We start from the raw sequence: 56,259 nt of genomic DNA on the forward strand, positions 1-56,259 counted from the left end.
CGCGCCGCTCCAGCTCCGCGCAGAGCAGTTCCTGCGTGCCCTCGGCGCCGGTCGCGGTCTGCACGTACGCGGGCAGCCCCCGCTCCCCGTACCACCGCCGTACGGCCGTCAGCGCCGCGTCCAGCGGCAGCCCGGGATCACCGAGGGGCAGCACGCTGTTCGCCCGCCGTGTGAAGCCCGCCCGTCGCCCGACCACCGCCCCCCACGGACGCGCTTCGCGCGGCACCTTCTGGACTGCGGCCCGCAGCTCCCACTCGCCGAGCCGCTCGCTCTCCACCGGCCGCCAGCCGCGCGAGGCGACACGCGCGAGTTCCCGGTAGGTCGCCGCAGGCCCCCGGCGGCGCGCCGGAGCGGCGGGCACCACCTTCCCCGCCACCAGCGCGGACTCCGGTATCCGGACGCTCTCCCCGTCCCGCCGTGTGATCGTCAGCATGCCGTCGTCGTTCCATGATGTGAGAACACCCACCGTGTCGGTGAACTTCTCCCCGGTGGCCGCATTTCCGGCCAAACGGCGCACTGATACCCGTTTGCCCACGTCAGCAGCGGTGATACGGACCTCGAAGCGTCCTGCGGCAGAGATTTCCACTGGTCAGTTCACCCCTCCTGTTCGGATCATGCCCAGGAACGGAGATACTAGAGGCGGGCATCGACGACGCCGCGCTCCCGCGCGCCAGGCGGCGGAGCCTACGGAGGCCCGCCAGCGCCCAATCGAGGAGGAACGACAGCGTGACCTACGTCATCGCGCAGCCTTGTGTCGACGTGAAGGACAAGGCGTGCATCGAGGAGTGCCCGGTCGACTGCATCTACGAGGGCCAGCGGTCCTTGTACATCCACCCGGACGAATGCGTCGACTGCGGAGCCTGTGAGCCGGTCTGCCCGGTCGAGGCGATCTTCTACGAGGACGACACCCCGGAGGAGTGGAAGGACTACTACAAGGCCAACGTCGAGTTCTTCGACGACCTCGGCTCCCCGGGCGGCGCCAGCAAGCTGGGCCTGATCGAGCGCGATCACCCGTTCATCGCCGCGCTGCCCCCGCAGGCCGAGTAGTCCGCACCGGCGGCCCGCCGCAACACCGTGCCGCCTCGGTCCCGTACGGCCTGATCACGCCCGATCGGCGCCGTACGGGGCCGAGGCGTTTGCCGTACCGGCCCGTGTCGGCCGCACCGGTCGTACCGAAGAAAGTGAGCAAGGAACCGTGTCCGCAGTCTCCGACCGTCTGCCCACCTTCCCCTGGGACAAGCTGGAGCCGTACAAAGCGACGGCGGCGGCGCACCCGGACGGCATCGTCGACCTGTCGGTCGGCACCCCGGTGGACCCGGTCCCCGACCTGATCCAGAAGGCCCTGATCGACGCGGCCGACTCGCCCGGCTACCCCACGGTCTGGGGCACCCCGGCGCTGCGCGACGCGATCACGGGCTGGGTCACCCGCCGCCTCGGCGCCCGGGACGTCACCCACCGCCACGTCCTCCCGATCGTCGGCTCCAAGGAACTCGTCGCCTGGCTCCCCACCCAGCTCGGCCTCGGCCCCGGCGACAAGGTCGCCCACCCGCGCCTCGCGTACCCCACCTACGAGGTGGGCGCCCGCCTGGCCCGCGCCGACCACGAGGTCTACGACGACCCGCGCGACCTGGACCCGGCCGGTCTGAAGCTCCTCTGGCTGAACTCCCCGTCCAACCCGACGGGCAAGGTCCTGTCCCAGCAGGAACTGACGGAGATCGTCGCCTGGGCCCGCGCCCACGGCATCCTGCTCTTCTCCGACGAGTGCTACCTCGAACTGGGCTGGGAGGCCGACCCGGTCTCGGTGCTGCACCCGGACGTCAACGGCGGCTCGTACGACGGCATCGTGGCCGTCCACTCCCTGTCCAAGCGCTCCAACCTCGCCGGCTACCGCGCGGCCTTCCTCGCCGGCGACCCGGCGGTCCTCGGCCCTCTCCTGGAGATCCGCAAGCACGGCGGCATGATGACGTCGGCCCCGACGCAGGCGGCGGTGGTGGCGGCCCTCTCCGACGACACCCACGTCCACGAGCAGCGGGAGCGGTACGCGTCCCGCCGCACGGCCCTCCGCGAGGCGCTCCTCTCCCACGGCTTCCGCATCGAGCACAGCGAGGCCAGCCTCTACCTGTGGGCGACGCGGGACGAGTCCTGCTGGCAGACGGTGGCCCACCTGGCCGACCTGGGCATCCTCGTGGCACCGGGCGACTTCTACGGCGAGGCGGGCGAGAACTTCGTACGCGTGGCCCTGACGGCGACGGACGAACGAGTACGAGCGGCTGTGGAGCGGCTTTCCTGAGACGCACGCCGGCTGTGGCGCCCCTTCAGGGGCGCTGGGGGTAGAACTGCGCGACCAGCCCTCACCGGCCCGCACACGACACACAACGGAAAGGGGCCCGGGAAACTCCCGGGCCCCTTTCCGGCAAGCGGCTGGGCCACTCACCCGAGCGGCAGCCCCTTCACCGGCAGACCACCCGTCGGCAGCCCACCCTTCGTCGCGGTGGACGCCGCTTCACCCAGCAGCCCACCGGCGGAGCCGGCCGCGGAGCCCGCGGTGTGCTGCACCACCGGCGCCGCCTTCTTGACGGCCTTGCCGCCGGTCTGGCCCGCGGCCGGTACCGCCGACTCGACCGCCGCGCCGCCGGCGCGGCCGACGGTCCCGGTGACGGTCTGCGCCGCCGCGTCGGCGGTGTTGCCGACGCTCGCCCCGTCCAGAGCGGTCAGACCGCCGAGGTTCGGGGTGCCGGCCGGCAGACTCGGGGCCGCGCCGGCGGAGCCGGCCGCACCGACCCCGGCTGCCGCTCCCGCTGCGACGAGCAGCGCGGCACGGGCGATCCGGCGGGTCAGAGGGAGGGACATGATGCTCCATTCGACGGGAGGGAACGTGATCGCCGTGACTACCGCTCGAAGCCCGCGAAGGTTGCGGAGACCGCAGGTAAAGAATTGATAACGCATCGCATTATCGGGTGTGGGGAAAAACGGGCAAACGGCACCCTGTCGGTGTCTCCGCAGAATCCTTACGGCCCAGCGCTCCGAAGGGGTTTCACGCATGCGCGAGTGACCGTGCGAAAACGTGAGCACACCACGCGTGCGGCGCGTCCCGGCTGACCCGCCGGAGGGAATCCCCGAACTACTGCCCGGTCACGATCCGCACCGAGCCCGCGGACTTCTCCGCACCGCCCGCGCCCTGCGTGCCGGACGCCGGCTGCCACTGGCTCTCCGTGCTCCCGGCGGCCCACTCCCGGCCCGCGTACGACACCCGCTGGATGTGCAGCGCCGACGAGTTGGCCACCGCCCAGTGCGCCAGCTGCCAGCCGCGCTCGCTCTCGGTGCGCCCCGACTTGTCGGTCTTCTTCCCCTCCGGCACCGGCACGGTCACGATCCGCCCGTGCGCCGTTGCGGTCACGGTGGGGGCGGGGGTCGGCGTGGCCGACCGGCTCACCTCGGCGCCGGCCTCCTCGACCGCGTCCCGCCCGAAGTCCCGCACGAGCGCGGTCCGTACCGCGTCCGGACCCGTCGCGGTCGCCGCGGTGGTGGCCGCCGGGCGCCCGTCGCAGGTCAGGGTGGCCGCCGCCTGCCCGGTCAGGGCCGCCGCGAGCAGCGTGGCGTCGGTCTCGTGCTTGGCGTACGCCTCCGGGTAACCACTGCGCTGCACGCGCTGCGCGGCCACCGTGAGCGGCAGGGTCTCGTAGTCGCGCACCTTGGCCAGGTGGGCGTAGAACATGCCCGCCGCGTACGCCGGATCGAGGATCTGCTGCGGGGTGCCCCAGCCCTGCGAGGACCGCTGCTGGAACAGGCCGAGGGAGTCCCGGTCGCCGTGCCTGATGTTGAGCAGTCCCGACTCCTGGATCGCGGTCGCCAGGGCGATGGCCACCGCCCGCTCGGGCATGCCGCGGCCGGTGCCGACGGCGGCGATCGTCGCCGCGTTCACCGCCTGCTCGGGCGTGAACTGGTACGACTCGTCGTCGCTTCGGCCCGAGACGACCTTGCAGCCCTCGGCGCCACCGCCACCGGTGACGTACTGGACGACCAGATAGGCCGCGACGGCGCACAGGATGAGCAAGCCCAACACGAAACGCAGGACACGGCCGCGACGCTTGGGGCGGATGGGGGACGGCTCTGACACGCGTACAACATACTGGAGAGTACGAGCCGCTCACCCCTCGGTCCGAAAGCCTGTGAACCCGCCCGCGGGATCGCGCGCGCTAGGGTCGAGCTCATGGCCGACACCTCGCTTGACCTCACGCTGGACGCCGCCGCGCTCACCGCGCAGCTCGTCGACCTCCCGTCCGAGAGCGGCACCGAGAAGCCGCTCGCGGACGCGATCGAGAGCGCGCTGCGCGCCCTGCCGCACCTGACGGTCGACCGGTACGGCAACAACGTGATCGCGCGGACGAACCTCGGCCGCCCCGAACGCGTGATCCTGGCCGGTCACATCGACACCGTCCCGATCGCGGAGAACGTGCCCTCCCGCCTCGACGCGGACGGCGTGCTGTGGGGCTGCGGCACCTGCGACATGAAGGCGGGCGTCGCGGTCCAGCTGCGCATCGCGGCCACCGTCCCGGCCCCCAACCGGGACCTGACCTTCGTCTTCTACGACAACGAGGAGGTCGCCGCCGACCTCAACGGGCTCAAGCACGTCGCCGAGGCCCACCCCGAGTGGCTGGCCGGCGACTTCGCGGTGCTCCTGGAGCCCTCGGACGGCGAGGTCGAGGGCGGCTGCCAGGGCACCCTGCGCGTCCTGCTGAAGACCTCGGGCGAGCGGGCCCACTCGGCGCGCTCCTGGATGGGCTCCAACGCGATCCACGCGGCCGCCCCGATCCTGGCCCGCCTGGCCGCCTACGAGCCGCGCTACCCGGTCATCGACGGCCTGGAGTACCGCGAGGGCCTGAACGCGGTCGGCATCTCGGGCGGGGTGGCGGGCAACGTCATCCCCGACGCGTGCGTGGTCACCGTCAACTTCCGGTACGCCCCGGACCGTTCGGAGGCCGAGGCCATCGCCCACGTCCGCGAGGTCTTCGCCGACTGCGGGGTCGAGGAGTTCGTGGTCGACGACCACAGCCCCGGCGCGCTGCCCGGCCTCTCCCACCCGGCCGCGGCCGCCTTCATCGAGGCGGTCGGCGGTACGCCGATGCCCAAGTACGGCTGGACCGACGTCTCCCGCTTCTCGTCCCTCGGCGTCCCCGCGGTCAACTACGGCCCCGGCAACCCGCACTTGGCCCACAAGCGGGACGAAAGGGTGGAAACCGCCAAGATCTTGGCGGGTGAGGAGCGCCTGCGTACCTGGCTGACCAGCTGAGCCACACGACGGCGCTTCGGGCCCGACATGCCGACGTCCCGCGCCTGTAACCCACGCGGATCTACGCTGAACCAGATACACCTGCAAGCGGAGGGAGCGCACATATGCCTACCGGGAACCCCGAGGGGAAGAAGGTGCCGCCGGACGAGCAGCGCCTGGGACCGGTCCTCCGACGGCGCGGCCAGGTGACCGCGAGCACGACGGACCAGCGCCTGCTGGACGCGGGCGGTCCCTCCGACTGGGTCCACACGGACCCCTGGCGGGTGCTGCGCATCCAGTCGGAGTTCATCGAGGGCTTCGGCACGCTCGCCGAACTCCCGCCCGCGATCAGCGTGTTCGGCTCGGCGCGGACACCGGTCGACTCGATCGAGTACGACGCCGGCGTGAAGCTCGGCCGGGGCCTGGTCGAGGCCGGCTGGGCGGTCATCACGGGCGGTGGGCCCGGCGCCATGGAAGCGGCGAACAAGGGTGCCCTCGAAGCGGGCGGCGTCTCGGTCGGCCTCGGCATCGAGCTCCCCTTCGAGCAGGGCCTCAACCCGTACGTCGACATCGGCCTCAACTTCCGCTACTTCTTCGTGCGGAAGATGATGTTCGTCAAGTACGCACAGGGCTTCGTGGTCCTGCCCGGCGGCCTCGGCACCCTCGACGAACTCTTCGAGGCCCTCACCCTCGTCCAGACCCAGAAGGTCACCCGCTTCCCGATCGTCCTGTTCGGCAGCGCCTACTGGGGCGGCCTGGTGGACTGGCTCAAGAACACCCTGGTCGCCCAGGGCAAGGCGGCGGAAAAGGACCTCCTGCTCTTCCACGTCACGGACGACGTGGAGGAGGCGGTGGGCCTGGTCTCGAAGGAAGCGGCCCGCTGAGCCCACCGACAGTCTGCCCACCCACCCACCCGACTCGCTCCGCCGAGAAGCCGCGGTCGAGCGTTCTCCCCACCACGCCGAGTGACAGAGCCCCTTTCGTCCACTTCTCGAGCCACTGAGCCGGGTGGCGCGGGTGGCACATCTCTCGAGCTACTGAGTCGGGTGCGGTGGTGCACCTTGGCGACCTACCGGGTCGCTTCGTGCACGTTTCGCCCCACCCAGTCAGGTGGGGCACGGGTCGTGCCACCAAGTCGGGTGGCGCGCCCTTCGACTCACAGAGCCGGTTCGTGCACGTGTCGTGCCGCCGAGTCGGGTGGTGCGTCTTTCGATTCACGGAGTCGGGTGGTGCATGTGTCGTGCCGCCGAGTCGGGTGGTGCGTCTTTCGGCTCACGGAGTCGGGTGGTGCGCGTGTCGACCCACTGAGTCGATTCGGTCACCTCTCGGCTTACCGAGTCGGGTGGTGGGTGGGCGAGGGTTTCGGGGGTCTGGGGGCGGAGCCCCCAGGATGCGGCGCGAGTGTCGGACTGCTACGCCAGCCCTCGCCGGGCCACCGCCGGTGGCCGGTGGCCGGCGATCGACGCCACCATGTCCAGCACCTGACGCGTCTCCGCGACCTCGTGCACCCGGTACACCTGCGCCCCCAGCCACGCCGACACCGCCGTCGTCGCCAGCGTCCCGATCACCCGCTCCTTCAGCGGCCGGTCCAGGGTCTCGCCCACGAAGTCCTTGTTGGACAGGGAGACCAGCACCGGCCACCCCGTCTCCACCATCTCGCCCAGCCGCCGCGTCGCCTCCAGGCTGTGCCGGGTGTTCTTGCCGAAGTCGTGTCCGGGATCGATCAGCACCGACTCCCGCGGCACCCCCAGCGCGACGGCCCGCTCGGCCAGCCCCAGGGTCACCCGCAGAATGTCGGCCACGACGTCGTCGTACGTCACCCGGTGCGGCCGTGTCCGGGGCTCGGCCCCGCCCGCATGCGTGCACACCAGCCCCACCCGGTACCGCGCCGCCACCTCCGCCAGCCCCGGGTCCACCCCGCCCCACGCGTCGTTCAGCAGATCCGCGCCGGCCTCGCAGGCGGCCTCCCCGACCGACGCCCGCCAGGTGTCCACGCTGATCACGACGTCCGGGAAGCGCCTGCGTACCTCCGCGACGAATCCGACGATGCGCCGCGCCTCCTCCTCGGCGGTGACCTCCTCGCCCGGCCCGGCCTTCACCCCGCCGACGTCGATGATCGCGGCCCCCTCGGCGACCGCCTGCTCCACGCGCGCGAGGGCCGGCTCGTCTCGGAAGGTCGCCCCCTGGTCGTAGAAGGAGTCGGGCGTCCGGTTCACGATGGCCATGATCACGGGTTCGTGCAGCCCGAATTCCCGCCTGCCCAGCCTGAGCATCGCCTGTGACCTCCCGTAGTGATTCCCTCGGTACGACCGCCTGCGACCCTAACTGTCAGACTCGCATGGCACGATCGGACACAGACACATTCGACACCGAGCACACTGAGCACAACGAGTGCTGCTGCACCGAGCTTCACCGAGCCTGGGGGCCCACCGCGATGGTTATGTTCCTGTTCCTCGTCGTCGCGCTCGCGGTCGTGGTCGCCGCGGTCACCCTCTCCGTGGTGAGCGGCGGCGAGAGCGGCCCGCTGCCCGAGGTGGCGCCCGAGCGGCTGCAGGACCCGCTGCCCCCGGACCGTCCGGTGAACCGCGCGGACGTGGAGAGCATCCGCTTCCCGCTCGTCCCGCGCGGCTACCGCATGGCGGACGTCGACGACGCGCTGAGCCGCCTCGGCGCCGAGCTCGCGGAGCGCGACGCCCGGATCGCCGACCTGGAGGACGCGCTGGCCGGCGCCCAGGCCGCCCCGCGCACCTCGCCCGCCCGGCACACCTCGCACGCCCCGCACACTTCGCTGGACAAGCCCGAGCCGGAGGACCGGTCATGAGCGACATGACCGACATGATCGAAGGAGCGGCGGTTCCCGGGCCGGACGGCAGACTGCGCTGCCCCTGGGCCCTGTCCACCGAGGACTACGTGTCGTACCACGACGAGGAGTGGGGCCGCCCGGTCCACGGCGACGACGCCCTCTACGAACGCCTCAGCCTGGAGGCCTTCCAGTCCGGCCTCTCCTGGATCACGATCCTGCGCCGCCGCCCCGGCTTCCGGGCCGCCTTCGCCGACTTCCACATCGAGAAGGTGGCCGCGTTCACCGACGAGGACCGCGAGCGGCTGCTGGCCGACCCCGGCATCATCCGCAACAGAGCGAAGATCGACGCGACGATGGCCAACGCGAAGATCCTGGCGGAGTGGGCCCCGGGCGAACTGGACGAGCTGATCTGGTCGCACGCCCCGGAGCCGGGCACGTATCCCGCGCCCAGGACCATCGCCGACGTCCCGCCGGTGACACCGGAGTCGACGGCCCTGTCCAAGGCCCTGAAGAAGCGCGGCCTGCGCTTCATCGGCCCGACGACGGCGTACGCCCTGATGCAGGCCTGCGGGTTGGTCGACGACCACCTGGAAACATGCGTGAGCAGACGCCCCCGATAGGGGTGTGGGGAACTGCGCGCTCAGCCCCCCCGCACCCGCCGTTCCCCACGACCGTCACCGCCCCAGATACTTCGGCTTCTCCTTGTTCACGAACGCCTGCACGGCAATTCCGTGATCCTCGGAGGCCCCGGCCCGAGCCTGCAGCTCGTCCTCCTTGTCCAGCGTCTCGTCGAGGGAGTGCGTGAGCCCGTAGGCCACCGCCTCCTTCAGTGCCGCATAAGCCACCGTCGGTCCCTCCGCCAGCTTCCGCGCGATCTTCTCGCCCTCGGCCCGCAGATCGGCGGAGGGCACGACCTTGTTGGCGATGCCCAGCTCGTAGGCGTCCTGCGCACTGATGCTCCGAGGAAAGAGCAGCAGGTCGGCGGCGCGACCGGGCCCCACCACCCGCGGCAGCGTCCACGAGACGCCGGAGTCCGCGGTCAGCGCCACCCCCGCGAACGACGTGTTGAAAGCGGCCGTGTCGGCGACCACGCGGTAGTCCGCCGCGAGCGCGAACCCGAAACCGGCGCCGGCGGCCACCCCGTTCACGGCGGCGACGACCGGCTTGGGCGCCGACACCAACGCCCGCACGATCGGGTTGTAGTGCTCCCGTACCGTCGTCATCGTCTGTCCCGCCCCGGTCTCCCGGTCGGACGCGAGCAGCGTGATGTGCTCCTTGAGGTCCTGGCCCACGCAGAACGCCCGGTCCCCGGCGGCGTTCAGCAGGATCGCCCGGACGGTCGTGTCGGCCGCCGCTTCCTGCGCGGCCTCGCGAAGGGCCACCTTGGTCGCGATGTTCAGCGCGTTCATCGCCTCGGGGCGGTTCAGCGTGATCGTCGCGAGCCCGTCGCCCACCTCGTAGAGCACGGTGTCGGTCATGGTGCGTCCCCTCCGTCGTCTTCGTTCGTCTGGGTCCTCGCGGCTGACGTACCGCTCAGTACGTCAGTGTCCGAAGGCCAGCATGGCGGAGATCGTCGCCGGGGGACCGGAGCGAGCGTGTGACCTGCGTCAAAGAAATCCGGAGCCGACCCGGGCGGCGTAAGGACACGAGGTGGCGAAGTATCGCAGTCACATCGCCGAATTGAGTGGTTTTGCTCGCGTGCGTTGCCCAAGCGATGCCGACTGATGTTGGTCATCGGGTCCTGAGATGCGGGATAATGGCTTGGAAGCAATGTGTTCGATGCCGGAGTCGCGTGTCCCGCCAGAGACCGCGCGTGCCCTCGGGGGCCGTCGGCAGACGATGAGCTGTTTTCAGGAAGGGGAACCAGCATGGCGGCCATGAAGCCGCGGACGGGTGATGGCCCGCTCGAGGTGACCAAGGAGGGGCGGGGCATCGTCATGCGCGTTCCGCTCGAAGGCGGCGGTCGGCTCGTCGTCGAGCTGACCCCTGACGAGGCCGCGGCGCTTGCCGACGCCCTCAAGAACGTCGTCGTCTGAGGCGTCAGCGACCATACCCTTTCGGCCGCCCCGGCATCCTAAGCGGTGCCGGGGCGTCGCCGTCTTCCCGGAGCCCGTCCGCTTGTGCGGACCCTGCCCGCGAGGACCTCATCCCTGCCCGGGACGGCTCGGTGCCCGCCCGCGAGGACCGACCCGGTTCCTGCCCGCGAGGGCTACCGCTTGACCGCGCACAGCAGCCCGTCGCCCACCGGCAGCAGCGACGGCACCAGTTCCGGGCTCTCCCGGACCGTGCGCAGCAGCTCGCGCAGCCGCAGTACCTCGGTCGGCTGCGGTCCCGAGTCGACGGTGCGGCCGTTGGCGAAGACGCCCTCGAAGACCACCAGGCCACCCGGACGCAGCAGGCGCAACGATTCAGCGAGATAGTCGGAGTACTCCTGGCGGTCCCCGTCGCAGAAGACGAGGTCGTAGCCGGCGTCCGCGAGGCGGGGCAGCACGTCGAGGGCCCGGCCGGGGATGAAGCGGGCCCGGTTGCTGGCGAAGCCGCAGGCGCGGAAGGCCTGCCGGGCGAACTGCTGGTGCTCCGGCTCCGGATCCACGGTGGTCAGCACGCCGTCCGGCCGCATGCCGTGCAGCAGATACATCCCGGAGACCCCGCACCCCGTGCCGATCTCGGCGACCGCTTTGGCGTCCACGGAGGCGGCGAGCATGCGCAGCGCGGCGCCCGTGCCGGGCGACACCGAGCGCAGCCCTGCCTCGCGGGCCCGGTCACGGGCCCACCGCAGTGCTTCGTCCTCGGCGACAAAGGCGTCGGCGAACGCCCAGCTCGTCTGCCGGTTGCCGGTAATGACCCTCTCCTGTCCCCGTGGTTGCCTGGGCGTGACTGTATCCGTTGGCGTCGGGAACCCGCAGATGGGACCGGGCGTTTAGAGGGGTGGAAGACGAGGCGGGGGGACACGAATGAATCACGGCGACGAGACGGCGGTCGGCCACCTGCTGTTGCAGCTGGATGAGCCGTACCAGCACAGATCAAATTCTTGTAAAACCGCTTATCCGGTGCTAACGGGCGAGGTGGCTATGGTAGGGGCTCCACTGGACACCACCAGAGCCGACAGGGGAGGTGCGGCTGCGCCTGGGGATCGGGGAGGAGTGCTGCGGCGCTTCCTCGGATCGGCAGGCAGGCCGAAATCCGTGAACGACACCGCTGCTGACCCCAGCCACGCCGCTGCGCTCGCCATGGGCGAGGACCGGACCGCGACCTTCTCCACCGACGCGGACGGGCAGGCATGGACTCCGCCCACGTGGGAGGAGATCGTCAGCACGCACAGCGGCCGCGTCTACCGCCTGGCCTACCGCCTGACCGGTAACCAGCACGACGCCGAGGACCTCACCCAGGAGGTCTTCGTCCGCGTCTTCCGCTCCCTGTCGACCTACTCCCCGGGCACCTTCGAGGGCTGGCTGCACCGCATCACCACCAACCTCTTCCTCGACATGGTCCGCCGCAAGCAGCGCATCCGCTTCGACGCCCTCGGGGAGGACGCGGCCGAGCGGCTGCCCAGCCGCGAGCCCACCCCCTCGCAGGCCTTCAACGACGCGCACTTCGACGCCGACGTCCAGCAGGCCCTGGACACCCTCGCGCCCGAGTTCCGCGCCGCCGTCGTGCTCTGTGACATCGAGGGCCTGTCGTACGAGGAGATCGCCGCGACCCTCGGCGTCAAGCTCGGCACGGTCCGCTCCCGTATCCACCGCGGCCGCTCCCAGCTGCGCAAGGCCCTCGCGCACCGGTCCCCGGAGGCCCGCAAGGCCGAGCGCCGCTCCTTCGTGCCCCGTGTTCCCGCACTGGGAGGAGGGGGCGCGACCGCGTGAGTGGATCACGACCGAAGCCGGCCGAGCGACAGCTGGCCGAACAGCACCTGGGAGACCGACTCTCCGCCCTGGTGGACGGAGAGCTCGGTCATGAGACGCGTGAGCGCGTCCTGGCCCACCTGGCGACCTGCGCCCGGTGCAAGGCGGAGGCGGACGCGCAGCGCGCGCTGAAGAACGTCTTCGCGGCGGCCGCTCCGCCCCCGCCCTCCGAGAGTTTCCTGGCCCGGCTCCAGGGGCTGCCCGGAGGTGGCGACCCGGACGGCGGTTCGCCGTTCGGCGGGGGAGACCCCTCGGGACGCGGATCCGACAGCGGGGTCTTCGGCATGAGCCGGGACGACCGCTTCGAGTTCGGCTACGTGCCGGCCCACCCGCACGACCCGGCCGCGGTCGCCGGCCGGGGCTTCCGCATCCACCCCGTCGGCCGCCCGGACGGCGACCGATCCGCCTCGCGCGGCATGCGGTTCGCGTTCGTCGCCGCCGGCGCGGTCTCGCTCGCCGCCGTCGCGCTCGGCGGGGTCACCGCAGGCCTCCCCGGCACCCCGGCCGCCGACGCCCGCAGCGGCGGCGGCAGCGTCGCGCCGGCCGGCACGGGGGGCTCGGGCACGACCGGGGCCGCCGACACCCAGCGCCGCCGCCTGCTCACCCCCCTGCTGTCGTCCGGCACGCTGCTCGGCTCCACCCCCGCCATGCCCACCGCGGTGTCCGCGCCGCTGCTGCCCGGAGTCCCCTCCCCGGCCGCCGCACAGCAGACGCTGCGGGAACTGACCGCACCGGTGATGGCCGGCGCGGCCGCGGTCTCCCCGTTGATACGACCGCTGAGCACCAACCCGCCGTTGGCCCTCACCTCGTGGACCACCGCCCCGGAGGCGAACGGCACCGGCCTGCTCGCCGCGACCGTCCCCGACACCACCTCCGCACCCTCCCCGTCCCCGTCCCGCTCCTCCCGCGCTCCCCACTGACCGGGCGCTGCCCACCTGCTGAACGGCCCTGCGCCGCGACTCGCGAACCTGGTTGAATCCTGTGAACCAGCCATGCCCGTGGCACCGCTGCGGGCATGGAGCCGACCTTCCGCGAGCCCGCCCGCGCACGGGGTCGCGGTGAGCCCGCGAGGAGAACATGGACGAGGGGATACCGACGTCACCGGCGACACCCGGCGACGCGGTGCCCGCCACGGGGGAGCGGGCCAAGGAGGCGACACCGACACCGCCGAGCCGACCGGCCGGCGACACCGCCGCCGACACCGCCGACACCGCACATGCGGCCGACGGTGATGTCGCGCCCGCGTCATCCGCCGAGGCCCCCTCGGGGACCGTTCAGGAAGGCTCCGAGGCCGAGGCGCACTCCGAGCCCAGGCCGCCCGTCGCGGACGTCGGCCGTCCGCAGCAGCCCCGGCCCGCCCCCGACGCCTCCAGCACCCCGCTGTGCGGCCGTCCGGGCCCCTGGGCGGCCGCACCGCCCGCCGGGCACCCGGTGGCGGCCGTGCTCGCCGCGCAGGAGGGCCGGACGGGTCCGGCAGCCTTCGTGCCGTCCCTCCCGCCGGGCGACGCGGCACAGCGGCGGCGGTGGCGGAGCCGGCGGACGCTCGTCGTGGGGGCGCTGGTGGTCTCCGTGCTCTCCGGTGCGGTCGGCGGGCTGATCGGTGCCTCCGTGGAACGCACCGGCGGCCTGGAGGCCGTACAGCTGCCCCAGCCGGGCCCGCCGCCCGGCCCTCCGCCGCCCGGGCGGCCGCCCGGCAGTGTCGCCGGGACCGCCGCGCGGGCACTGCCCAGCGTCGTCACCCTGCATGTCACCGCAACCGGCACCGGCACCGGAACCGGCGAACAGGTCACGGGCACCGGCTTCGTGCTCGACACCGCCGGGCACATCCTCACCAACAACCACGTCGTCGAGCCCGCGGTCGCCGCGGGCGGCCGGATATCCGTGACGTTCAGCAGCGGAGCCGTCGCCCGGGCGACCGTCGTCGGCCGGGACACCGGCCACGACCTCGCCGTCGTCCAGGTGCACGGCGTGCACGGCCTCACCCCGCTGCCGCTCGGCGACTCCGACGACGTCCGCCACGGCGACCGGGTCGCCGCCTCGGACAGGAACTGACATAAACCTCACAGGCGAGGCCCCACTCGTGCCCCGACTAGGCAAACAACCTGGAAAACCGGTCGTACACACGTAGCCGGACACCTCGGGGCAGTACCGGTCGGACAGGTCCGCCGGGTACCGTGGACCCGGCCCGGACCACGGAACACCCGCAACAGCGACCGGAGGGCCGAGGACCGAGGACATCGCAAGGAGCTTCAGGTGTTCAATGACATAGGACCACTCGAGCTGGTGACGATCATTGTGCTCGCCGTGCTCGTCTTCGGTCCGGACAAGCTCCCGAAGGTCATCCAGGACGTCATGCGGACCATCCGCAAGATCCGGGAGTTCTCGGAGAGCGCCAAAGAGGACATCAGGCAGGAACTCGGCCCGGAGTTCAAGGACTTCGAGCTGGAGGACCTCAACCCGAAGACCTTCATCCGCAAGCACCTGGACAGCGACGAGCTGGGGTTGAAGGAGATCCGCAACGGCTTCGACCTGAAGAAGGAGATGGCCGAGGTCACGGACGCGGTGCACAGCCGTGACACCGACGCCTCGCCTTCGTCCTCCGGGAGCGGCTCTTCGGGGAGCGGCCGGCTCGACATGACCAAGAAGCCGGAGGATCCGGGCACGGACGACCGTCCGCCGTACGACGCGGACGCCACCTGAGTCCGGATCACCGACCCGCGCATGAGCGGCGCACGTGACGCGTTTCATACCGCGTGTGCGCCGCTCATACGTCTCTTACGGCCCGAACCAGCCGCCCGCGCGACCCACGCACCGGGCGGTTTCGCGGCTGGTCCCGACGGTGTCGATATGCTGCCGAGTTGTTGTGCGGACCGGACGAGTGCGCCCGAAGGGGGGCGGGCCGCCCCGGACCGACGAGAGCAAGGAGGCGTCCGGGCAGATGGAGACGACAAGTCAGGTGGACGGACAGGCGCCGGTCGCGGAGGGCGAACAACAGGTCTCCTCCGCCCGCCGCACGGTCGACGGCTACCTGGAGGCGCCCTTCCCCTGGTACGGCCTCGACGAGGCGTTCACGGGGCCGCGCTGGCTGATGCAGGTGGGTGCGGCGGCCGACGGTGCGGTGGAGCACGGGTCGATCGGGCACGGCGACGAGCCGTCGGTGCGGAACGAGCATCTCGCCGCGTCCGTCGGTGAGCCGCGGGAGAAGTTCGCGGTCGTCGTGACCGTCGCGGCGAGTCCGTCCCGGCGGAGCGCCGACGGGACGGGGCTGCTGGAGGCCACGTCGGTGTCTTCCGCCGCCTGGCTGGCCGGGGTCGGGCTGCTGTCCTTCACCTGGCCGGGGCAGATGGACCACAGCCTGCGCGACGACTGGCTCGAGCAGCAGACCGAGACGGCGTGGGAGCTGGCCGACGAGCTCAGCGGGCCGGAGTGGTCGACCCTCTCGCTGCCGGTGGACGGGGTGGCGACGCCGTTCCACTACCGGGAGTCGGAGTTCGGGTGGGTGCTCGCCGGGTCCACGGAGGAGGGCGTGCATCTGGGGGCGTACGGGCGGGGGATGAGCGCGTACGGGCTGGGGTTCGCGATGATCAAGGACATCACGACGTACGTCTAGGAGAGCGGGCCCGACGCGAGTGGTGCCGGGCCCGGCCGCAGGATGTCTCAGCCGCGGGCGAGTTGGTGCCAGATCCCTGCGGCTGCGGCCAGCTGAGTGACCAGCCAGGCGATCTGTGTGGAGAAACCGCGCACCTGGTAGATCGACAGCAGCAGGGCGAAACGGCTCGGCCAGAGCTCCTGCTCGCGCCTGAAGGTCGCCAGGTCCATCCAGATGCTGGTCAGTGTCAGGACGCTGAGCATCAGCAGGGAATAGAGGAACACCTGACCGAAGCCCGCGTCGGTGAGCTTGATGATCAACACCGCGATGCAGATGGGCAGGGCATAGGCGACGGTCAGGCTCCACGCCCGGGCGGGGCTGCGATGTCCCGGCAGTAGACGCCACAGCGCGCCCAGGACGAATCCCGCACCGGCCCATGCCATCTGGTAGGTGAAGAAACTGGCTACGGCATCCGGAATCCCGGTAGGTTCATAGCGAAGCTCCAGCCAGTGATAGGTGTCTCTCAAATCGAGAAAAACAAGGGCTGCGCTGGCCGGGGCTCCGAAGCAGAATGCCAAACGGGCGGCGCGCATGGCGTTGGACCACCAGTGCCCCTGTGGTCCCCAAGCCAGGGCGACGTCCAGCACGGAAAGATGGTCGGGTGGGCGTTCCCCGTGGCATTCGGCAATCAGCCACTGATGCAGCCCGTGTAGTTCGTCCGCCAATTGCTGACGTGTGACGCTGCCGCCACGGCCCTGGTCCAGCAAGTAAAGCTCGTGGTTCAGGCTGCGATAAAGCCGGGCTTTGGCCAGCAACTCGCGGCGACTCTTCTTGCTGCCCAGAAGTTTTTCGTAGAAGCAACCTCCCAACCGCCCGAGTACTGACCATCGTCGTCCCAGGGTGACGATCGTGTACAGCGAGAAAATATTCAGCGGGATCCAGAGTCCGTACAGCGCGGTTTCATTCGCGAATTTTCTGCCCTGCAGACCCACGAGAAAGGCGAACAGTGCTGCGATCAGCAGCAGATCGGGTGTGCCCGGACGAAAAGAAAGCTCCTCTTTTCTGCCTTCGGGCTCGATCCGCTGAGCCCGGACGCGAAAGTACAGGAGTGCGGCGAGGGCGATGACCGTCAAAATCCAGCTGTAGGAGAAAGTCCACAGCAGGTCACTGAAGGAGAAAGTCGCCATGAACTTATTGAAGGACGGTGCGGCAGTAAAGGAATCATTGCTGAAGGTGAGCCAGTTCGTGCGGGTCCACTGACGTTCGGCCGCCGCCCAGGCACAGGCGAGCAAGGCCCCGGCAGCCACCCCCAGCAGGGTTCCGGTCACTGCGGTGCAGCGGCCGATGGAGGTGTCCCACTTGTGCGTCCAGGAGGTGGGGGCCAGGCCTCCTTCTCGCGCGAAGCGCCATGCCCAGGCGACCATTGCGGCGAGCCAGAGCCACACGGTCGCCAGCCCCATCAGCATGAGCCCGATGAGACCGGAGACCGTCGGAGCCTTACTCGATACCAAGTTGTCCGGCAGGCCGAAGAGCGCGGGGGCCACGACCACCAGCAGGCCGGCAGCGGCCACTCCGGAGGCGGTCGCGATGACGATGCGAGCCCGGCGGCGCTGGACGGCCTCGGGATGGGCGGGCCCGTCGGCCGCGGTGCCGGGCGCGGCGGGCGGCAGTCCGCCCCGCCAAGGACGCGCCACGAGGAGCAGGGCCAGTCCGGTGGGAATGCAGAGGAAGCTGCGCCAGTTCAGCGGAATGGAACCCTGCGGAATGATCAGAAGAAGGGTCAGCGCGACCGCCGTACTGAGCAGGCCCCACTGCAGCATCGTTCCTACGGGGCTTTCGCCGCGGGTGTCGCCGACGCGCTGTCCTGATTGCGTGGCCGTACCAGTGGACGGAAGCAGTCGCTGAGCACGGAGCGCGGCCAGCATGATCACGCACGAAGCACACACCCACCATGCCGCAACGCCCGCTGTGTTCCATGACTGGCCGAAGACCAATGCCAAGGAATGCTGCCACGGAAGATCGACATCGAACGCGACCTGTTTGGGCATCTCGCGGTTCCACACCAGGTTGTTGGCGTCGGCGTACGACGCCCCCGGGTTGGACTGATCGTCGAAATTCAGCCCGTCCAGCCTCGCTGTGACATGCCAGGGGACCTGGTCGAGGCTCTGTGGCCTGAGCGCAACCTGCCAGTTCTTGTGCGCGTCGCCGGAAACCGTCCAGGGTCCGATCCGAATGGTTCCGTAATTCTGGATCCAGAGGAACGCGTCGTACTGCACCGTGACCCAATTGCCCTTGGCGACTACCTTCGGATCGTGGGGACGCACCTCGCTGCTGCCGCTGCTGCCTTTCGGGCCGAGGAGTAGGCAGCGCATCGCTCTGCGATATTCCTCGGATTTCTCGCTGTATGTGAGATCTTTGGCGAGGTCCCATTTCCTGGGCACTCTGACCGTCATGTCGGAATACACCTTGATGTAGGTCTGACGGTGCTGGAAGAACTTGAGCTCGGCCTGCACGGTGCTGGAGCGAAGTTGATCCATCAAGCAGTCTTGGCGAGATCTATCCCGGGCCACCGCAGGTGAGCATCCCCACCATGCCACCGCCGCCACCAGCGGCAGCAGCAACCACCACCTGATCTTCCGCATCGCTCCGGCACCTCCTCACCGGAGAATTTAGACATGCGTTCCACGGGTCACGCTCAGGCGCACGGCGCAGCCCCGGCAACCCACTCCTTCGTCCCAGTCTCCCGAATTGCAGGAAAGCAGTCAGTGGCTGATAATGGAATCCGATCACCGTCAGCTATTTGACGGAGGGGTTATGGCCGACATAAACGTTTCCGCGCCGAGAATTTCGCTTCCCGGTTTCGAGGAGGCCGAGGCGCTGGGCCCTCAGGACGCCGAGTTCGTGCGGGATCTGGCGGCGGTACTGGCCAAGCACGGCAATCTGAACCGCTTCGGTCTGTGCCTGCTGCACGATCATTTCCCGATCGCTGCCGACGAGGTGCTGGTGGAGACCAACGATCCCCGTACCCGCACCCTCCACGCCCACGTGGAGAAGGCGGACGGGACCCGGCACACCAAGGCCTCGCAGTGGCGGTTCCTGCCGCATACCGAGGCGGCTGAAGGCGGCCGCTATCAGGTGATCCAGCTGTGCACCCCGCTCGACCTGTGCCCGGGACGGGCGGCGGAGTAGCGCGAAGGGGGCGCCGTCCGTGACGGACGGCGCCCCCTTCGTCGAAGCGGCTCTAGAACTTGTTCTTCGGGGTGATCCCCAGTGAGAGGCCCGACAGGCCCCGCTGGCGGCCCCCCAGCTTTCCCGCGATGCCGCGCAGGGCCGCGCCCGCCGGGCTGTCCGGGTCGGTCAGGACGACCGGCTTGCCCTCGTCGCCGCCCTCGCGCAGGCGGACGTCGATGGGGATGGAGCCGAGGACGGGGACCGTCGCACCCGTCGTACGCGTCAGGCCGTCGGCGACCGTCTGGCCGCCGCCCGTGCCGAAGACGTCGACCATCTCGCCGCAGTGCGGGCAGGGCAGGCCGGACATGTTCTCGACGACGCCGACGATCTTCTGGTGGGTCTGGACCGCGATGGAGCCGGCCCGCTCCGCGACCTCCGCCGCCGCCTGCTGGGGCGTCGTCACGACCAGGATCTCGGCGTTCGGGACCAGCTGGGCGACCGAGATGGCGATGTCGCCGGTGCCGGGCGGGAGGTCGAGGAGGAGGACGTCCAGGTCGCCCCAGTAGACGTCCGCGAGGAACTGCTGGAGGGCGCGGTGCAGCATCGGGCCGCGCCAGACGACCGGGGCGTTGCCCGGGGTGAACATGCCGATGGAGATGACCTTCACGCCGTTCGCCGACGGCGGCATGATCATGTTCTCGACCTGGGTCGGGCGGCCGTCCGCACCGAGCATGCGCGGGACCGAGTGGCCGTAGATGTCCGCGTCGACCACGCCCACCTTGAGCCCGTCGGCGGCCATCGCGGCGGCCAGGTTGACCGTGACCGACGACTTGCCGACGCCGCCCTTGCCGGAGGCGACCGCGTAGACCCGGGTGAGGCTGCCGGGCTTGGCGAAGGGGACCTCGCGCTCGGCCTGGCCGCCGCGCAGGGCGGTGGCCAGCTCCTTGCGCTGCTCGTCGCTCATCACGTCCAGCGTGACGTCGACGCGGGTGACACCCCCGACCCGGGAGACCGCCTCGGTGACGCGCTGGGTGATCGTGTCCCGCATGGGGCAGCCGGAGACCGTCAGGTACACGGTGACCGCGACCGCGCCGTCCTCCCCGATGGCCACCGATTTGACCATCCCCAGTTCGGTGATGGGTCGGTTGATCTCGGGGTCGTTCACCGTCGCCAGTGCCTCGCGCACCGCGTCTTCGCTAGCCATACCCCCGATGGTACGGCGCGGCACAGGGCCCCTATAACGCTCCTCAGCGGTCGTCTACGTCACGCCTGGCCGACCGTTCTGCCGGGAATACGGCATGTTCGTGGTGCCCGTCCCGCCGCTCGTCCATCTCCTTCAGCAGGTCCTGGAGCTCGGAGCGGATCCAGTCCCGGGTCGCCACCTCGCCCAGACCCATGCGCAGGGCGGCGATCTCCCGGGTGAGGTACTCGGTGTCGGCGATGGACCGCTCGTTCTGCTTGCGGTCCTGTTCGAGGTTGACCCGGTCGCGGTCGTCCTGCCTGTTCTGCGCGAGCAGGATCAGCGGGGCCGCGTAGGAGGCCTGCAGGGACAGGGCCAGGGTCAGGAAGATGAACGGGTACTCGTCGAACCGGAGCTCGCCGGGTGCCGAGATGTTCCACAGCACCCAGAGGATGATCACGAACGTCATCCAGACGATGAACCGCCCGGTGCCCAGGAAGCGGGCGATGCGCTCGGACAGCCGCCCGAAGGCCTCCGGGTCCCACTCGGGCAGCAGCCTGCGCCGCGGCGCGCGCGGCTGGTCCAGGCGGTGGCCGCGCGACCGGCCGGCGGCGGTGGCGCCGGACGGCGTCCGCTCCCGGGTGCTCTCACGCTCAGGTGCCATGGATCCCCGCCCCCTTCTCCGCCGTCCGCTCCTTCTGCTCCTCCTCGTCCAGGTGGAACTCGGTCTCCCGCCAGTCCTCCGGCAGCATGTGGTCGAGGACGTCGTCCACGGTCACCACGCCGAGCAGCGACCCCGCCTCGTCCACCACGGGCGCGGCGACCATGTCGTACGTGGCGAAGAACCCGGCGATCACCGGGAGCGTGGCGTCGGGGTCGAGGGGTTGCAGGTCGTCGTCCGTGACCATGGAACTGACCAGGGTGTACGGGGGATCACGCAGCAGCCGCTGGAAGTGCACCGTGCCCAGGTACTTCCCGGTCGGCGTCTCGTCGGGCGGCCGGCAGACGTAGACCTGGGCGGCGAGGGCCGGGGAGAGGTCGGGGTTGCGGACCCGGGCGAGGGCGTCGGCGACGGTCGCGTCGGGCCGCAGGACGATCGGCTCGGTCGTCATCAGACCGCCCGCCGTGTGCTCCTCGTACGACATCAGGCGCCGCATCTCGGCCGCGTCCGCCGGCTGCATCAGGCTCAGCAGCCGTTCCTTGTCCGGTTCGGGGAGTTCGGCGAGCAGGTCGGCCGCGTCGTCCGGGTCCATGGCCTCCAGGACGTCCGCCGCCCGCTCCTCCTTCAGCTTGCCGAGGATCTCGATCTGGTCGTCCTCGGGGAGCTCCTCGAGGACGTCGGCCAGGCGGTCGTCGTCGAGGGCCGCGGCCACCTCGGCACGGCGCTTGGGGGAGAGGTGGTGCAGCACGTTGGCGAGGTCGGCGGGGCGCAGCTGCTCGAAGGTGGCGAGCAGGCTCTCGGCGCCCTGGCCGTGCTCCTCCAGGGAGAACCCGGTGACCTGCGACCACTCGACGGTGAGCGTCTCGCCTCTGGCCCGCCGGAAGGCCCCCTTCTTCCCCTTGCGGACGAAGACCCGGTCGATCTCCCAGTCCCGGCGGGCCGGCAGCTGCTGTACGGCCAGGTCGAGGACGGTGACCTCCTCGCCGGTCTCGACCAGCCGGACGCGGCGGTCGAGGAGCTCGCCGAAGACCAGGCGTTCGGTGGGGCGCTGCTCGAAGCGGCGGACGTTCAGCACGCCGGTGGTGATGACCTGGCCGGACTCGACGCCGGTCACCCGGGTCATGGGCAGGAAGATGCGGCGCCGGGTGGACAGTTCGACGACCAGGCCGAGCAGCCTGGGCGGGCGGCGGCCGACGCGCAGCATGACGACGAGGTCCCGGACCCGGCCCACCTGGTCGCCGGTGGGGTCGAAGGCGGGGACACCGGCGAGGTGCGAGACGAAGATGCGGGGAGCGCCGGCTGCCATGGGGTTGCTTCCTTTACCTACCGAAGTACTGCTTGCGTGGTTTTCGGTCCCTTCTGCCCGCTCGGTGGGCTTCAGGCTAGCCCGTACCGATCGGATACGCCCTGGTGGGCGGTCCGGACGGACCGGCTCCGCCGGGCGGGTGGCGCACCGGTACGCTGCGGTACGCCCTGCCGGACCCCTCAGAAAGGTGGCCCTGTCTGTGATCACGATCGCTCCGGGCCGTACTCGCCACGCCGCACTGGTCACCGCCGTGTGCGCACTGGCCGTCCTCACCGGATGCGGCGGGGACCCGGACGCGGGCACGAACGGGGTCGGCAAGCTGTCGCCGGACGCCATCCAGTCGAAGACGCGGGCGGCGGCCTCGTCGGTGGCGGCGGTGCGGATGGCGGGGACGGTGGTCACGAGCGGGCGCACGTACGAACTGGACATGCGCCTGAACAAGGAGGGCGGGACCGGGTCGGTCACGTCGAAGGGCGCGACGTTCCAGCTCCTCAGGGTCGGCGGCACGCTGTATCTGCAGGCCGACGCGGGGTTCTGGAACCACGCCGACGGCAGCGACACGACCGCCGCGACCAAGCTCGACGGCAAGTACGTCAAGGTGCCGCGGACGGACCCCGCGTACAAGAAGTTCAGCGGCTTCACGGACAAGGACGTCCTCCTCTCGGGCCTCCTGACCCTGCACGGCTCGCTCTCGACGGCCGGTCACCACGAGCAGTCGGGTACCCGCACGATCCGCATCACCGGCGACGGCGGCTCCGGCGGCACCCTCGACGTCTCCCTGGAGGGCAAGCCCTACCCCCTCCGCCTGGAACGCGGCGGCGGCGCCGGCACCCTCACCTTCTCCGACTGGGGTAAGGACTTCAGCGTGGTCGAACCGGAGAAGGGTGAGACGGTCGACTACGGGAAGCAGCTGCCTGCGTCGTAGGGGTGGTGCCGAACTCGGCTCAGGTGACGGCTACTTGGCCTTCCGGCGCCGGGAAAGCAACCGCGGCAGGGCGGCCGGGGCCGGGCGTCGGGTCGTTGCGGGGGAGGAGAGCGGGGGCGCCGCCAAGTTCCCCTCCGGCAGGGGCGATGTCGTCCCCGTCGGCGTCAGGCGCAGCACCCTGCACTCCCTCGCCCAGCGGTCGGTCATCGCCTCGCCGTCGGGGGCGTTGAGGCGCTTGCCCTTCAGCTCCGCCACCGCCGCGTCCCACTCCGGGGTGCCGGCGGGCAGCTCCGTGACCGTCGCCGTCCAGGTGACCAGCCGGCCGCCCTTGTCCTTGCTGCGGACGGTCACCTCCGCCGACCCCCCGTCGGCCAGCTCACCCAGCGGCTGCTCGGCTCCGTCACCGACCAGGCACACGCCCCCGTCGGCCCACGCATGCCACACCGCACGCGCGGCCGCCGCTCCGGCGCCCCGCACCCAGATGAGGCCGGACTTCTTCGTGGCCTCCTCGACGAGGGCCTGGTCGAGCAGCTCGCTTGTCATGGCGCCCAGCCTAGAGCCAGCCGTTGCGCTTCAGCGTGCGGTGGATGCCGAGGCAGATCACCCCGGTGATGGCCATGATCACCGGGTAGCCGTACCGCCAGTGCAGTTCCGGCATGTACTTGAAGTTCATGCCGTACACACCGCACACCATCGTCGGCACGGCGACGATCGCGGCCCAGGACGTGATCTTGCGCATGTCCTCGTTCTGCGCGACGGACGCCTGCGCGAGGTTGGCCTGGAGGATCGAGTTGAGAAGCTCGTCGAAGCCGACGACCTGCTCCTGGACGCGGGCGAGGTGGTCGGCGACGTCCCGGAAGTACTTCTGGATGTCCGGGTCGACCAGCCGCATCGGCCGCTCGCTCAGCAGCTGCATGGGGCGCAGCAGGGGCGAGACCGCGCGCTTGAACTCCAGGACCTCACGCTTGAGTTGGTAGATCCGCGCCGAGTCGACACCGCGGGAGACGCCGCCCTTGCGGCCCGGCGTGAAGACCTCGGTCTCCACCTCGTCGATGTCGTCCTGCACCGCGTCGGCGACGGCGACGTAACCGTCCACGACGTGGTCGGCGATGGCGTGCAGCACGGCCGAGGGGCCCTTGACGAGCAGCTCGGGGTCGTCCTGGAGCCGGTGCCGCAGCGCCCGCAGCGAGCCCTGCCCGCCGTGCCGGACGGTGATGAAGAAGTCCCGGCCGGTGAAGCACATGACCTCGCCGGTCTCCACGACCTCGCTGTTCGCGGTGAGCTGGTCGTGCTCGACGTAGTGGATGGTCTTGAAGACGGTGAAGAGGGAGTCGTCGTACCGCTCCAGCTTGGGGCGCTGGTGGGCCTGCACGGCGTCCTCCACCGCCAGCGGGTGCAGCCCGAACTCGCCGGCGATACCGGCGAATTCGGCCTCGGTCGGCTCGTGCAGGCCGATCCACACGAACCCGCCGTCGCGGCGCACCAGCCGCATCGCCTCGTGCGGGGTCAGCGGCTTGCCGGTCTCGACGCGGGCGCCGTCACGGTAGACGGCACAGTCGACGACGGCCGACGGCGTACCGGGGTCGCGGGTGGTGTCGTACGCGCCGTTGTCCGGCCGCAGGCTCTTGCGCAGCGAGGGGCGGGAAGGGCGGACCACGGCACGGAGGTCGCGGATCATCGACATGGGCAGGCTCCTTCGCGACAGGCAGCGGAAGACCGCCGAGGAACGGGTGGAACTACCCGGAATGAGGACGTCCTGGCTTCGGATGTTTGGCACGTCCACAAAGCGGGGAGCACCGCACCGTTGCGGTGGCGACTTCGCTACTGATTCAGATCAGACGAACGGATCCAGACAGATCCGGAACGGACCGGTCAGAGGGATCAGGCAAGCGAAACGAAGTGCTCTTCCGAACGACAACGCGCACGAGAAGGCGGCAGCCAGCCAGAGAAGAAATCAGAGGCCGGAAGAGCGAGTGGTACTGCACGGGTGACTTCGATCCATGACAGCCCCACCTCCTCCAGCCGGTCCCTCGTAAGGGAGTCCTGTCGGCGTCGGGTCCGGCCGCGACGCGCTGCGTGCTGCCCCGAACCGCCGCGGCCAGAGTAGCAGCAGCCCTCAGTGTCAAGGCGCCGCTTTGCCCGCTGCTGACGAGTTCTATGCTCGCGACATGGCTGAAGTTCTTCCTCTGGTCGAGGCCCGGTTGACCACCGCACTGGGCGAACCGGACGCGCGCGCGGCGGTCACCTTCCTCGGTACGGACCGCATCGAGGTGCTCCGTTTCCACGAGGACCTCCAGGGCGAGAACGTCGTCCGCTACGCCACGCTCGGCATGTCCGCGCACCCCATGACCGACCCCACCGCGATGGTCGCGGACCCCGTCAAGGGACCGCGCGCCGAGCTGGTCCTGTCGGTCCGCGCCGGGCTCGCCGAGACCGACAAGGTGCTCCGCGCGCTCGCCGTACTCGCCGCGTCCCCCCAGGTGGAGGGCCTGGTCGTGACGCCGGGCGCGTCGCTGGACGTCGGCGACCCGCTGTGGCCGGGCGCGCCCTTCACCTCCGTCCTGGTCGGCGAGCCGGGCGGTCTCGTCGAGGATCTGGAGCTGGACGAGCCCCTCGACCCCGTACGGTTCCTGCCGCTGCTGCCGATGACACCGAACGAGGCCGCCTGGAAGCGCGTGCACGGCGCCGGTGCCCTTCAGGAGCGCTGGCTCGCGAACGGGGCGGATCTCCGGGACCCGCACCGGAAATCCGTCCCACTGGACTGACACGGGGGTGAGCAAGCTCACCAAGCGGCATTCACCGTCGGTCAGTTGGCAAGGAGGGTGACGCTGCCGCCGGCGGTGTGCCGCACGGCGGGATCCGTTCGTCCACACGGTCGCGTGCGCTGGACGGGTGATCGTCCTTGACGTGGGGGATCCGGGGTAGGACCGTGGGGCTCTATGAGGGGCGAACCCAGTTGCCCGAAGTGTGGTGGCCGGGTCAGGGCTCCCGGACTCTTCGCCGACACCTGGCAGTGCGATGTCCACGGGACCGTGCATCCGGTACAGCCCGTGATCCCGCCCAGCGTCGAGGCCCTCGGCGTGGTGGTGCACCGCACCCAGGTTCCGGTGTGGATGCCCTGGCCGTTGCCGGTCGGCTGGCTGTTCACGGGTGTGGCGTGTGCCGGTGACGATCGCAGCGGGGGGCGCGCGACCGCCGTCGCCTGCTCCGGACCCGCGCCGCTCGGCGGCATAGGGGAGATGATCCTGGTCTGCGAGGAGCTGGGGGTCGGTCTCGGCGCCCGGTACGCGGGGATCGACGGGCCGGACCCGGGGTCGTACATGAACGTGGAGAAGCCGCCGCAGGCGAAGGTGCTGGCGGCGGGGCGGCCGACGCCGTTGTGGCACGTCTCCGGCGCGCCGGACGACCGGGCCGTCTTCGCGGGCGAGGCCCGGGGGCTGTGGCTGTGGGCCGTGGTGTGGCCCGAGCAGACGGGTCTGCTGATGTACGACGAGCTGGTGCTGACCGATCTGCGGGACGCGGGGGCCGAGGTGGACCTGGTGCCGTGCGGGGCGTTGTCGCCGCGGTTGCTGGAGCCGTAGAGCCGTAGAGCCGTGGAGCCGTGGAGCCGTGGAGCCGGGGTGATCGGTTGTCCCGCAGGCCGGTGGGGGCTGGTCGCGCAGTTCCTCCCGCAGCCTTCGGCCGGGGGTTCCCCCAGCGCCCCTTTGGGGGTGCGCTGTCCTGTGCGTCGGCTGTATGGGGTGCTCCCCCCTTTCGGGTGTGACAGGGCAGCCCCCGAAGGCCGCTATCCTTGACGCGTTCCTTCCGTACCGTCCCGCTGGAGTCTGTGTCGTGCGCATCGATCTGCACTGCCACTCCACCGCCTCCGACGGTACGGACACCCCGGCCGAGCTGGTGCGCAACGCCGCCGCTGCCGGTCTTGACGTCGTCGCGCTGACCGATCACGACACCACCCGCGGCTACGGCGAGGCCGTCGCCGCGCTGCCCGAGGGGCTCACCCTGGTCACCGGGGCCGAGCTGTCCTGCCGTATCGACGGCGTCTCCATGCACTTGCTGGCCTACCTCTTCGACCCCGAGGAGCCCGCCCTGCTCGCCGAGCGCGAGCTGGTCCGGGACGACCGGGTGCCGCGCGCCCAGGGCATGGTCGCCAAGCTGAACGCGCTGGGCGTCCCGGTCACCTGGGAGCAGGTACGGCGGATCGCCGGGGACGGTTCGGTCGGGCGGCCGCATGTCGCCTCCGCGCTCGTCGAACTCGGTGTCGTACCGACCGTGAGCGACGCCTTCACGCAGGAGTGGCTGGCCGACGGCGGCCGGGCCTTCGTGGAGAAGCACGAGACCGACCCCTTCGAGGCGATCCGGCTGGTCAAGGGCGCCGGGGGAGTATGCGTGTTCGCGCACCCCGCCGCCGCCAAGCGCGGACGTACGGTCCCCGAGTCGGCGATCGCGGAGATGGCCGCGGCCGGTCTCGACGGCATCGAGGTCGACCACATGGACCACGACGAGGACACCCGCGCACGGCTGCGGGGGCTCGCCGAGGAGCTGGGGCTGCTGGTCACGGGCTCGTCCGACTACCACGGCAGCCGCAAGACGGTGACGCTGGGCGAGTACACCACCGACCCCGAGGTCTACGGCGAGATCACGCGCCGGGCGACCGGTGCGTTTCCGGTGCCGGGGACCGGCGGAGCCTGAGGCACAGCCCTCGCCCGCCCAAGACCCTCCTCCCGCAAGGCCTGTAACACCCCCATGTTCGATCTCGCCGTCTTCGGTTCCCTCTTCCTGACCCTCTTCGTCATCATGGATCCCCCCGGGATCACCCCGATCTTCCTCGCCCTCACCGCCGGCCGGCCCGGCAAGGTGCAGAAGCGGATGGCCTTCCAGGCCGTGTGCGTGGCGGGCGGTGTGATCACGGTCTTCGGGCTGCTGGGGCACCAGATCCTGGACTACCTGCACGTCTCCGTGCCCGCGCTGATGATCGCGGGCGGACTGCTGCTCCTGCTCATCGCCCTGGACCTGCTCACCGGCAAGAACGACGAGCCGAAGCAGACCAAGGACGTCAACGTGGCGCTGGTGCCGCTGGGCATGCCGCTGCTGGCAGGACCCGGTGCGATCGTGTCGGTCATCCTCGCCGTGCAGAAGGCCGACAGCGTGGCCATGCAGGTGTCCGTGTGGGCCGCGATCCTCGCCATCCACGTCGTGCTGTGGCTGGTGATGCGCTACTCGCTGCTGATCATCCGGGTCATCAAGGACGGCGGTGTGGTCCTGGTGACGCGGCTCGCGGGCATGATGCTCTCCGCGATCGCCGTCCAGCAGATCATCAACGGCGTCACCCAGGTGATCAAGGGCGTGTAGCGCGGCGCAGGGGGCCTGCGAACGCAGAGCCCCCGCACGGCGTCGGTGCCGTACGGGGGCTCTGAAGACTGTGCGGTGTTCCGCGCGTCGTCGGTGTCGCTGCTCTCGTCTGTCGTTGTCGCGTCGTCTTGCGTCGTCTTGTTACGAAACCTGGGTCTCGGCCGGTCGGATCCACAGGCGCTGCCCCACGGCGGCGGCCTGCTGCACGATCCTGCTGACGGAGGCGGCGTCCACGACAGTGCTGTCCACGGTGGTGCCGTCGACCTCGTCGAGTCGCATGATTTCGAAGCGCATGGCCTCTCCCTTCGTCGTCCTGTTCAGTAGGAGTCAACGGCTTGCGTGTTACAAACATTCCCTACGCTAAAGAAATTTTTCGAACGTCTAATTACTGACCGGTAAGAGTGTGCGGGAGACTGACCGGGACCGGTTGTGTTCGCAGCGTGACCGCCGGGACAATGGAGGCGATGAACGACGACCTCGCCGCCCTCCAGGCCCGTATCGACCGCACGAACGAGCTGCTCACCCGCATGCTCGCCGAAGTGGCCAAGACGCCCTCGACGCACGCCATCTTCGTGGACGCGGGCTACCTCTACGCGGCCACGGGCAGGCTCGTCGCCGGGACGGAGGACCGCCGCGCCTTCGACCTCGACGCCGAAGGGCTGATCGAAGCGCTCATCGACAAGGCGCGCCAGATCTTCGCCGACAGCCGGCTGCTGCGCGTCTACTGGTACGACGGCGCCCGCCGCCGCATCCACACCGCCGAACAGCAGGCCATCGCCGAACTCCCCGACGTCAAGGTCCGCCTCGGCAACCTCAACGCCAACAACCAGCAGAAGGGCGTCGACTCCCTGATCCGCACGGACCTGGAATCACTCGCCCGGCACCGCGCCATCAGCGACGCGGCCCTGCTCGGCGGCGACGAGGACCTGGTCTCCGCGGTCGAGGCCGCCCAGGGCTACGGCGCCCGCGTCCACCTGTGGGGCATCGAGGCCCCCGAGGGCCGCAACCAGGCCGAGCCGCTGCTCTGGGAGGTCGACAGCCAGCGCACCCTCGACCTGGAGTTCTTCAAGCCGTACGTCTCCAGACGTACCGCCTCCTACGAGGCCGGCGCCACCAGACCCACCCGCGAGGACGTCCGTTTCATCGGCGCGCAGATCGCCGCGAAGTGGCTGTCCTCACGGGGCCGCGACGCACTCGTCGAACTGCTGCCGGGCCACCCCTACCTGCCGGGCCCCGTCGACCAGGACCTCCTCGTCGAGGCCGAGGGGATGCTCCAGTACTCCCTGCGCGGCCAGGCCGACCTGCGCCGCGCTCTGCGGGACGGATTCTGGGAGCACCTCCGGACGCAGTACTAGCCCCGGTCCCGGCCCGCAGGGCCGGTGCTGTCCCAGAAGTCCGCGATCGCCTCGGCGGTGGCGGTGGGCCGGTCGGTGTTGGGCGAGTGCTCCGCCCCCTCGATGACCGTCCGGCGCGCCCGCAGCCGCAGCGCCATGTCGTCCAGCAGCGGCACCGGCCAGGTGTCGTCCCGCGCGCCCGACAGGACGTGGAACGGCAGCGGTACGGCGGCGAGCTCCGCGACGCGGTCCGGCTCGATGCACAACTGGCGCCCGGTGGCGAGGAGTTGGGCCGGTTTGTTGCCCAGCCAGCGGCGCCGCAGATCCTCGCCGTCCTCCAGGCCCTCCGCAGGCGCGTCCGGTTCCTCCAGCTCCTCCGGCGCCTCCATGGCATCCCACACCTCGCCCATCGACATCACGGCGAGCGCGTCCCGCAGCAGCTTCACGCGCTGCTGCTGGGAGCTGGAGATCTGCGCCGGGCCCGAGGCCATCAGGGTCAGTGAGCGGAACGGCGTGCGGTCGAGGAGCACGGCCGCGCGGGCGATCTGACCGCCGAGGGAGTGTCCCAGCAGATGCACCGGCCGGCCCGCGCCGACCGCGGCCGCCTGCGCGAGCACGTCCCGCGCCAGCTCCTCCTGGGCATACGCCGATTCGTCGTGCTCCGGCCCGTCCGACTCGAACTGCCCGCGCCCGTCCACGGCGACCGTCCGGTACCCGCGCCGGCCCAGTGCCTCGTGCAGCCGGTTGAAGTCCTCCTTGCTCCCGGTGAACCCGGGAAGCAACACCGCGACCCCCCTGGGCTCGACCCCGGCGGCCACGGGCGCGTCGACGACGGCGAACTCCCCCCGGTCGGTGCCGAGCGCGTACGCACGGGCACCTGCGGGCGGGACGAAGGTACGAGGCCTGCTCATGGGGGAGAGGGTATCCGGAGCGGGGTGACCGTCCGGGAGCCGGTGGGTGAATCCCGGCACCGGGGGACCGCCGAGCGCCGCGGGGGTGGTGCCCCGGCGGCCGGGACGGGGGGCGGTGGGGCGAGCGTTGCGGAGACGCCGACGGCCCGGACCACACGGGGTGGTCCGGGCCGTCGGCACGTGCGTGCTCAGGCCTCCGGGGCCGCGGCGGTCGCCTTCCGGGTCCGGCGGGCCTTCGGCTTCGCCTCCGCGTCGGCCGCCTCGACGGATCCGGTGGACTCGGCGGACCCGACGGTCTCGGCCGCCTTGCGGGTGGTGCGTCGCCTCGGCTTCGCCTCCGGCTCCTCGGTGGCCTGCGCCGGGATCTCCGCGGTGGCGGCGGGTGCCGTCGCCTTGCGGGTGCGGCGGGGCTTGGCCTCGGTGCCTTCGGCGGTGTCGACGGCGGCCTCGGCCGCCTTCCGGGTCCGGCGCGGCTTGGCCGCGACCTCGGCCTCGGCGGTCTCCGGAGCGGCGGCCGCCGTCTTCCGGGTGCGACGGGGCTTGGTCTCCTCGACGGCCTCGGTCGCCTCCGCCTCGGCTGCCGGTGCCGTCGCCTTGCGGGTGCGGCGGGGCTTGGCTTCCGTGCCCTCGGCGGTGTCCACCGCGGCTTCGGCGGCGGCCGCCGTCTTCCGGGTGCGGCGCGGCTTGGTCTCCGCGACCGCCTCGATCGCCTCCGCCTCGGCTGCCGGTGCCGTCGCCTTGCGGGTGCGGCGGGGCTTGGCCTCGGTGCCTTCAGCGGTGTCGACGGCGGCCTCGGCCGCCTTCCGGGTCCGGCGCGGCTTGGCCGCGACCTCGGCCTCGGCAGCCGTCGGCTGCGGCGCGGTCGCCGCGGGCTCGACCGGCTCCACGGCCTTGCGGGTGCGGCGACGGGCCGGGGCCACCGGGGCCTCGACGACCTCCGCCGGAACCTCCACGACCTCCGTCACGGGCTCGGCGGCCTTACGGACACGGCGGCGCGGCTTGGCCTCGACGGCCTCGGCGGTGTCCACCGCGGCCTCGGCGGCGGCGGCCGCGGTCTTCCGCGTGCGGCGCGGCTTCGGCTCCGTCACGGCCTCGACCGCCTCGACGGCTGCCGCGGGGGCGGCCGTCTCGGGAGCCTCGGCGGCCTTGCGGGTACGGCGGCGTGCGGGGGCCGCCGGTGCCTCTTCGGCCTCCGGAGCCTCGGTCGCCACCGGCGTCGCCGCCTCCGCCACCGGCGTGGCCTCCACGGACCTGCGGGTGCGACGGCGGCGCGGCTTCTCCGCGGCGTCCGGTTCCACGACGGCCTCGACCGTCTCGATGACGGCCTCCGGCGTCACGGCCTCCGCTGTCACGGTCACCGGGGCGGCGGCCGCGACCTGCTCCTGCGAAGCCCCGTTGCGCGTACGGCGACGGCGGCGCGGGGTCCGCGTGGCCGTCGGCTCCGACGCCGCGACGGCGTCGTCGGCGGAGACGGGCGCCGCGGACTCGGCGGCAGGCGCCGTGGACGTCGTACCGGACGTCTGGTCCAGGGCCGTACCGTTGCGCGTGCGACGGCGGCGGCGCGGGGTGCGGGCCGGGCGCTCGCGCTCCTCGGTACGAGCCTCGCTGCGCGCCTCGCCCCGACCGCCCCGGCCACCGCGACCGCGGCCACCGCGACCGCCGGTCTCGCCCAGGTCCTCCAGCTCCTCCGCGTCGAGCCCGGCGCGGGTGCGCTCCGAGCGCGGCAGGACACCCTTGGTGCCCGCGGGGATCTTCAGTTCCTCGAAGAAGTGCGGGGAGGTGGAGTACGTCTCCACCGGGTCGTTGAAGCCCAGCTCCAGCGCCTTGTTGATGAGCTGCCAGCGCGGGATGTCGTCCCAGTCGACGAACGTGATCGCCGTACCCGACGCGCCCGCGCGGCCGGTGCGGCCCACACGGTGCAGGTACGTCTTCTCGTCCTCGGGGGACTGGTAGTTGATGACGTGGGTGACGCCCTCGACGTCGATGCCGCGGGCGGCGACGTCGGTGCAGACGAGGACGTCCACCTTGCCGTTGCGGAACGCGCGCAGCGCCTGCTCGCGGGCGCCCTGGCCGAGGTCGCCGTGGACGGCGCCGGAGGCGAAGCCGCGGCGCTGGAGCTGCTCGGCGATGTCCGCGGCGGTGCGCTTGGTGCGGCAGAAGATCATCGCGAGCCCGCGGCCCTCGGCCTGCAGTATGCGCGCGATCATCTCCGGCTTGTCCATGGAGTGCGCGCGGTAGACGAACTGCGCGATGTTCGCGACGGTCGCGCCCTCGTCGTCCGGCGCGGTGGCGCGGATGTGGGTGGGCTGGCTCATGTACCGGCGCGCGAGGCCGATGACCGCGCCCGGCATGGTGGCCGAGAACAGCATGGTCTGGCGCTTGGCCGGAAGCATGTCGATGATCTTCTCGACGTCGGGCAGGAAGCCCAGGTCGAGCATCTCGTCGGCCTCGTCCAGGACGAGCGACTTGATGTGCTTGAGGTTGAGCTTCTTCTGACCCGCGAGGTCGAGCAGGCGGCCCGGGGTGCCGACGACCACGTCGACGCCCTTCTTCAGGGCCTCGACCTGGGGCTCGTAGGCGCGGCCGCCGTAGATGGCGAGAACGCGTACGTTACGGACCTTGCCGGCCGTCAGCAGGTCGTTGGTGACCTGGGTGCAGAGCTCGCGCGTGGGGACGACGACGAGCGCCTGGGGGGCCTCGGTGAGGGCCTCGGGGGCGGCGCGGCCGGCCTCCACGTCGGCGGGGACGGTGACGCGCTCCAGGAGCGGCAGACCGAAGCCGAGGGTCTTGCCGGTGCCGGTCTTGGCCTGGCCGATGACGTCGGTGCCGGACAGGGCGACCGGGAGTGTCATCTCCTGGATGGGGAAGGGGTTGATGATGCCGACGGCTTCCAGGGCCTCGGCGGTCTCGGGAAGGATTCCGAGTTCACGAAACGTCGTAGTCAGGGTGCTGCCTCTTCTGTGTGGCGCGGCGCGAGGCGAGCGCGGGGGTCTTTGACGGACCGTGCCGGGGGACGTCGGCTGCCTTACGGGCGGGCCGTGGGGGGCACGCCGTAGTGCACGGGACCTCTGCCGACGCTCTAGCGCTCGTACCGCTGAGGGTGTGTCCCTCCGGTCGTCGTACGCACAGTGCCGTACGAGCCGGGAGGGCTGTCGGGTCGGAGCCGATCGGGCCACCGACCGGGCATCCTCATACGTGCGGCCTGTCGAGGTACGTCGGAATTCGACGGCGTACCAGCAGGCGCATTACCACCATACCCCGGAATCCTGCACATGCGATGGCCGATTTGGTCACGTCGTGGTAGTCACAGTGGTTGACCAGGGGCTTCCCCGGGACTTCTCCGGGGCCTCAGGGGACTTTCCGGGGCCGACCCGGAGCTTCCCCAGGGCTCCCCCGAGGTGGCGGGCGGGCTATTGTGCGCTTCATGACGAGCTCTGACAAGCCTGAGACCGCCTCCGCCGTACCGACCGGTGTCGCCGCCCAGGACTGGGCGCAGGCGGCAGCCGACCCGCACTACCGTGCCGCGGTCGTGGACCTGCTCGGCGCCCTCGCGTACGGCGAGCTCGCGGCGTTCGAGCGGCTCGCCGAGGACGCCAAGCTGGCGCCCTCGCTGGCGGACAAGGCCGAGCTGGCGAAGATGGCGTCGGCCGAGTTCCACCACTTCGAGCGGCTGCGGGACCGGCTGACGGAGATCGGCGAGGACGCCACGCAGGCGATGGAGCCGTTCGTCGCGGCCCTCGACGGCTTCCACCGGCAGACGGCGCCGTCCGACTGGCTGGAGGGCCTGGTCAAGGCGTACGTCGGCGACTCCATCGCCAGTGACTTCTACCGGGAGGTCGCGGCCCGCCTCGACTCCGACACCCGCGAACTGGTGCTGGCCGTCCTGGACGACACCGGGCACGCCGGGTTCGCGGTGGAGAAGGTGCGCGCGGCGATCGACGCCGACCCGCGCGTGGGGGGCCGACTGGCCTTGTGGGCGCGGCGGTTGATGGGAGAGGCGCTCTCGCAGTCCCAGCGGGTGGTCGCCGACCGGGACGCGCTGTCGACCATGCTGGTCGGAGGAGTGGCCGACGGGTTCGATCTCGCCGAGGTGGGGCGGATGTTCTCGCGGATCACCGAGGCGCACACGAAGCGGATGGCTGCGCTGGGGCTGGCGGCGTAGCGCTCTGTGAGGATGGTTCCGGGGGTTGCGCGGCCCGAGGCCCGGTGGGGCTGGTCGCGCAGTTCCTCCCCCAGCCTTCGGCCGGGGGCACCCCCAGCGCCCCTTACGGGGCGCTCCAGCCGGGACGCTGGAAAATCCGACGGAGCCTGAGGCTACGCCGGGATCGATCGTCGGCGCAGGTGGCGGCCCGCCGGGCGGAGCAGCAAGGACAGGGACGCCGCCGAGACGATCGCCGCACCCAGAAGAGTGACCAGGACCGAGCCGGGGCCGAGCGCGCTGTGGGTGACGAAGTCACCGAAGAGGGCTCCCGCGACACCCGTGCAGAACACCAGGGGACGAGCCGGAAGCCGGTGGGACAGGCGGCTGGTCGCGGCCCACGACAGGGCCAGGCCGAGCAGGGCGGATCCAAGGACTTCCAGGAGCATCACGCGGGGTCCCTCCCACGGCCGGCCGGTGCTTGACGGTCGTAGCCCGTCATACCCGTGACCTGCGGAATGCAATCCTCCTCTGTGGGCGACTTGTGGGCCACATGTGGAGGGGCGGCCGGGCGCAGGCCCGACCTGGCGCAGGCCCGACACGACGGAGGGGCCGGGCGGACACACGTCCGCCCGGCCCCTCCGCCCTGCTGCGGTCAGACCGCGCTGAAGCCGACCTTGCGAACCGTCGGCTCGCCGAGCTCGATGTACGCCAGGCGGTCCGTCGGGACCAGGACCTTGCGGCCGCGCTCGTCCTCCAGGGACAGCACCTGCGACTTGCCGGCCAGCGCGTCGGCGACGAGGCGTTCGACCTCCTCGGCGTTCAGACCGCTCTCCAGAACGATCTCGCGGGGCGCGTGCTGCACGCCGATCTTGACCTCCACGGCTATGTCCCTCCGACGGTCAGTGAAGTGCGCGACCTTCCGCGCCGTACGCTGCACACATTAGCCCGGTGAGGGGACGTACAGGCTGCGCACGTGCACGCCAGGAGCGAACAGCGAACGGGAATTCCTTCCGGCGGTGCCGTCGGCAGTGCTGCCGACGGCGGTGTCAGTGGTGCGCGTCGATGCCGTGCAGCGGGAAGCCCGCGATGCCCCGCCAGGCCAGCGAGGTCAGCAGCTGGACCGCCTGGTCGCGCGGGACGGTGCGGTCGCTGTGCAGCCAGGAACGGGCCACCACCTGGGCGAGACCGCCGAGGCCGGAGGCCAGCAGCATCGACTCGGCACGCGGCAGGCCGGTGTCCTCGGCGATGACCTCGCAGATCGCCTCGGCGCACTCGGTGGTGACCTTGTCGACGCGCTCGCGCACCGCGGGCTCGTTCGTCAGGTCGGACTCGAAGACCAGGCGGAAGGCGCCGCCGTCGTCCTCGACGTACGCGAAGTACGCGTCCATGGTCGCCCGGACCCGCTGCTTGTTGTCGGTCGTCGACGCGAGCGCGCTGCGGACCGCCTGGATCAGGGCCTCGCAGTGCTGGTCCAGCAGGGCCAGGTACAGGTCGAGCTTGCCCGGGAAATGCTGGTAGAGCACCGGCTTGCTGACGCCGGCGCGTTCGGCGATGTCGTCCATCGCGGCCGCGTGGTACCCCTGTGCGACGAACACTTCCTGGGCGGCGCCCAGCAGCTGGTTCCGTCGGGCACGGCGCGGAAGGCGAGTGCCCCGCGGGCGTGCCGCCTCTGTCTGCTCGATGGCTGTCACGCCGCCTCCCAATGTCGTCCACATGCGGATCGCTCCGCGCGGCCATCGTACTTTTCGGTAACCGTGCTGTGCGCGGTGCGAGCGCAGAATTTCACGTACCGGACGACGGCGAAAGCCGCACCGGGAAATACCGGGAAATGCGGACACGCCAAATGGCCCGCCGGAGCCGGTCGCGGTCAGCGGTAGTCGTCCTCGTCGAGGGAGACCACCCGCGCCTGTTCGATCAGATCGGCCTCGTTCGCGCGGTCCGCGTCCTCACCGGTGAGCGGGTCGTCGTGGGACGGCGTGACGTCCGTGTGCTGCTCGGCTGCGTCGCCCTCAGGGGCCTCGACATCGATCTCCGGGGCCTCCTCCGCCTCCAGATCGTCGAGTACGTCGGGGTCGGTGGGGTCATGGGCCATGGTGGGCTCCCTTCCTTGGAAGATCCCTGGCGGAAGCAGGGGGCCACAAACGGGTGCCCTGTTTACGAGCGTAGGAGACACCGGATGTGGACGCTATGCCATGCACGGCCGTTCGCTCCGGATGACGGCCGGCCCCTCACCCCGGGTCGTACGCGGCTCCTGGGCGGCTCGCCCCAGGTGGTTCTGTGACGGCGAACACATGAACCACTGTGTGATCGTCTCGTAACATTGGCCCATGTCTTCGACCGAACTGCCCTCCGTGCCGCCCACCAGCGTGCTCCCCGAGGCGGCGGCAGTCAGAGTTGCGGAGGGCGAGCGGCTGCGGTCGGTGGGACTGCCCGGCGTCACCCTCTCGATCCGCTCACGGCCGCCCGCGCGCGAGGGCCTGCCGCCCGCGCTCTACATCCACGGGCTCGGCGGCTCCTCGCAGAACTGGTCGGAGCTGATGGAACAGCTCGAGGGCGTCGTGGACGGCGAGGCGGTCGACCTGCCGGGCTTCGGTGACTCGCCGCCGCCGGACGACGGCAACTACTCCGTCACCGGGCACGCGCGCGCGGTCATCCGCTATCTCGACGCGGTCGGCCGCGGTCCTGTCCATCTCTTCGGCAACTCCCTCGGCGGCGCGGTCGCCACCCGAATCGCCGCCGTCCGCCCGGACCTCGTCCGCACCCTCACGCTCGTCTCGCCGGCCCTGCCCGAGCTGCGCGTGCAGCGCACCGCCATGCCGACGGTCCTGCTCGGCCTTCCCGGCGTCGCCGGGCTCCTCACCCGTACGACCGGCAAGTGGACCGCCGAACAGCGGGTACGGGGTGTGCTCGCCCTCTGCTACGGCGATCCCAGCCAGGTCACGCCCGAGGCGTTCGAGCACGCGGTGGAGGAGCTGGAACGGCGGCTGCGGCTGCCGTACTTCTGGGACGCGATGGCGCGGTCCGCGCGCGGCATCGTCAACGCGTACACGCTGGGCGGCCAGCACGGGCTCTGGCGCCAGGCCGAGCGCGTCCTCGCCCCGACCCTGCTGATCTACGGTGGCCGCGACCAGCTCGTCGGCTACCGCATGGCGCAGAAGGCCGCGCGCAGCTTCCGCTACTCCCGGCTGCTCTCCATGCCGGACGCCGGGCACGTGGCGATGATGGAGTACCCGGCGGTGGTGGCCGGGGCGTTCCGTGAACTCCTCGCTTCCGCCGACAGGTTGGGGGACGCGTCGGCTGCCGGGAACCTCGGCGGCGGTCCGGTCGCGCCGGGCGCGGGGAGCTGAGGGGCGGGTGGGACGCCACAGCCGCCGCGGGCCGGTACCCAAGGGCGACGCGGCGGACATAGGGAACGTGCGAGCGGCCCGGAAGCAGGGCCCCGGGGACGGCGGGCGCGGCCCTGCGGGGGCTACGGTGCCGCGTCCGGCCGACGGGACACCCGCGCCGCGTCCGGCCGGCGGAACACCCGCGGGCGGTGCGCCGCGGTTCGCGGCCGGAACGCCCGCCCAGGGCGTCCCGCGGTCGGCCGACGGCACGCCTGCCCGGGGGGTGCCGCGGTTCGCCGACGGTACGCCGGCCGGCGGTGTGCCTCGCTTTGCCGACGGGGCCCCGGCTCACGGCGTCCCGCGTTTCCCGGACGGAACTCCCGCGCGCGGCGTCCCGCGAGTCCGTGGCGGTCACCCGCAGCAGCGTGAAGCGGGCGGTGGCTGGGGCGAGTTGGGCGGGGCGGCCGGTGCTTCCGGCAGGCCCGCCGGTACCGCTTCCGGGCCCGCCGGTGCTGCCTTCGGGGCGACCGGTGTGTCGATACCGCGGCAGCGGCAGAGCGGACCCGGTGGTCCGCGGCAGGACTACGTCGACGCCTTCGGTGAGGACGACGACGTCTTCGCGCCCCGCCCCGGCATCGGCGCCCAGCGCGCGGAAACGTATCCGCCCGGTTCCGGTCCGCACACGTCCGCGCTCCCGTCCGGCATCGACGGCGGTGCGGGCGATGCCGACGACGCGCCGCCCACCGGCGAGCCCGCGCGGCCCAAGGGCGGCAAGGGCCGGGCCTTCGCGGGCGTCGCGGCCGCCGCCGTCACCACCGTGCTCGCGGTGATCGTCGCCGGGCAGGTGATCGACGGCCGGGACGGCGACGCCGCACGGTCGCAGTCGGCCGCGGGCGGGACGCGGGCCACCGACGGCGCCGCCTCGCGCGGGGACAGCCGTACGACTCCCTCCGCGTCGGCCTCCGCCTCGGCGGGCGTGGTGACGCTGTCGTACGCGCAGGCGATGGGCGAGAAGTACCCGCTCAGCGCCAAGCTGACCGGGTCCGGGAAGTTCAGCACCGTGCCCGGGAGCGCGAAGGCGCCGGGCAAGGGGCGGAAGTACACCTACCGCGTCGACGTGGAGCAGGGCCTGGGCCTGGACGGGAAGCTGTTCGCCGAGGCCGTGCAGAAGACGCTCAACGACGACCGGAGCTGGGCCCACGACGGCGCCCGTACCTTCGCGCGCGTGTCCACCGGCAAGCCCGACTTCGTGATCACGCTCGCCAGCCCCGGCACCACCGCCAAGTGGTGCGCCAAGTCCGGCCTCGACACGACCGAGGACAACGTGTCCTGCGACTCGGCGTCCACCGAACGCGTCATGATCAACGCGTACAGGTGGGCCCAGGGCAGCAAGACGTACGGCGACAAGATCCACGCCTACCGGCAGATGCTGATCAACCACGAGGTCGGCCACCGGCTCGGCTACGGCCATGTGACCTGCGACAAGGACGGCGAGCTGGCGCCGGTCATGCAGCAGCAGACGAAGTTCCTCGACCACGACGGAATCCACTGCCTGCCCAACCCCTGGCCCTACCCCAAGAGTTGACAGGTGGCTCATACATCACATTGACATGCGCAGAAAGTTCGTACATATTTCTGGGCATGTCGACCCCCCACGCCCCCACGCGCGCCGCCATCGAGCTGGCGCTCATCGGCGTGACCGCGCTCTGCGTGGCCGACATCGACTGTCGCTGACGCCCGCCTTCAGGCGTTCGCGTCGCGACTTTGCTCTGATGCCGTGACCTGGGTCACGGCTCTTTCGACGACCTGGCGCCCGGGCAGACGTCTGTTCACTTTCGTCTCACTCCTCGTCAATCTGTCTCGTCCATCGAGACACGCCTTCCGAGAGGTCGTCATTCCGATGCGTCATCCGTCCCAAACCAGCGCCCGCGCGGCGTACGTGTCGCTTGCCCTGGTCGTGGCAGCGGGCGCCGCCGCCTGCGGGCCTAAGGACAACGATGCCAACGGCTCCGGTGGCGACTCCACGCCGCACAAGGGCGGCACGCTCACCGTCCTGAACTCCGACCCGCAGTCGGACTTCGACCCGGCCCGCCTCTACACCTCCGGCGGCGGCAACGTGCCCTCCCTGGTCTTCCGCACGCTCACCACCCGCAACCGCGCGAGCGGCGCGGCCGGCACCAAGGTCGTCCCCGACCTGGCCACCGACACCGGGCGCCCCAGCAAGAACGCGACCGTGTGGACGTACACGCTGAAGAAGGGCCTCAAGTACGAGGACGGCACCGCGATCACGTCCGCCGACATCAAGTACGGCATCGAGCGCTCCTTTGCGCCCGAGCTCTCCGGCGGCGCGCCCTACCTGCGGGACTGGCTGGTCGGCGCGGCCGACTACCAGGGGCCGTACAAGGACAAGAAGGGGCTCTCGGCGATCGAGACGCCGGACAGCCGGACGATCGTCTTCCATCTGAACAAGCCCGAGGGCGAGTTCCCGTTCCTGGCCACGCAGACGCAGTTCACGCCGGTCCCGCAGGCCAAGGACACGGGCACCAAGTACGAGGAGCACCCGATCTCGTCCGGCCCCTACCAGGTCGTGAAGAACGAGAACGACGGCGAGCACCTGGTGCTCGAGCGGAACAAATACTGGTCCGCGGCCGTCGACGACCAGCGCAAGGCCTACCCGGACAAGATCGACGTGCAGTCCGGGCTCGACTCGTCCGTGATCAACCAGCGGCTGTCGGCGTCCCAGGGGGCGGACGCGGCCGCGGTCACCACGGACACCAACCTCGGCCCGGCCGAGCTCGCCAAGGTGACCGGTGACAAGGAACTCGCCGCGCGCGTCGGCACCGGGCACTTCGGCTACACGAACTACATAGCGTTCAACCCGAAGGTCAAGCCGTTCGACAACCCCAAGGTGCGGCAGGCGATCTCGTACGCCGTCGACCGGTCGTCCGTGATCAACGCGGCCGGCGGCAGCGCCCTCGCCGAGCCCGCGACCACCTTCCTGCCCAACCAGAAGTCCTTCGGCTACACGCCGTACGACCTCTTCCCGGCGGGCGACACCGGCAACGCGGCCAAGGCGAAGGAGCTGCTGAAGGAAGCCGGTTACCCGAACGGGCTCACCGTCACGCTGACCCACGACAACGCCGACAACTTCAAGACGAGCCCCGAGATCGCGACCGCGATCCAGGACGCCCTCAAGAAGGCCGGCATCACGGTCAAGCTCCAGGGCCTGGAGGACAACAACTACTCCGACACGGTCCACAGTGTGAAGACCGAGCCGGGCTTCTTCCTCGCCGCGTGGGGTGCCGACTGGCCCTCCGGCGGTCCCTTCCTCGCCCCGATCTTCGACGGCCGGCAGATCGTCAAGGACGGCGCGAACTTCAACGCTTCCCAGCTCAACGATGCTTCGGTCAACGCCGAGATTGACGCGATCAACAAGTTGACCGATCTTGACGCGGCCGCGAAGCGGTGGGGTGCACTGGACAAGAAGATCGGCGCGCAGGCGGTGACCGTTCCGCTGTTCCACCCCGTCTACAAGCGGCTGGTCGGCAAGGACATCAAGAACGTCGTGATCAGCGACTGGACCGGTGTCCTGGACATCTCCCAGGTCGCGGTGAAGTAGCACCGTGAGCGAGGCACTTGTCGCCACCCAGGCCCCCGAGGCGCTCGCCTCGGGGGCTTCGGGGGCTCGTCAGTTCTGGCGGCGGCTGCGTACGCAGCGGGCCGCCACGGTCGCGGCGGGCGTCGTCGCGCTGCTCGTCCTGGTCGCGCTCGCCGCGCCGCTGCTCACCGCGCTGGAGGGCCAGGACCCGTTCACGTACCACCCCGCCCTCATCGACTCCGCGCGCGGCGGCGTGCCGACCGGCTCCCTCGGCGGCATCTCCGCCGACCACTGGCTGGGCGTGGAGCCGCAGACCGGCCGCGATCTGTTCGCACGGCTGGTGTACGGCGCGCGGGTCTCCCTGGGCGTCGCGTTCGCGGCCACCGTGATCCAGGTCTTCCTCGGGCTCGTCGTCGGCGTGGCGGCCGCGCTCGGCGGTGGATGGGTTGATCAACTGTTGAGCCGGATCACGGACATCTTCGTCGCGCTGCCCCTGATGATCATGTCGCTGGCGCTGCTCGCGATCGTGCCGCAGAGCTTTCCCCGGCCCGTCCTGGTCACCCTCGTCATCGGGTTCATCTCCTGGGGCACCATCGCGAAGATCGTGCGCGCCCAGACACTCACCCTGAAGGGGCTCGACTACGTCGCCGCCGCGCGGCTCAGCGGCTGGGGCGCCTGGCGCATCGCCCGCCGAGAGCTGCTGCCCGGCCTGGCCGCGCCGGTCATCACGTACGCCTCGATCCTCATCCCGGTCAACATCAGCGTCGAGGCGGCGCTTTCCTTCCTCGGCGTCGGGGTGAAGCCACCGACGCCCTCCTGGGGCCAGATGCTCACCGCCGCCGACGTCTGGTACCAGGCGGCCCCGCAGTACCTGCTCCTGCCGGCCGGCGCGCTGTTCGTGACCGTCCTCGCGATGACCGTCCTCGGCGACGGCGTCCGCACCGCCCTGGACCCGCGCGCCGCCTCCCGGCTCGGCGTCGGCACCGGCCGCGGGCGCGAGGCCGTGACGACGGCGAAGGAGGAATCCGCGTGAACGGCTTCGGCGGCTTCCTGCTCCGCCGCACCATCGGCACCGTGGCGACCCTGCTCGCCATCTCGGTGATCGTCTACGTCGTCTTCTACGTCACCCCGGGCAACGTCGCCCAGATCACCTGCGGCCCGCGCTGCTCCCCGGAGCAGGTGCACCAGGTGGCCCAGCAACTGCACCTCGACGACCCCCTGTACGTGCGCTACTGGCACTTCCTGGAGGGCCTGGTCGTCGGCCAGGACTACTCCACCGGCACCTCCGTGGAGCACTGCTCCGCGCCCTGCCTCGGCCTGTCCTACCGGACCGACCAGCAGGTCCTGAGCATCATCCTGACCAGGCTTCCGGTCAGCCTCTCGCTGGTGACCGGCGCCATGGTGCTGTGGCTGATCCTGGGCGTCGGCACGGGCGTGCTCTCCGTCTGGCGGCGCGGCCGGCTCACCGAGCGGGTGCTGACCGGCCTCACGCTGGCGGGCTGGGCCACTCCCGTCTTCGTCATCGGCCTGGTCCTGATGATCGTCGTCTGCGGCGAACTGGAACTGCTGCCCTTCCCGCAGTACGTGAAGTTCACCGACGACCCCGAACAGTGGGCGTGGAACCTGCTGCTGCCCTGGCTCTCCCTCGCCCTCATCGAGTCCGCCGCGTTCGCCCGGATGACCCGGGCGTCGATGCTGGAGACCCTGGCCGAGGACCACATCCGCACCTTCCGTGCCTACGGCGTCGGCGAGCGGTCGATCGTCGGACGGCACGCCCTGCGCGGCGCGCTCGCGCCGGTCATCGCGCTGAACGCCAACAACTTCGGCTCGGCCGTCGGCGGCGCGGTGCTCACCGAGACGCTGTTCGGACTTCCCGGCCTCGGCCAGGAACTCGTCCACGCCGTCAGCGTGGTCGACCTGCCCGTCGTCGTCGGCATGGTCCTCGTCGTCGGCTTCTTCGTGGTGCTCGCCAACGCCGTCGCGGACGTGCTGTACGCGGTGGCCGACCGACGGGTGGTACTGACGTGAGTCTCGTCCAAGTCACTGATCTGACCGTCGAGTTCGGCGACCTGCGGGCCGTGGACGGGCTGTCGTTCACCCTGGAGCGCGGCGCCGCCCTCGCCCTGGTCGGCGAGTCCGGCTCCGGCAAGTCCACGGTCGCCTCGGCCCTGCTGGGCCTGCACCACGGCACGGGAGCGCGGCTCGGCGGCTCGGTCGAGGTCGCGGGCATCGACGTACAGGCCGCCTCCGACGGCGAACTGCGGCGGCTGCGCGGCGCGAAGGCGGCGATGGTCTTCCAGGATCCGCTGTCGTCCCTCGACCCGTACTACGCGATCGGCGACCAGATCGCCGAGGTGTACCGCGTGCACACGCGCGCGTCACGGCGAGCCGCACGCGCGCGTGCCGTGGAGGTGCTCGACCGGGTCGGCATCCCGGACGCCTCGCGCCGGTCCCGGTCCCGTCCGCACGAGTTCAGCGGCGGCATGCGGCAGCGCGCGCTGATCGCCATGGCGCTCGCCTGCGAGCCCGAACTGCTCATCGCCGACGAGCCCACCACCGCCCTCGACGTGACCGTCCAGGCCCAGATCCTCGACCTGCTGCACACCCTGCGCGAGGAGACCGGCATGGGCCTGCTGCTCGTCACCCACGACGTGGGCGTCGCCGCCGAGAGCGTCGACCAGGTGCTCGTCATGCGGCACGGGCGCGTGGTCGAACAGGGGCCGGTCGCCGGCGTGCTCGGCGCACCCGCCGAGCCGTACACCCGGGAACTGCTCTCCGCCGTCCCGCGCGTGGACGCGGTGCGCGCGCCCTCGCAGGCCTCCGAGGAGGTGGTGCTGGAGGCGTCCGGCCTGCGCCGCGAGTTCGGGCGCGGGAAGCGGGCGTTCGCGGCCGTGGACGACGTGTCGCTGACCGTGCACCGGGGCGAGACGCTCGGCGTCGTCGGCGAGAGCGGCAGCGGCAAGACCACCCTCGGCCGGATGCTGGTCGGGCTGCTGGAGCCGACGGCGGGCGAGGTCCGTGACGACGGCCACGTGCGCGTGGGCGTGAACCCGGCCGTCCAGATGGTCTTCCAGGACCCGGTGTCCTCCCTCAACCCGCGGCGCAGCGTCGGCGAGTCGATCGCCGACCCGCTGCGCGCGCGGGGCGAACGGGACGAGGGGCGCATCCGGGGGCGCGTGATCGAACTGCTGGAGCGCGTGGGGCTCGAAGGGGCGCACTATCAGCGCTATCCGCACGAGTTCAGCGGTGGCCAGCGCCAGCGCGTGGGCATCGCGCGGGCGCTCGCGGCCGACCCGCGCGTCATCGTCTGCGACGAGCCGGTCTCCGCCCTGGACGTCACCACCCAGGCCCAGGTCGTCGCCCTGCTCGGCGGAATCCAGCGTGAACTCGGGCTCGCGCTCGTCTTCGTCGCCCACGACCTCGCCGTGGTGCGCCAGGTCAGCGACCGGGTCGCGGTCATGCGGCGCGGCCGGATCGTCGAGACCGGGCCCGCCGACGAGGTCTACGACAACCCCCGGGACCCGTACACCAGGCAGCTCCTGGCCGCCGTACCCGCCCTTGACCCCGAGGCCGCGGCCCGGCGGCGGGCGGCGCGCCGGCAACTGGCGTCGGCGTGACGTTTCCGCAGATCCGGACGCGGACCCGAACGTGACGTTCCGCCGTCATTCGGTCGCCTAGCGCGACAGAACGCGACCCGCACGGGAAAGTTACGACCGTTCACCCCTTTTGGTGGCGCGATGGACAACCGTCCGTCGCGCCACCGTCTTGTCCGCATACCTTCGTCCCGCTGCGAGCCACCGAGCCACGGTGGCTCCCCATACGGGAGATCGATCGGGGGTGCACACGTGCGCATCGGACTGCTTACGGAGGGTGGTTATCCGTATGTGAGCGGTGACGCCAGACTCTGGTGCGACCGGCTCGTGCGCGGGCTTGGGCAGCACGAGTTCGACCTCTACGCCCTCAGCCGCACCCGGCGTCAGGAGGACGAGGGCTGGCTGCCGCTGCCGCCGCACGTCAGCCGGGTCCGGACGGCTCCTCTGTGGACGGCCGAGGAGGACGGCGTCAGGTACGGGCGGCGCGCGCGCCGGCGCTTCGCCGAGAGCTACGGCGAGTTCGTGGGGGTGCTGTGTGCCGGTCCGGCCGCGGACGCCACGGATGGCTCGCGCGGCACGGATGGCTCGCGCGGCACGGGCGGCTCGAACGGGCCAGGCGATGCGGGCGGCTCCGGTGCCGTGCCCGACTCTCTGGCGGACCGTTTCGGCAACGCGCTCCACGGACTCGCCGAACTCGCCCGTGACGAGGGCGGCCTGGTCGCCGCGCTCCGCTCCGACACCGCCCTGCACGCACTGGAGCGCACCTGTCGCGCACCTGGCGCACTCGGTGCGGCGCGCGAGGCGCGCGTGCCCGATCTGCTCGCCGTCGCCGCCCACCTCGAACGCGCCCTGCGCCCGCTCTCCCTGGACTGGTACGGGGACGACGGCCTCGGCGCGGCCGATCTCTGCCACGCCACCGCCGGCGGCCCGGCCGCCCTGGCCGGACTGCTCGCCGGGCACTTCTCCGGCGTGCCGCTGCTGGTCACCGAGTACGGCGTGCAGCTGCGCTCGCACTACCTCGCCGCCGGCCCCGACGCGGCCACGCCCGCCGTACGCGCGCTGCTCGCCGCCTTCCACGGCCGGCTCGCCGCCGAGGTCTACCGCCGCGCCGCGATCATCACACCGGGCAACGCGCACGCCCGACGCTGGCAGGAGCGCTGCGGTGCCGACCGCTCCCGCATCCGTACCGTGCATCCCGGCATGGAGGCCGCCCGCTTCACCGAGGTGGGCGAGGCACCGGACCGCGCGGAACCGGACACGCTCGTGTGGGTCGGCCGTATCGAGCCGGCCAAGGACCTGGTGTCACTGCTGCACGCCTTCGCCGAGATCCGCAAGGAGGAACCCAAGGCGCGACTGCGGTTCGTGGGCGCCCCGGCGGGGCCGGAGGGCGAGGCCTATCTGGGGCACTGCAGGGCGCTCGCCGCACAGCTCTTCCCCGACGAGGCAGAGGGCGTGCACGCCGTCGGCGACAATCCCGTCTCCTTCGACGAGATAGGCGGCCCGGAAGCACCGACCCTCGCCGACGCGTACGCGTCCGGCGCGGTCGTCGTCCTCTCCAGCGTCGTCGAGGGCTTTCCGGTGGGGCTCGTCGAGGCGATGCTCTGCGGCCGGGCGACCGTCTCCACGGACGTCGGCGCCGTGGTGGAGGCCATCGGCGGCACCGGTCTCGTCGTACCCCCACGCAATCCCCGGGCGCTCGCGGAGGCGTGCGTGGCGCTGCTGCGTGACCCCGAGCGCCGCGAGCGCCTCGGAGCCGCCGCACGCGCCCGGGCGCTCGAACTGTTCACCGTCGAGCAGAACATCGCGGCATTTCACAGCATTTACCTGGAGATCGTCTCGCACTGCCCGGTACGCCGGGTCGTTCTCGACCAGGCGGGCGAGCCCCTGCCGTTCGCCGTCCCGGCCGAGGCCCACGTACCGGGCCGCTGGACCGGCCCCACGGCCCGCGTGGCGCATCGCGCCGGGCCCGGCTGGGCCCCGGGTACCGCCATGCGGCCCACCCCGGTACGGGCCACCCCGCGCACGGCCGCCGAGGGGGCGCTGTGAACGGCGACGAAGGCGGCACGGTGAACGGCGGTCCGGCAGAACTGGACCGGCCGGAGCGGCCCGGCGCGGCCGACGCCTGGGACGCGCGCTCGGAGGGGTGGCTCCTGGGGGTGGACGAGGGCGGCCCGGGAGACGCCTTTCCCGGGGGCGGGACACCGGTCCCCGGCGGGTTCTCTCCGGGCGGCCGGGCTGCCGCCAAGGACACCGCCGGCAGCCGGGGTGCCACGCTCCGCCGCGGCCCCGCCGCCGACCCCGTGAAAGCGCTGATGCACCGTCACCGCACACTCTGCGAGCGGGCCGTGGACCCTCTGGAGATCGCGGCCGGCCTCGAGGCGCACGGCGTCACCGACCGCACCGCCGCCCGCTTCCGGCACCGTGACGTCTTCTCGCTCGCAGAAGAGCTCTACGCGCGCGTGCCCCGCGACGACGACCCGCGCCCGGACCCCGAACCGGCGCCCGCGCCCCGCGTGCGCGCCGACCGGGCGCTCCTCACGCTCCTCCCGGGCGCCGTGTGCGCGGCGGCCGTGACCGGCGTACGGCTCACCGAGGGCCGCCCCCGCCTCCTGGTGGCGGCCGTCGGCGTGCTCGCCGTCGCCCTGGCCGTACGTCCGGTCCTGCGCCGCGGCCCCCTGGCCGCACCGGCCCGGACCCCGGCCTGGCGCACCGCCACCGGCACGCGCGCGTGGACCTGCTGGCTGCTCGCCTACGCCCTGCTCGGCGACGGCCTGCTGCGGGCCGCCGTGGACGGCGGCCCCGACGGCCTCCCGACCGGCGTAACCGACGGCCCCTGGCCGGTGGCCACGGCCCCCGTCCTCGCCCTCACCCTGGCCTGCGCCCCCGCGGCCTGGAGCGCCCACCTCTTCACGGCGGGCGCCCGGCGCAGGCTCGCGGCCAGCCGGGGCCTCGAGGAGTTCACCGGGTCCGTACAGCCGCTGCTGCTCGGTACGTTCGCCCTCTTCCTCGGCGCCCTCACCGCTCTGCTCGCCCTGTGCGGCGCTGCCCTCGGCGAGCCCGTCGGCCATCCGGGGGCCCTCGCCCTCGGCGCCCTCCTCCTGCTCGCCCGCCTCCTCGCCGTCCACAACGTCCCGCAGGGGCCCACCCTCGCCGCCGCGGCCACCACGGAAGCGGCGGCCGTGGCCCTCGTCCTGGCCGGCCGGCTGCCCGGCTGCGCCTTCCTGGCCGCCCCCGTCGACACCCTGGTCGACGCCTGGGGCGCGGGCAGCGTCCCCGCCCTCGTCTGCGGCGCCGCCGCGCTGACGCTGCTGTTCCGGGCGACCCGCACCCTCACCCGGGCCTCGGCCCACGCGCCGACAGGAGACCCGGAGTGAGCAGAGCCCCCGTTCTCTTCGCAGGCCTCGCCGCGCCGTCCCGGCGGCCGGCGCCCGGCATCCCGCCGGAGGCAACCGCACCACCTCTTGAAGGAGACCACCAGATGACCACCTCCCGACCCGGACCCGGAGCGTCCGGAACCACCGGAAACGCCGGAACCACCGGAGTCGCCGGAGCACACACCCCGGGAGCGGCGCGATGAGGGTTCTGCTGATCGGAGCCAACGGATACCTCGGCCGCTTCGTCGCCGACCGGCTGCTCGCCGACCCGGCCGTCCAGCTCACCGCGCTCGGCCGCGGCGACGACGCCGATGTCCGCTTCGACCTCGCCACCGGCAGCCCGGGCGCGCTCACCCGGTTCCTCGACGCGGTCCACCCGGGCGTCATCGTGAACTGCGCCGGCGCCACCCGCGGCGGCGCCCGGGAACTCACCCGGCACAACACCGTCGCCGTCGCCACCGTCTGCGAGGCCCTGCGCCGCAGCGGCTGCGGCGCCCGCCTGGTGCAGGTCGGCTGCAGCTCCGAGTACGGCCCGAGCCAGCCCGGCTCCTCCACCGCCGAGGACGCCGTGCCACGCCCCGGCGGCCCGTACGGCGTCAGCAAGCTCGCCGCCACCGAGCTCGTCCTCGGCTCCGGCCTCGACGCCGTCGTCCTGCGCGTCTTCTCGCCCGCCGGTCCTGGCACCCCGGCCGGCTCACCGCTCGGCCGCCTGGCCGAGGCGATGCGCCGGGCCATGCAGTCCGGCGACGGCGAGCTCAAACTCGGCGGCCTCGGCGCCCAGCGCGACTTCGTCGACGTCCGCGACGTCGCCCGTGCCGTCCACGCGGCCTCGCTCTCCGCCGCCCAGGGCGTCATCAACATCGGCTCCGGCCGCGCCGTCCGGCTCCGCGACGCCGCCGCCGTTCTCGCCCGGGTCGCCGGATACGGCGGCGCCCTGCACGAACTGGACGGGCCGCCCGGCCCGCTGCGCGGCGCCATCGGCCACCCCCGGATGGACGGCGAGCACACGGGCCCGGTCGCGTACCCGTACCCGGACGGCTGCGGCAGCTGGCAGCAGGCCGACGTGCGCTGCGCCCGCGACCGGCTCGGCTGGCGTCCCCGTATCAACCTCGAGGAGTCCCTCGCGGACATCTGGATGGAGGCGGCGTGCCGCATCTGACCAGCACCAGGGCGGGCGCCGCGACCACCGGCGTCCGCACCGCCGTCGGCATCCCCGGCTACGCCCACCCCCTCCTCGCCCCCGCCCAGTGGGCCGAACTCACCCGCCCGGGCACACCCCTGCACTGGGTGGTCCTCAACGTGGCGAACGGACCCGGCAGCCTCCCCGACCCGCATTGCCTGGAGGCGGCCGGCCGGCTCCGCAACGCGGGCGTCCGCGTCCTCGGCCACCTGGACACCACCTACGGCGCCCGCTCCCACGGTGACCTGCTCACCGACGCCCGCCACTTCCACGACTGGTACCGCGTCGACGGCTTCCTGCTGGACCGCTGCCCCACCGAGCGCACGGCGCTCCCCGAGATCCGCCGCGCGGTCGCCGCGCTCCGCGCCATCGGTGACGGCACCCACATAGTCCTCGGTCACGGCACCCACCCCCACCCGGGCTACGCCGAGAACGCCGACCAGCTGGTGACCTTCGCCGGGCCCTGGAGCGACTACCGCTGGTCCCAGGTCGCCGAGTGGACCGCCGACTACCCGCCCGACCGCTTCTGCCACTTCGTGCACGGCGTGCCCCTCGGCCACCTCGACGAGGCGCTGCGCATAGCCCGCTGGCAGGGCGCCGCCACGATCTACTTCACGGACCGGACCGATCGCTGGGGGAGGGCCGATCCCTGGGAGGCGATGCCCGGCTACTGGGACGAATTCGTCTCGCGGATCGGAACAGGTGTCTCGGAATGAAGAAGCCCGTGGCAGTGTTACAGGGAGAACAACTGTAGTGATTGACCGATCAACGGAGTCCCCGTGTCGCTGCCACCCCTGGTCGAGCCAGCCTCTGAGCTCACCGTAGACGAGGTCCGCAGGTACTCCCGCCACCTGATCATCCCCGACGTCGGGATGGACGGGCAGAAGCGGCTGAAGAACGCCAAGGTGCTCTGTGTGGGCGCCGGCGGCCTGGGCTCGCCGGCGCTGATGTACCTGGCCGCCGCGGGCGTCGGCACTCTGGGCATCGTGGAGTTCGACGAGGTCGACGAGTCGAACCTGCAGCGCCAGATCATCCACAGCCAGGCCGACATCGGCCGCTCCAAGGCCGAGTCCGCCCGTGACACGGTCAAGGGCATCAACCCGTACGTGGACGTGATCCTTCACGAAGAGCGGCTCGAGGCCGAGAACGTGATGGACATCTTCAGCCAGTACGACCTGATCGTCGACGGCACCGACAACTTCGCCACCCGCTACCTGGTGAACGACGCCTGCGTGCTGCTGAACAAGCCGTACGTCTGGGGCTCCATCTACCGCTTCGACGGCCAGGCCTCGGTCTTCTGGTCCGAGTACGGCCCCTGCTACCGCTGCCTCTACTCGGAGCCCCCGCCGCCGGGCATGGTCCCCTCCTGCGCTGAGGGCGGCGTCCTGGGCGTGCTCTGCGCGTCCATCGGCTCCATCCAGGTCACCGAGGCCATCAAGGTCCTCACCGGCACCGGTGAGCCCCTCGTCGGCCGTCTGATGATCTACGACGCCCTGGAGATGCAGTACCGCCAGGTCAAGGTCCGCAAGGACCCGAACTGCGCGGTCTGCGGCGAGAACCCGACCGTCACCGAGCTCATCGACTACGAGGCCTTCTGCGGCGTCGTGTCCGAGGAGGCCCAGCAGGCGGCCGCCGGTTCGACGATCACTCCCAAGCAGCTCAAGGAGTGGATCGACGACGGCGAGAACATCGAGATCATCGACGTCCGCGAGCCGAACGAGTACGAGATCGTCTCCATCCCGGGCGCCAAGCTGATCCCCAAGAACGAGTTCCTCCTCGGCACCGCCCTGGAGGGCCTGCCCCAGGACAAGAAGATCGTCCTGCACTGCAAGACGGGTGTCCGCAGTGCGGAGGTCCTCGCCGTCCTGAAGTCCGCGGGCTTCGCGGACGCCGTCCACGTCGGCGGCGGCGTGATCGGCTGGGTCAACCAGATCGAGCCGTCGAAGCCGGTCTACTGAGCACAGGCTCCGCGACGGGCGGGGGCCTCGGGCACGACGGGTGCCCGGAGCCCCCGCCTTCGTCATGAGCAGACCGTGCCGTCCTTCGGGACCGTGCCGCTGAGCAGATAGGTGTTCACCGCCGAGTCCACGCAGTCGCTGCCGCTGCCGTACGCGCCGTGGCCCTCGCCCTTCCAGGTCAGCTCGACGCCGACCCCCTTGCCCAGTTCGTCGGCCATCCTCCGGGCGCCCTCGTACGGGGTCGCCGGGTCGCCGGTGTTGCCGACCAGCAGGATCGGCGCCGCGCCCGGTGCGCTCACCTCCGGCGTGTCCCACTGCCCGGCCACCGGCCAGTCGTGGCACCAGCCGGCCGAGTCCCAGCCCAGGAAGTCCCCGAAGACGGGCGAGACCTTCTCGAACCCCGCCAGCCGTTTCCTCGTCTCGGCGAGCGTCGGCCGCTCCTTGTCGTCCAGGCACGATATGACCCGCTGGGAGTGGGTGGTCGTGCCGTAGTGCCCCGACGAATCCCGCTCGTTGTACTGGTCCGCGAGCGACAGCAGCTCCGAGCCGTCGCCCTCCTCGGCCGCCTTGAGCGCGCTGGTCAGCGACGGCCAGCTGTCCTGGCTGTACAGCGGCAGCACGATGCCGGTGACCGCGAGGCTCTGGGTCAGCTTCCGCCCGGAGGACGTGGGCAGCGGCGTGGCGTCCAGCCTGTCCAGCAGATCGACGATCTTCTGGGAGCCCTGGTCCGGGTCCTGGCCGGTGGACTTGAGGTAGTCGTCCAGGGCCCGCTGGAAGCCGGCGGCCTGGTTCTTCTCCTGGCCGACCGAGTCGGCCGTCGGGTCCACCACCGCGTCCAGGATCAGCCGTCCCACCTTCTTCGGGAACAGGTGGGCGTACACACCGCCCAGTTCGGTGCCGTAGGAGATGCCGAAGTAGTGCATCTTCGTGTCGCCGAGGACCTGGCGCATCAGGTCCATGTCGCGGGCCGTGTCGGTCGTCGAGACATGCGCGATCAGCTTGCCGGCGGCCTTCTCGCAGCCCTTGCCGAAGTCGGCGGCGTCCTGGAAGTACGCCGTCTCCTCCGCCGCGGTGTCCGGCGTCGAGTCGATCGACTCGGCGCGCTGGATGTCCTTGTCGCTGCGGCAGCGGATCCCCTCGCTGGCGCCCACCCCGCGCGGGTCCCAGCTCACCAGGTCGTACCGCTCGCGCAGCGCGGAGACGGTGGAGGCGTAGTACGGCATCGTCGAGAGGCCGGAGCCGCCCGGCCCGCCGAAGTTGAACAGCAGCGAGCCGATCCGCTTCCCCGAACCCCCGCTCGCCTGCTCCCGGATCAGCGCCAGCCCGATCGTCTCCCCGTCCGGCTTCGCCCAGTCCAACGGCACCTTGAGCGTCGCGCACCGCCACTCGTCCCCGGGCGCGGCCGAGTCCGAAGTGGCCTTGCAGCGGCCCCAGTCGAGCTTCTGGGAGGTGAGGGAGGCGGGCAGGCCCGCCGAGCCCGTGGCGGTGGACGTGGCGGCCGACGGCTGCCGGGACGCGGCCTTCCCCTCGTCCCCGCCCCCACCTGACGACCCGCTGCTGCACCCGGCCACGAGCAGACCCGCGGCAACAGCGGCCGCCCACCGTACATATCGCGACATGCGCGCACACCCCCCACACAGGCTCTCCGCGCATTCGTTGCGGGAGAGCGGTCAGGCCATAGTAGGCGGCGCAGGCGAAGGCCGTTGAAGCCTGTGGATAACCCTCTGACCTGCGAATCTGCTACGTGCAGACCGTTCCGGCCTTCGGCACCGTCCCCTCCAGCAGATAGCCGTTCACGGCCCCCTGCACGCACTTGTCCTTGCTGTCGTACGCCCCGTGCCCCTGCCCCTTGTACGTCAGCTCGACCCCGACGCCCTTTCCGAGCGCGTCCACCATCTTCTTCGCGCCCTCGTACGGCGTCGCCGGATCCCCGGTGTTGCCCACGACCAGGATCGGCGCCGACCCGGGCGCGCTGACGTCGGAGTGGTCGGCGGCCCCCGGCACCGCCCAGTTCGTGCAGCTGACCATGCCCCAGGCCAGGTAGTCGCCGAACAGCGGGGAGGCGGTGCGGAACTCGGGCAGTTTCTGCTGGACGTAGTCGGCGGTGTACCGGGGCTTCTGGTCGGCGCAGTTGATGGCGATGTTCGCCGCCGTGATGTTGCTGTACTCGCCGTTCTCGCTGCGGCCGTTCATCGAGTCGGACAGCAGCATCAGGATCTTCCCGTCGCCGTCGTACGCCTCTTCGAGCCCCTCGGTGAGGTACTCCCAGAAGTCCTTGGAGTACAGGGACTGCGCGATGCCGTTGGTGGCGGCGGTCTCGGTGAGCTGCCGGGGGAGGATGCCGGGGATCGGCTTCTTGTCGAGGTCCGCGAGGAGCTTGGCGATACGGTCCTTCACGTCCTGCGGTGTGTCTCCGATCGGGCACTCCGTCTTCTTCGACGTGCAGTCCTCGGCGAAGTTGTCGAGCGCGAGCTGGAAGCCCTTGGCCTGCCCGAGCGAGCTCTGCTCCGGGTCCTGGGTGGGGTCGACGACGGCGTCGAAGACGGCCCGGCCCACGTTCTTCGGGAACAGGTGGGCGTAGACACCGCCGAGCTCGGTGCCGTAGGAGATGCCGAAGTAGTGCATCTTCGTGTCGCCGAGGACCTGGCGCATCAGGTCCATGTCGCGGGCCGCGTCGGTGGTGCGGACGTGCGGCAGGATCGCCCGGGAGTTCTTCTCGCAGGCGGCGTTGAACTGCTTGGTGCGGTTGATCAGCTGGGTGCGCTCGGCGCCGGTGTCGGGCGTCGCGTCCTGCTGGAAGTAGTTGTCGAGCTGGGCGTCGTTCTCGCACTCGACGGGGTCGCTGCGGCCGACTCCGCGCGGGTCGAAGCTGACGAGGTCGTAGCGGGTACGCAGGGCCGCGTAGTCCGCGCCGAACGCGGGGAGCGTGGTGACGCCGCTGCCGCCGGGCCCGCCGAAGTTGAAGATCAGGGAGCCGATCCGCTTGCTCGCCTCGCCGCTGGCCCTGGCCCGGATCAGTGCGAGGCCGATGGTGGCGCCCTTCGGTTTCGACCAGTCCAGGGGCGCCTTCATGGTGGCGCACTGCCAGGTGCCGCCGCCGGGCAGCGGTGACGGCGCCTCGCCGCCGCCCTCGGCCTCGTCGGGCGCCGGGCAGTTCTTCCAGTCCAGCTTCTGCGCCGCCGGATCCCCGCCCTCGGAACCGTCGCTGCACCCGGTCGGCAGCAAGGCCAGCACCAGGGCGGTGGTCAGGGCGGCGACAGGGATCCGGAAGGGGTTCGGCATGCTCCCATCCTGGGGTCGCGCAGGGCCACGCGCGCGGGGCGCGAGCCGTCCGAGGTACGACCCTAGAGCGCGCCCTTGCGGGAGAGGTGGTTGAAGGCCAGCCAGCCCGGCAGGACCGGCAGCCACAGGGTCAGCAGCCGGTACAGCAGGACGGCGGGCGCCGCGACCTCCTTGGGGAGACCGACGGCGATCAGGCCGACGGTCAGGGTCGCCTCGACCGCGCCGACACCGCCCGGGGTCGGCGCCGCGGAGCCGAGCGCGTTGCCGGCGAGGAAGACGACGGCGACGCTGGCGATGCTCAGCGAGGTCGACTGGTCGCCGAACGCGCGGATGGAGGCGTCCAGGCACATCACGAAGCAGGCGGTCAGCAGCAACATGCCGCCGATGCCGGTGACGAGCTTCTGCGGCCGCTGGAGCACGTCCAGCATGCGCGGTACGACACCCGCGAAGAGCGACCGTACGCGCGTGCTGACGAATTTCCGCAGGAGCGGCACCGAGGTCACCACGAGGACCAGTACCGCGACGGTCAGCAGGCCCGCGATGACGGTGCGGGACGGCGACAGCGACGGGGTCTTCTCGGTGCCGGTCAGATAGCCGAAGGACAGCAGCATCAGGATGTGACAGCCGAGCCCGAACAGCTGCGAGGCGCCGACGCTCGCCACCGCGCCCCCGGGGCGCACGCCCGCGCGCTGCAGGAAGCGCGTGTTGAGGGCGACGCCGCCGACGGCGGCGGGCGCCACGATCTTCACGAAGGACCCGGCGACCTGCGCGGCCACGGTCCGCAGGAACGGCACCCGCTCCGGCACGAACCCGAGCAGCGACATCGCGGCGGCCACATAGCTGAGCGCCGAGAACAGCACCGCGGCGATCACCCAGCCCCACTGGGCGTTCGCGACCAGGGGGCCGAACTCGATGTGGGTGAGCTGGGTCAGCAGGTAGTACCCGCCGATCGCGCCGGCGATGACGCTGATCAGCGTGCGCGGCCGTACCCGCTCCAGGCGGGCCGGCTCGACGGGTGCCTGCGGCCTGATCTTCAGCACCTGGTGCCGGATCTGGGTGAGCAGGTCCTCCTCGCGGGCCTCCTCCAGCGCGTCGCCCAGAGCCCGTTTCTCCGCCCGCTGCTCGGCGCGCACGGTCTTCTTGTCGGGCTTCTCGGCCTCCTGCGCGCGCGCCTGCTTGGCCTGCCGGGACGCCTCCAGGACCGCGTCCCGCTCGCGCTGGGCGCGCTCCCTGGCCAGTCTGCGCAGCGTCGCGCGCGTGGAGCGCGTCAGCGCGATCGGCTGGAGCATCGGCAGACAGTCGGCGACGGCGTCGGGGCCGAGCACGCCGACCGCCGAGGCCACCGCCCGCTCGGCACCCACCCGCAGCCCGAGCGTGGTGACCAGCTGGGCGACGTCCATGCGCAGCAGC

54 protein-coding genes (2 of these 54 running past the window's edge) are annotated in these 56,259 nt (G+C 71.5%); 32 read left to right on the forward strand and 22 right to left on the reverse strand.

Features of this window, described 5'->3' with window-relative positions:
• Positions 1-586, reverse strand: the 5' portion of a protein-coding gene (locus tag ACFY0P_RS03975; protein WP_388907021.1) for a GNAT family N-acetyltransferase. 479 nt of this gene lie to the left of the window's left edge; only the first 586 of its 1,065 coding nucleotides appear in the window; its start codon is at positions 584-586; its stop codon lies off the left edge, out of view.
• 140 nt (positions 587-726) lie between these two features.
• Between ACFY0P_RS03975 and fdxA the strand changes: the two genes are divergently transcribed.
• Together fdxA and ACFY0P_RS03985 are read left to right on the forward strand one after the other, a co-directional pair.
• A complete protein-coding gene (gene fdxA, locus ACFY0P_RS03980; RefSeq protein WP_089098949.1) occupies positions 727-1,047 on the forward strand; it encodes a ferredoxin in 321 nt (106 codons plus the stop codon).
• A 148-nt stretch (positions 1,048-1,195) separates the two neighbouring features.
• The gene (locus tag ACFY0P_RS03985) at positions 1,196-2,290 is read left to right on the forward strand and encodes a bifunctional succinyldiaminopimelate transaminase/glutamate-prephenate aminotransferase (RefSeq protein WP_388907024.1); all 1,095 of its coding nucleotides are present in this window, start codon (positions 1,196-1,198) and stop codon (positions 2,288-2,290) included.
• Positions 2,291-2,430: 140 nt separating this feature from the next.
• Here ACFY0P_RS03985 and ACFY0P_RS03990 read toward each other — a convergent pair whose 3' ends face one another.
• Entirely contained in the window at positions 2,431-2,850 is a 420-nt protein-coding gene (locus ACFY0P_RS03990) for an ATP-binding protein (protein ID WP_388907026.1), read from the reverse strand.
• A 271-nt stretch (positions 2,851-3,121) separates the two neighbouring features.
• Complete coding sequence (locus tag ACFY0P_RS03995) at positions 3,122-4,063, reverse strand: heavy metal transporter (RefSeq protein ID WP_388907028.1); 942 nt, start codon at positions 4,061-4,063, stop codon at positions 3,122-3,124.
• Positions 4,064-4,210: 147 nt separating this feature from the next.
• Here ACFY0P_RS03995 and dapE point away from each other — a divergent pair, with 147 nt between their 5' ends.
• Positions 4,211-5,290: a succinyl-diaminopimelate desuccinylase gene (gene dapE, locus ACFY0P_RS04000; RefSeq protein WP_388907031.1), complete on the forward strand. Its 1,080-nt coding sequence runs from the start codon at positions 4,211-4,213 to the stop codon at positions 5,288-5,290.
• 104 nt (positions 5,291-5,394) lie between these two features.
• A complete protein-coding gene (locus tag ACFY0P_RS04005; protein WP_388907033.1) occupies positions 5,395-6,153 on the forward strand; it encodes a TIGR00730 family Rossman fold protein in 759 nt (252 codons plus the stop codon).
• A 528-nt stretch (positions 6,154-6,681) separates the two neighbouring features.
• On the opposite strand, the gene folP is transcribed toward ACFY0P_RS04005, so the two are convergent.
• Positions 6,682-7,542, reverse strand: a complete 861-nt coding sequence (gene folP, locus ACFY0P_RS04010) for a dihydropteroate synthase (protein WP_388907035.1) — start codon at positions 7,540-7,542, stop codon at positions 6,682-6,684.
• Positions 7,543-7,703: 161 nt separating this feature from the next.
• On the opposite strand from folP, the gene ACFY0P_RS04015 reads away from it, so the two are divergent.
• Together ACFY0P_RS04015 and ACFY0P_RS04020 are read left to right on the forward strand one after the other, a co-directional pair.
• A complete protein-coding gene (locus ACFY0P_RS04015; RefSeq protein WP_388907037.1) occupies positions 7,704-8,090 on the forward strand; it encodes a DivIVA domain-containing protein in 387 nt (128 codons plus the stop codon).
• Positions 8,091-8,104: 14 nt separating this feature from the next.
• On the forward strand, positions 8,105-8,692 hold the full coding sequence (locus ACFY0P_RS04020) for a DNA-3-methyladenine glycosylase I (protein ID WP_388907313.1): 588 nt from the start codon (positions 8,105-8,107) through the stop codon (positions 8,690-8,692).
• A gap of 54 nt (positions 8,693-8,746) precedes the next feature.
• Here ACFY0P_RS04020 and ACFY0P_RS04025 read toward each other — a convergent pair whose 3' ends face one another.
• Positions 8,747-9,550 (reverse strand): enoyl-CoA hydratase/isomerase family protein, encoded by an 804-nt coding sequence (locus ACFY0P_RS04025; protein WP_388907039.1) that lies wholly within the window; start codon positions 9,548-9,550, stop codon positions 8,747-8,749.
• 390 nt (positions 9,551-9,940) lie between these two features.
• Between ACFY0P_RS04025 and ACFY0P_RS04030 the strand changes: the two genes are divergently transcribed.
• Positions 9,941-10,108: a DUF3117 domain-containing protein gene (locus ACFY0P_RS04030; RefSeq protein WP_004950282.1), complete on the forward strand. Its 168-nt coding sequence runs from the start codon at positions 9,941-9,943 to the stop codon at positions 10,106-10,108.
• 173 nt (positions 10,109-10,281) lie between these two features.
• On the opposite strand, the gene ACFY0P_RS04035 is transcribed toward ACFY0P_RS04030, so the two are convergent.
• Entirely contained in the window at positions 10,282-10,980 is a 699-nt protein-coding gene (locus ACFY0P_RS04035) for an O-methyltransferase (protein ID WP_093499247.1), read from the reverse strand.
• A 235-nt stretch (positions 10,981-11,215) separates the two neighbouring features.
• On the opposite strand from ACFY0P_RS04035, the gene sigE reads away from it, so the two are divergent.
• The 5 genes from sigE (at position 11,216) to ACFY0P_RS04060 (ending at position 15,581) form a co-directional block, all read left to right on the forward strand.
• Positions 11,216-11,932, forward strand: a complete 717-nt coding sequence (sigE, locus tag ACFY0P_RS04040; RefSeq protein ID WP_089098938.1) for an RNA polymerase sigma factor SigE — start codon at positions 11,216-11,218, stop codon at positions 11,930-11,932.
• Complete coding sequence (locus ACFY0P_RS04045) at positions 11,929-12,891, forward strand: zf-HC2 domain-containing protein (RefSeq protein ID WP_388907042.1); 963 nt, start codon at positions 11,929-11,931, stop codon at positions 12,889-12,891. The genes sigE and ACFY0P_RS04045 overlap by 4 nt, the downstream gene beginning before the upstream one ends.
• A gap of 157 nt (positions 12,892-13,048) precedes the next feature.
• Entirely contained in the window at positions 13,049-14,023 is a 975-nt protein-coding gene (locus ACFY0P_RS04050) for a trypsin-like peptidase domain-containing protein (protein ID WP_388907044.1), read from the forward strand.
• 201 nt (positions 14,024-14,224) lie between these two features.
• On the forward strand, positions 14,225-14,671 hold the full coding sequence (locus tag ACFY0P_RS04055; protein ID WP_388907046.1) for a sec-independent translocase: 447 nt from the start codon (positions 14,225-14,227) through the stop codon (positions 14,669-14,671).
• Between the two features lie 238 nt (positions 14,672-14,909).
• Positions 14,910-15,581: a hypothetical protein gene (locus ACFY0P_RS04060; RefSeq protein WP_388907048.1), complete on the forward strand. Its 672-nt coding sequence runs from the start codon at positions 14,910-14,912 to the stop codon at positions 15,579-15,581.
• Between the two features lie 47 nt (positions 15,582-15,628).
• Here ACFY0P_RS04060 and ACFY0P_RS04065 read toward each other — a convergent pair whose 3' ends face one another.
• A complete protein-coding gene (locus tag ACFY0P_RS04065; protein WP_388907050.1) occupies positions 15,629-18,202 on the reverse strand; it encodes a DUF6185 family protein in 2,574 nt (857 codons plus the stop codon).
• A gap of 172 nt (positions 18,203-18,374) precedes the next feature.
• On the opposite strand from ACFY0P_RS04065, the gene ACFY0P_RS04070 reads away from it, so the two are divergent.
• A complete protein-coding gene (locus tag ACFY0P_RS04070) occupies positions 18,375-18,749 on the forward strand; it encodes a hypothetical protein (RefSeq protein WP_388907053.1) in 375 nt (124 codons plus the stop codon).
• Positions 18,750-18,801: 52 nt separating this feature from the next.
• On the opposite strand, the gene ACFY0P_RS04075 is transcribed toward ACFY0P_RS04070, so the two are convergent.
• The 3 genes from ACFY0P_RS04075 to ACFY0P_RS04085 are packed head-to-tail and all read right to left on the reverse strand — an operon-like array spanning position 18,802 to position 21,878.
• A complete protein-coding gene (locus tag ACFY0P_RS04075) occupies positions 18,802-19,935 on the reverse strand; it encodes an Mrp/NBP35 family ATP-binding protein (RefSeq protein ID WP_388907056.1) in 1,134 nt (377 codons plus the stop codon).
• A 43-nt stretch (positions 19,936-19,978) separates the two neighbouring features.
• Positions 19,979-20,575 (reverse strand): DUF1003 domain-containing protein, encoded by a 597-nt coding sequence (locus tag ACFY0P_RS04080; RefSeq protein WP_388907058.1) that lies wholly within the window; start codon positions 20,573-20,575, stop codon positions 19,979-19,981.
• The gene (locus ACFY0P_RS04085) at positions 20,565-21,878 is read right to left on the reverse strand and encodes a magnesium transporter MgtE N-terminal domain-containing protein (protein ID WP_388907061.1); all 1,314 of its coding nucleotides are present in this window, start codon (positions 21,876-21,878) and stop codon (positions 20,565-20,567) included. The genes ACFY0P_RS04080 and ACFY0P_RS04085 overlap by 11 nt, the downstream gene beginning before the upstream one ends.
• Before the next feature lie 199 nt (positions 21,879-22,077).
• On the opposite strand from ACFY0P_RS04085, the gene ACFY0P_RS04090 reads away from it, so the two are divergent.
• On the forward strand, positions 22,078-22,803 hold the full coding sequence (locus ACFY0P_RS04090) for a hypothetical protein (protein ID WP_388907063.1): 726 nt from the start codon (positions 22,078-22,080) through the stop codon (positions 22,801-22,803).
• A 30-nt stretch (positions 22,804-22,833) separates the two neighbouring features.
• Here the strand turns inward: ACFY0P_RS04090 and ACFY0P_RS04095 are convergent, their stop codons facing one another.
• Positions 22,834-23,346, reverse strand: a complete 513-nt coding sequence (locus tag ACFY0P_RS04095; protein WP_388907066.1) for a hypothetical protein — start codon at positions 23,344-23,346, stop codon at positions 22,834-22,836.
• 10 nt (positions 23,347-23,356) lie between these two features.
• Positions 23,357-24,487 carry a magnesium and cobalt transport protein CorA gene (locus ACFY0P_RS04100; RefSeq protein WP_388907068.1) on the reverse strand — a complete coding sequence of 377 codons (1,131 nt, stop codon included), beginning with the start codon at positions 24,485-24,487 and terminating at the stop codon, positions 23,357-23,359.
• A gap of 484 nt (positions 24,488-24,971) precedes the next feature.
• Between ACFY0P_RS04100 and ACFY0P_RS04105 the strand changes: the two genes are divergently transcribed.
• The 4 genes from ACFY0P_RS04105 (at position 24,972) to ACFY0P_RS04120 (ending at position 28,152) form a co-directional block, all read left to right on the forward strand.
• Positions 24,972-25,568: a suppressor of fused domain protein gene (locus tag ACFY0P_RS04105; RefSeq protein WP_388907070.1), complete on the forward strand. Its 597-nt coding sequence runs from the start codon at positions 24,972-24,974 to the stop codon at positions 25,566-25,568.
• 174 nt (positions 25,569-25,742) lie between these two features.
• Positions 25,743-26,384 carry a DUF6758 family protein gene (locus ACFY0P_RS04110; RefSeq protein WP_388907073.1) on the forward strand — a complete coding sequence of 214 codons (642 nt, stop codon included), beginning with the start codon at positions 25,743-25,745 and terminating at the stop codon, positions 26,382-26,384.
• A gap of 250 nt (positions 26,385-26,634) precedes the next feature.
• Entirely contained in the window at positions 26,635-27,492 is an 858-nt protein-coding gene (locus ACFY0P_RS04115) for a PHP domain-containing protein (RefSeq protein WP_388907075.1), read from the forward strand.
• 54 nt (positions 27,493-27,546) lie between these two features.
• Complete coding sequence (locus tag ACFY0P_RS04120; RefSeq protein ID WP_388907077.1) at positions 27,547-28,152, forward strand: MarC family protein; 606 nt, start codon at positions 27,547-27,549, stop codon at positions 28,150-28,152.
• A gap of 141 nt (positions 28,153-28,293) precedes the next feature.
• On the opposite strand, the gene ACFY0P_RS04125 is transcribed toward ACFY0P_RS04120, so the two are convergent.
• A complete protein-coding gene (locus tag ACFY0P_RS04125) occupies positions 28,294-28,446 on the reverse strand; it encodes a hypothetical protein (RefSeq protein WP_362595618.1) in 153 nt (50 codons plus the stop codon).
• A gap of 170 nt (positions 28,447-28,616) precedes the next feature.
• Here ACFY0P_RS04125 and ACFY0P_RS04130 point away from each other — a divergent pair, with 170 nt between their 5' ends.
• Entirely contained in the window at positions 28,617-29,507 is an 891-nt protein-coding gene (locus tag ACFY0P_RS04130; protein ID WP_388907079.1) for an NYN domain-containing protein, read from the forward strand.
• Here the strand turns inward: ACFY0P_RS04130 and ACFY0P_RS04135 are convergent.
• Together ACFY0P_RS04135 and ACFY0P_RS04140 are read right to left on the reverse strand one after the other, a co-directional pair.
• Positions 29,504-30,397, reverse strand: coding sequence for an alpha/beta fold hydrolase (locus ACFY0P_RS04135; RefSeq protein ID WP_388907081.1), 894 nt, complete (start codon positions 30,395-30,397; stop codon positions 29,504-29,506). The genes ACFY0P_RS04130 and ACFY0P_RS04135 overlap by 4 nt on opposite strands.
• A gap of 188 nt (positions 30,398-30,585) precedes the next feature.
• Entirely contained in the window at positions 30,586-33,249 is a 2,664-nt protein-coding gene (locus ACFY0P_RS04140; protein ID WP_388907083.1) for a DEAD/DEAH box helicase, read from the reverse strand.
• A gap of 563 nt (positions 33,250-33,812) precedes the next feature.
• On the opposite strand from ACFY0P_RS04140, the gene ACFY0P_RS04145 reads away from it, so the two are divergent.
• A complete protein-coding gene (locus ACFY0P_RS04145; protein ID WP_388907085.1) occupies positions 33,813-34,559 on the forward strand; it encodes a ferritin-like fold-containing protein in 747 nt (248 codons plus the stop codon).
• 152 nt (positions 34,560-34,711) lie between these two features.
• Here ACFY0P_RS04145 and ACFY0P_RS04150 read toward each other — a convergent pair whose 3' ends face one another.
• The 4 genes from ACFY0P_RS04150 to ACFY0P_RS04165 form a co-directional block, all read right to left on the reverse strand.
• The gene (locus ACFY0P_RS04150; RefSeq protein ID WP_388907315.1) at positions 34,712-34,984 is read right to left on the reverse strand and encodes a hypothetical protein; all 273 of its coding nucleotides are present in this window, start codon (positions 34,982-34,984) and stop codon (positions 34,712-34,714) included.
• A 206-nt stretch (positions 34,985-35,190) separates the two neighbouring features.
• Positions 35,191-35,418, reverse strand: a complete 228-nt coding sequence (locus ACFY0P_RS04155; RefSeq protein ID WP_046730492.1) for a DUF3107 domain-containing protein — start codon at positions 35,416-35,418, stop codon at positions 35,191-35,193.
• A 166-nt stretch (positions 35,419-35,584) separates the two neighbouring features.
• Positions 35,585-36,229 carry a TetR/AcrR family transcriptional regulator gene (locus tag ACFY0P_RS04160; protein ID WP_294005361.1) on the reverse strand — a complete coding sequence of 215 codons (645 nt, stop codon included), beginning with the start codon at positions 36,227-36,229 and terminating at the stop codon, positions 35,585-35,587.
• 176 nt (positions 36,230-36,405) lie between these two features.
• The gene (locus tag ACFY0P_RS04165; protein WP_388907089.1) at positions 36,406-36,630 is read right to left on the reverse strand and encodes a hypothetical protein; all 225 of its coding nucleotides are present in this window, start codon (positions 36,628-36,630) and stop codon (positions 36,406-36,408) included.
• Between the two features lie 235 nt (positions 36,631-36,865).
• Between ACFY0P_RS04165 and ACFY0P_RS04170 the strand changes: the two genes are divergently transcribed.
• The 12 genes from ACFY0P_RS04170 (at position 36,866) to moeZ (ending at position 51,567) form a co-directional block, all read left to right on the forward strand.
• Entirely contained in the window at positions 36,866-37,885 is a 1,020-nt protein-coding gene (locus ACFY0P_RS04170; protein ID WP_388907092.1) for an alpha/beta fold hydrolase, read from the forward strand.
• A gap of 7 nt (positions 37,886-37,892) precedes the next feature.
• A complete protein-coding gene (locus ACFY0P_RS04175; RefSeq protein WP_388907095.1) occupies positions 37,893-39,449 on the forward strand; it encodes a DUF3152 domain-containing protein in 1,557 nt (518 codons plus the stop codon).
• Positions 39,450-39,505: 56 nt separating this feature from the next.
• Complete coding sequence (locus tag ACFY0P_RS04180; protein ID WP_388907097.1) at positions 39,506-39,598, forward strand: Ms4533A family Cys-rich leader peptide; 93 nt, start codon at positions 39,506-39,508, stop codon at positions 39,596-39,598.
• 166 nt (positions 39,599-39,764) lie between these two features.
• Positions 39,765-41,483: an ABC transporter substrate-binding protein gene (locus ACFY0P_RS04185; RefSeq protein WP_388907100.1), complete on the forward strand. Its 1,719-nt coding sequence runs from the start codon at positions 39,765-39,767 to the stop codon at positions 41,481-41,483.
• A 4-nt stretch (positions 41,484-41,487) separates the two neighbouring features.
• Positions 41,488-42,495 (forward strand): ABC transporter permease, encoded by a 1,008-nt coding sequence (locus ACFY0P_RS04190; RefSeq protein WP_388907102.1) that lies wholly within the window; start codon positions 41,488-41,490, stop codon positions 42,493-42,495.
• The gene (locus ACFY0P_RS04195; protein WP_388907105.1) at positions 42,492-43,490 is read left to right on the forward strand and encodes an ABC transporter permease; all 999 of its coding nucleotides are present in this window, start codon (positions 42,492-42,494) and stop codon (positions 43,488-43,490) included. Before ACFY0P_RS04190 ends, ACFY0P_RS04195 begins: the two co-directional genes overlap by 4 nt.
• Positions 43,487-45,079, forward strand: coding sequence for a dipeptide ABC transporter ATP-binding protein (locus tag ACFY0P_RS04200; RefSeq protein ID WP_388907107.1), 1,593 nt, complete (start codon positions 43,487-43,489; stop codon positions 45,077-45,079). Before ACFY0P_RS04195 ends, ACFY0P_RS04200 begins: the two co-directional genes overlap by 4 nt.
• Positions 45,080-45,346: 267 nt before the next feature.
• Complete coding sequence (locus ACFY0P_RS04205) at positions 45,347-47,101, forward strand: glycosyltransferase (RefSeq protein ID WP_388907109.1); 1,755 nt, start codon at positions 45,347-45,349, stop codon at positions 47,099-47,101.
• A 254-nt stretch (positions 47,102-47,355) separates the two neighbouring features.
• Entirely contained in the window at positions 47,356-48,429 is a 1,074-nt protein-coding gene (locus tag ACFY0P_RS04210; protein WP_388907317.1) for a hypothetical protein, read from the forward strand.
• 199 nt (positions 48,430-48,628) lie between these two features.
• Positions 48,629-49,588: an NAD-dependent epimerase/dehydratase family protein gene (locus ACFY0P_RS04215; protein WP_388907111.1), complete on the forward strand. Its 960-nt coding sequence runs from the start codon at positions 48,629-48,631 to the stop codon at positions 49,586-49,588.
• Positions 49,576-50,325 (forward strand): spherulation-specific family 4 protein, encoded by a 750-nt coding sequence (locus ACFY0P_RS04220; RefSeq protein ID WP_388907114.1) that lies wholly within the window; start codon positions 49,576-49,578, stop codon positions 50,323-50,325. The genes ACFY0P_RS04215 and ACFY0P_RS04220 overlap by 13 nt, the downstream gene beginning before the upstream one ends.
• 63 nt (positions 50,326-50,388) lie before the next feature.
• Positions 50,389-51,567 carry an adenylyltransferase/sulfurtransferase MoeZ gene (gene moeZ / locus ACFY0P_RS04225; RefSeq protein WP_388907116.1) on the forward strand — a complete coding sequence of 393 codons (1,179 nt, stop codon included), beginning with the start codon at positions 50,389-50,391 and terminating at the stop codon, positions 51,565-51,567.
• Between the two features lie 62 nt (positions 51,568-51,629).
• Here moeZ and ACFY0P_RS04230 read toward each other — a convergent pair whose 3' ends face one another.
• From ACFY0P_RS04230 to ACFY0P_RS04240, 3 genes are all read right to left on the reverse strand, one after another.
• Positions 51,630-53,186, reverse strand: coding sequence for an alpha/beta hydrolase (locus tag ACFY0P_RS04230; protein WP_388907118.1), 1,557 nt, complete (start codon positions 53,184-53,186; stop codon positions 51,630-51,632).
• Positions 53,187-53,307: 121 nt separating this feature from the next.
• Entirely contained in the window at positions 53,308-54,849 is a 1,542-nt protein-coding gene (locus tag ACFY0P_RS04235; protein ID WP_388907121.1) for an alpha/beta hydrolase, read from the reverse strand.
• A gap of 62 nt (positions 54,850-54,911) precedes the next feature.
• Positions 54,912-56,259, reverse strand: partial view of a lysylphosphatidylglycerol synthase domain-containing protein gene (locus tag ACFY0P_RS04240; protein WP_388907123.1) — the 3' end only. Its footprint extends 1,403 nt past the window's final position; 1,348 of the gene's 2,751 nt are visible here — the last part of the coding sequence; its start codon lies beyond the right edge, outside the window — the gene reads right to left on this strand; the stop codon is at positions 54,912-54,914.

It is taken from the genome of Streptomyces sp. NPDC001714, assembly GCF_042892755.1.
Classification (GTDB): domain Bacteria; phylum Actinomycetota; class Actinomycetes; order Streptomycetales; family Streptomycetaceae; genus Streptomyces.

Excerpts from the sequence above, each read along its gene's own strand:
- ACFY0P_RS04230 (WP_388907118.1), bottom strand. The coding sequence starts at position 53,186 with ATGTCGCGATATGTACGGTGGGCGGCCGCTGTTGCCGCGGGTCTGCTC.
- ACFY0P_RS04165 (WP_388907089.1), bottom strand. The coding sequence starts at position 36,630 with ATGGCCCATGACCCCACCGACCCCGACGTACTCGACGATCTGGAGGCG.
- ACFY0P_RS04095 (WP_388907066.1), bottom strand. The coding sequence starts at position 23,346 with ATGACAAGCGAGCTGCTCGACCAGGCCCTCGTCGAGGAGGCCACGAAG.
- ACFY0P_RS04080 (WP_388907058.1), bottom strand. The coding sequence starts at position 20,575 with ATGGCACCTGAGCGTGAGAGCACCCGGGAGCGGACGCCGTCCGGCGCC.
- ACFY0P_RS04120 (WP_388907077.1), top strand. The coding sequence starts at position 27,547 with ATGTTCGATCTCGCCGTCTTCGGTTCCCTCTTCCTGACCCTCTTCGTC.
- ACFY0P_RS04075 (WP_388907056.1), bottom strand. The coding sequence starts at position 19,935 with ATGGCTAGCGAAGACGCGGTGCGCGAGGCACTGGCGACGGTGAACGAC.
- ACFY0P_RS04180 (WP_388907097.1), top strand. The coding sequence starts at position 39,506 with ATGTCGACCCCCCACGCCCCCACGCGCGCCGCCATCGAGCTGGCGCTC.
- ACFY0P_RS04050 (WP_388907044.1), top strand. The coding sequence starts at position 13,049 with ATGGACGAGGGGATACCGACGTCACCGGCGACACCCGGCGACGCGGTG.
- folP (WP_388907035.1), bottom strand. The coding sequence starts at position 7,542 with ATGCTCAGGCTGGGCAGGCGGGAATTCGGGCTGCACGAACCCGTGATC.
- ACFY0P_RS04110 (WP_388907073.1), top strand. The coding sequence starts at position 25,743 with ATGAGGGGCGAACCCAGTTGCCCGAAGTGTGGTGGCCGGGTCAGGGCT.
- ACFY0P_RS04130 (WP_388907079.1), top strand. The coding sequence starts at position 28,617 with ATGAACGACGACCTCGCCGCCCTCCAGGCCCGTATCGACCGCACGAAC.
- dapE (WP_388907031.1), top strand. The coding sequence starts at position 4,211 with ATGGCCGACACCTCGCTTGACCTCACGCTGGACGCCGCCGCGCTCACC.
- ACFY0P_RS04020 (WP_388907313.1), top strand. The coding sequence starts at position 8,105 with ATGATCGAAGGAGCGGCGGTTCCCGGGCCGGACGGCAGACTGCGCTGC.
- ACFY0P_RS04140 (WP_388907083.1), bottom strand. The coding sequence starts at position 33,249 with ATGACACTCCCGGTCGCCCTGTCCGGCACCGACGTCATCGGCCAGGCC.
- ACFY0P_RS04170 (WP_388907092.1), top strand. The coding sequence starts at position 36,866 with ATGTCTTCGACCGAACTGCCCTCCGTGCCGCCCACCAGCGTGCTCCCC.
- ACFY0P_RS04100 (WP_388907068.1), bottom strand. The coding sequence starts at position 24,487 with ATGTCGATGATCCGCGACCTCCGTGCCGTGGTCCGCCCTTCCCGCCCC.
- ACFY0P_RS04105 (WP_388907070.1), top strand. The coding sequence starts at position 24,972 with ATGGCTGAAGTTCTTCCTCTGGTCGAGGCCCGGTTGACCACCGCACTG.
- ACFY0P_RS04030 (WP_004950282.1), top strand. The coding sequence starts at position 9,941 with ATGGCGGCCATGAAGCCGCGGACGGGTGATGGCCCGCTCGAGGTGACC.
- ACFY0P_RS04185 (WP_388907100.1), top strand. The coding sequence starts at position 39,765 with ATGCGTCATCCGTCCCAAACCAGCGCCCGCGCGGCGTACGTGTCGCTT.
- ACFY0P_RS04060 (WP_388907048.1), top strand. The coding sequence starts at position 14,910 with ATGGAGACGACAAGTCAGGTGGACGGACAGGCGCCGGTCGCGGAGGGC.
- ACFY0P_RS04085 (WP_388907061.1), bottom strand. The coding sequence starts at position 21,878 with ATGGCAGCCGGCGCTCCCCGCATCTTCGTCTCGCACCTCGCCGGTGTC.
- ACFY0P_RS04005 (WP_388907033.1), top strand. The coding sequence starts at position 5,395 with ATGCCTACCGGGAACCCCGAGGGGAAGAAGGTGCCGCCGGACGAGCAG.
- ACFY0P_RS04215 (WP_388907111.1), top strand. The coding sequence starts at position 48,629 with ATGAGGGTTCTGCTGATCGGAGCCAACGGATACCTCGGCCGCTTCGTC.
- ACFY0P_RS04015 (WP_388907037.1), top strand. The coding sequence starts at position 7,704 with ATGGTTATGTTCCTGTTCCTCGTCGTCGCGCTCGCGGTCGTGGTCGCC.
- ACFY0P_RS03990 (WP_388907026.1), bottom strand. The coding sequence starts at position 2,850 with ATGTCCCTCCCTCTGACCCGCCGGATCGCCCGTGCCGCGCTGCTCGTC.
- ACFY0P_RS04150 (WP_388907315.1), bottom strand. The coding sequence starts at position 34,984 with ATGCTCCTGGAAGTCCTTGGATCCGCCCTGCTCGGCCTGGCCCTGTCG.
- ACFY0P_RS04070 (WP_388907053.1), top strand. The coding sequence starts at position 18,375 with ATGGCCGACATAAACGTTTCCGCGCCGAGAATTTCGCTTCCCGGTTTC.
- ACFY0P_RS04135 (WP_388907081.1), bottom strand. The coding sequence starts at position 30,397 with ATGAGCAGGCCTCGTACCTTCGTCCCGCCCGCAGGTGCCCGTGCGTAC.
- ACFY0P_RS04025 (WP_388907039.1), bottom strand. The coding sequence starts at position 9,550 with ATGACCGACACCGTGCTCTACGAGGTGGGCGACGGGCTCGCGACGATC.
- ACFY0P_RS04235 (WP_388907121.1), bottom strand. The coding sequence starts at position 54,849 with ATGCCGAACCCCTTCCGGATCCCTGTCGCCGCCCTGACCACCGCCCTG.
- ACFY0P_RS04065 (WP_388907050.1), bottom strand. The coding sequence starts at position 18,202 with ATGCGGAAGATCAGGTGGTGGTTGCTGCTGCCGCTGGTGGCGGCGGTG.
- ACFY0P_RS04125 (WP_362595618.1), bottom strand. The coding sequence starts at position 28,446 with ATGCGCTTCGAAATCATGCGACTCGACGAGGTCGACGGCACCACCGTG.